This window comes from Pseudomonas sp. A-RE-22, assembly GCF_019956035.1.
Lineage (GTDB): Bacteria > Pseudomonadota > Gammaproteobacteria > Pseudomonadales > Pseudomonadaceae > Aquipseudomonas > Aquipseudomonas brassicacearum.
This window is the reverse complement of record NZ_JAHBCZ010000042.1, coordinates 1-47,759: the sequence shown is the minus strand read 5'-3', so window position 1 is coordinate 47,759 and position 47,759 is coordinate 1. Positions and strand designations below refer to the sequence as shown.

At 60.0% G+C, this 47,759-nt stretch carries 43 protein-coding genes and 3 tRNA genes; 17 read left to right on the top strand and 29 right to left on the bottom strand.

All coding sequences use genetic code 11. The annotated features are described in order from the left end of the window. The first annotated feature begins 87 nt into the window (after positions 1–87). Positions 88–1,440 carry a leucine-rich repeat-containing protein kinase family protein gene (locus KGA89_RS20285; RefSeq protein WP_223472391.1) on the top strand — a complete coding sequence of 451 codons (1,353 nt, stop codon included), beginning with the start codon at positions 88–90 and terminating at the stop codon, positions 1,438–1,440. Between the two features lie 3 nt (positions 1,441–1,443). Here the strand turns inward: KGA89_RS20285 and KGA89_RS20280 are convergent, their stop codons facing one another. Next, a complete protein-coding gene (locus tag KGA89_RS20280) occupies positions 1,444–2,148 on the bottom strand; it encodes a YebC/PmpR family DNA-binding transcriptional regulator (protein ID WP_003199952.1) in 705 nt (234 codons plus the stop codon). 219 nt (positions 2,149–2,367) lie between these two features. Between KGA89_RS20280 and KGA89_RS20275 the strand changes: the two genes are divergently transcribed. Then, positions 2,368–3,774, top strand: a complete 1,407-nt coding sequence (locus tag KGA89_RS20275) for a type VI secretion system Vgr family protein (protein WP_223472390.1) — start codon at positions 2,368–2,370, stop codon at positions 3,772–3,774. Between the two features lie 126 nt (positions 3,775–3,900). Then, entirely contained in the window at positions 3,901–4,449 is a 549-nt protein-coding gene (locus KGA89_RS20270) for a cytochrome b (RefSeq protein WP_003199949.1), read from the top strand. A gap of 6 nt (positions 4,450–4,455) precedes the next feature. On the opposite strand, the gene KGA89_RS20265 is transcribed toward KGA89_RS20270, so the two are convergent. Together KGA89_RS20265 and KGA89_RS20260 are read right to left on the bottom strand one after the other, a co-directional pair. Continuing rightward, positions 4,456–5,364: a 1-aminocyclopropane-1-carboxylate deaminase/D-cysteine desulfhydrase gene (locus KGA89_RS20265; RefSeq protein WP_223472389.1), complete on the bottom strand. Its 909-nt coding sequence runs from the start codon at positions 5,362–5,364 to the stop codon at positions 4,456–4,458. A 127-nt stretch (positions 5,365–5,491) separates the two neighbouring features. Continuing rightward, positions 5,492–7,531 (bottom strand): FAD-dependent oxidoreductase, encoded by a 2,040-nt coding sequence (locus tag KGA89_RS20260; RefSeq protein ID WP_223472388.1) that lies wholly within the window; start codon positions 7,529–7,531, stop codon positions 5,492–5,494. A gap of 240 nt (positions 7,532–7,771) precedes the next feature. On the opposite strand from KGA89_RS20260, the gene KGA89_RS20255 reads away from it, so the two are divergent. The 3 genes from KGA89_RS20255 (at position 7,772) to KGA89_RS20245 (ending at position 11,332) form a co-directional block, all read left to right on the top strand. Continuing rightward, on the top strand, positions 7,772–8,989 hold the full coding sequence (locus tag KGA89_RS20255) for a DUF3422 domain-containing protein (protein WP_223472387.1): 1,218 nt from the start codon (positions 7,772–7,774) through the stop codon (positions 8,987–8,989). 172 nt (positions 8,990–9,161) lie between these two features. Continuing rightward, on the top strand, positions 9,162–10,292 hold the full coding sequence (locus KGA89_RS20250; protein WP_003199939.1) for a carbon-nitrogen hydrolase family protein: 1,131 nt from the start codon (positions 9,162–9,164) through the stop codon (positions 10,290–10,292). A 2-nt stretch (positions 10,293–10,294) separates the two neighbouring features. After that, entirely contained in the window at positions 10,295–11,332 is a 1,038-nt protein-coding gene (locus KGA89_RS20245; RefSeq protein ID WP_223472386.1) for an AraC family transcriptional regulator, read from the top strand. A 304-nt stretch (positions 11,333–11,636) separates the two neighbouring features. Here the strand turns inward: KGA89_RS20245 and KGA89_RS20240 are convergent, their stop codons facing one another. From KGA89_RS20240 to KGA89_RS20195, 10 genes are all read right to left on the bottom strand, one after another. Further along, a complete protein-coding gene (locus KGA89_RS20240; protein ID WP_223472385.1) occupies positions 11,637–12,470 on the bottom strand; it encodes a DUF2242 domain-containing protein in 834 nt (277 codons plus the stop codon). Between the two features lie 391 nt (positions 12,471–12,861). Next, a complete protein-coding gene (locus KGA89_RS20235; protein WP_003199929.1) occupies positions 12,862–14,733 on the bottom strand; it encodes a SurA N-terminal domain-containing protein in 1,872 nt (623 codons plus the stop codon). Between the two features lie 224 nt (positions 14,734–14,957). Next, positions 14,958–15,230 (bottom strand): HU family DNA-binding protein, encoded by a 273-nt coding sequence (locus KGA89_RS20230; protein WP_002552737.1) that lies wholly within the window; start codon positions 15,228–15,230, stop codon positions 14,958–14,960. 147 nt (positions 15,231–15,377) lie between these two features. Then, the gene (lon, locus tag KGA89_RS20225) at positions 15,378–17,774 is read right to left on the bottom strand and encodes an endopeptidase La (RefSeq protein WP_003199864.1); all 2,397 of its coding nucleotides are present in this window, start codon (positions 17,772–17,774) and stop codon (positions 15,378–15,380) included. 161 nt (positions 17,775–17,935) lie between these two features. Beyond that, positions 17,936–19,219 (bottom strand): ATP-dependent Clp protease ATP-binding subunit ClpX, encoded by a 1,284-nt coding sequence (clpX, locus tag KGA89_RS20220; protein WP_003183176.1) that lies wholly within the window; start codon positions 19,217–19,219, stop codon positions 17,936–17,938. Positions 19,220–19,331: 112 nt separating this feature from the next. Beyond that, entirely contained in the window at positions 19,332–19,967 is a 636-nt protein-coding gene (gene clpP / locus KGA89_RS20215; protein WP_003199862.1) for an ATP-dependent Clp endopeptidase proteolytic subunit ClpP, read from the bottom strand. 93 nt (positions 19,968–20,060) lie between these two features. After that, positions 20,061–21,371: a trigger factor gene (gene tig / locus KGA89_RS20210; RefSeq protein ID WP_003199860.1), complete on the bottom strand. Its 1,311-nt coding sequence runs from the start codon at positions 21,369–21,371 to the stop codon at positions 20,061–20,063. 423 nt (positions 21,372–21,794) lie between these two features. Then, a tRNA-Leu gene (locus tag KGA89_RS20205) sits at positions 21,795–21,879 on the bottom strand. Between the two features lie 58 nt (positions 21,880–21,937). After that, positions 21,938–22,013, bottom strand: a tRNA-His gene (locus KGA89_RS20200). Positions 22,014–22,054: 41 nt separating this feature from the next. Next, a tRNA-Arg gene (locus KGA89_RS20195) sits at positions 22,055–22,131 on the bottom strand. A 281-nt stretch (positions 22,132–22,412) separates the two neighbouring features. On the opposite strand from KGA89_RS20195, the gene folD reads away from it, so the two are divergent. Both folD and pbpG read left to right on the top strand, forming a co-directional pair. Next, on the top strand, positions 22,413–23,267 hold the full coding sequence (gene folD / locus KGA89_RS20190; protein ID WP_003199858.1) for a bifunctional methylenetetrahydrofolate dehydrogenase/methenyltetrahydrofolate cyclohydrolase FolD: 855 nt from the start codon (positions 22,413–22,415) through the stop codon (positions 23,265–23,267). Between the two features lie 311 nt (positions 23,268–23,578). Further along, a complete protein-coding gene (gene pbpG, locus KGA89_RS20185) occupies positions 23,579–24,517 on the top strand; it encodes a D-alanyl-D-alanine endopeptidase (protein ID WP_003199856.1) in 939 nt (312 codons plus the stop codon). Between the two features lie 173 nt (positions 24,518–24,690). Here pbpG and KGA89_RS20180 read toward each other — a convergent pair whose 3' ends face one another. Next, entirely contained in the window at positions 24,691–24,885 is a 195-nt protein-coding gene (locus KGA89_RS20180; RefSeq protein ID WP_223472384.1) for a DUF6021 family protein, read from the bottom strand. Positions 24,886–24,984: 99 nt separating this feature from the next. Beyond that, positions 24,985–25,662 (bottom strand): peptidase C39 family protein, encoded by a 678-nt coding sequence (locus tag KGA89_RS20175; RefSeq protein WP_223472383.1) that lies wholly within the window; start codon positions 25,660–25,662, stop codon positions 24,985–24,987. 223 nt (positions 25,663–25,885) lie between these two features. On the opposite strand from KGA89_RS20175, the gene KGA89_RS20170 reads away from it, so the two are divergent. Further along, positions 25,886–26,050: a hypothetical protein gene (locus tag KGA89_RS20170; protein ID WP_003199851.1), complete on the top strand. Its 165-nt coding sequence runs from the start codon at positions 25,886–25,888 to the stop codon at positions 26,048–26,050. A gap of 70 nt (positions 26,051–26,120) precedes the next feature. Here the strand turns inward: KGA89_RS20170 and KGA89_RS20165 are convergent, their stop codons facing one another. Both KGA89_RS20165 and KGA89_RS20160 read right to left on the bottom strand, forming a co-directional pair. Next, positions 26,121–26,870, bottom strand: a complete 750-nt coding sequence (locus KGA89_RS20165; protein WP_003199850.1) for a TerC family protein — start codon at positions 26,868–26,870, stop codon at positions 26,121–26,123. Between the two features lie 26 nt (positions 26,871–26,896). Beyond that, a complete protein-coding gene (locus tag KGA89_RS20160) occupies positions 26,897–27,148 on the bottom strand; it encodes a hypothetical protein (protein ID WP_223472382.1) in 252 nt (83 codons plus the stop codon). A gap of 139 nt (positions 27,149–27,287) precedes the next feature. Here KGA89_RS20160 and nhaR point away from each other — a divergent pair, with 139 nt between their 5' ends. Further along, entirely contained in the window at positions 27,288–28,184 is an 897-nt protein-coding gene (gene nhaR, locus KGA89_RS20155; RefSeq protein WP_223472381.1) for a transcriptional activator NhaR, read from the top strand. Here nhaR and KGA89_RS20150 read toward each other — a convergent pair. Beyond that, complete coding sequence (locus tag KGA89_RS20150; protein WP_003199844.1) at positions 28,181–29,332, bottom strand: MFS transporter; 1,152 nt, start codon at positions 29,330–29,332, stop codon at positions 28,181–28,183. The genes nhaR and KGA89_RS20150 overlap by 4 nt on opposite strands. Positions 29,333–29,614: 282 nt before the next feature. Between KGA89_RS20150 and sstT the strand changes: the two genes are divergently transcribed. Continuing rightward, entirely contained in the window at positions 29,615–30,847 is a 1,233-nt protein-coding gene (sstT, locus tag KGA89_RS20145) for a serine/threonine transporter SstT (protein ID WP_223472380.1), read from the top strand. A 210-nt stretch (positions 30,848–31,057) separates the two neighbouring features. Here the strand turns inward: sstT and KGA89_RS20140 are convergent, their stop codons facing one another. Then, on the bottom strand, positions 31,058–31,567 hold the full coding sequence (locus tag KGA89_RS20140) for a DUF1993 family protein (protein WP_223472379.1): 510 nt from the start codon (positions 31,565–31,567) through the stop codon (positions 31,058–31,060). A 130-nt stretch (positions 31,568–31,697) separates the two neighbouring features. Between KGA89_RS20140 and KGA89_RS20135 the strand changes: the two genes are divergently transcribed. Beyond that, positions 31,698–32,345, top strand: coding sequence for a YceH family protein (locus tag KGA89_RS20135; RefSeq protein WP_013692649.1), 648 nt, complete (start codon positions 31,698–31,700; stop codon positions 32,343–32,345). 6 nt (positions 32,346–32,351) lie between these two features. Here KGA89_RS20135 and KGA89_RS20130 read toward each other — a convergent pair whose 3' ends face one another. Next, positions 32,352–33,173 (bottom strand): shikimate 5-dehydrogenase, encoded by an 822-nt coding sequence (locus KGA89_RS20130; RefSeq protein WP_027912606.1) that lies wholly within the window; start codon positions 33,171–33,173, stop codon positions 32,352–32,354. Between the two features lie 262 nt (positions 33,174–33,435). Here KGA89_RS20130 and KGA89_RS20125 point away from each other — a divergent pair, with 262 nt between their 5' ends. Next, positions 33,436–33,789, top strand: a complete 354-nt coding sequence (locus KGA89_RS20125; RefSeq protein ID WP_003199833.1) for a hypothetical protein — start codon at positions 33,436–33,438, stop codon at positions 33,787–33,789. A gap of 75 nt (positions 33,790–33,864) precedes the next feature. Here KGA89_RS20125 and KGA89_RS20120 read toward each other — a convergent pair whose 3' ends face one another. The 6 genes from KGA89_RS20120 to KGA89_RS20095 all read right to left on the bottom strand — a co-directional run bounded on the left by KGA89_RS20120 (position 33,865) and on the right by KGA89_RS20095 (position 42,528). Then, on the bottom strand, positions 33,865–35,385 hold the full coding sequence (locus KGA89_RS20120) for a nucleobase:cation symporter-2 family protein (protein WP_223472378.1): 1,521 nt from the start codon (positions 35,383–35,385) through the stop codon (positions 33,865–33,867). A gap of 123 nt (positions 35,386–35,508) precedes the next feature. Then, positions 35,509–36,333, bottom strand: a complete 825-nt coding sequence (locus KGA89_RS20115; protein WP_223472377.1) for an arylamine N-acetyltransferase family protein — start codon at positions 36,331–36,333, stop codon at positions 35,509–35,511. A gap of 115 nt (positions 36,334–36,448) precedes the next feature. Then, positions 36,449–37,243 (bottom strand): exodeoxyribonuclease III, encoded by a 795-nt coding sequence (gene xth, locus KGA89_RS20110; RefSeq protein WP_223472376.1) that lies wholly within the window; start codon positions 37,241–37,243, stop codon positions 36,449–36,451. 69 nt (positions 37,244–37,312) lie between these two features. Continuing rightward, entirely contained in the window at positions 37,313–39,889 is a 2,577-nt protein-coding gene (locus tag KGA89_RS20105) for an EAL domain-containing protein (RefSeq protein WP_223472375.1), read from the bottom strand. A 205-nt stretch (positions 39,890–40,094) separates the two neighbouring features. Beyond that, positions 40,095–41,666 (bottom strand): sensor domain-containing diguanylate cyclase, encoded by a 1,572-nt coding sequence (locus KGA89_RS20100; RefSeq protein WP_003199824.1) that lies wholly within the window; start codon positions 41,664–41,666, stop codon positions 40,095–40,097. A 202-nt stretch (positions 41,667–41,868) separates the two neighbouring features. Further along, a complete protein-coding gene (locus KGA89_RS20095) occupies positions 41,869–42,528 on the bottom strand; it encodes a ribonuclease T2 family protein (protein ID WP_028237671.1) in 660 nt (219 codons plus the stop codon). A gap of 196 nt (positions 42,529–42,724) precedes the next feature. Here KGA89_RS20095 and chrA point away from each other — a divergent pair, with 196 nt between their 5' ends. Further along, complete coding sequence (gene chrA, locus KGA89_RS20090; protein ID WP_003199820.1) at positions 42,725–44,083, top strand: chromate efflux transporter; 1,359 nt, start codon at positions 42,725–42,727, stop codon at positions 44,081–44,083. Here chrA and arsN2 read toward each other — a convergent pair. Then, positions 44,080–44,511, bottom strand: coding sequence for an arsenic resistance N-acetyltransferase ArsN2 (gene arsN2, locus KGA89_RS20085; RefSeq protein WP_223472374.1), 432 nt, complete (start codon positions 44,509–44,511; stop codon positions 44,080–44,082). The genes chrA and arsN2 overlap by 4 nt on opposite strands. Before the next feature lie 131 nt (positions 44,512–44,642). Between arsN2 and KGA89_RS20080 the strand changes: the two genes are divergently transcribed. The 3 genes from KGA89_RS20080 to KGA89_RS20070 all read left to right on the top strand — a co-directional run bounded on the left by KGA89_RS20080 (position 44,643) and on the right by KGA89_RS20070 (position 45,876). Continuing rightward, entirely contained in the window at positions 44,643–44,957 is a 315-nt protein-coding gene (locus tag KGA89_RS20080) for a type II toxin-antitoxin system RelE/ParE family toxin (protein ID WP_114731147.1), read from the top strand. Positions 44,958–44,959: 2 nt separating this feature from the next. Then, positions 44,960–45,247, top strand: coding sequence for a helix-turn-helix domain-containing protein (locus KGA89_RS20075; protein WP_058545613.1), 288 nt, complete (start codon positions 44,960–44,962; stop codon positions 45,245–45,247). 140 nt (positions 45,248–45,387) lie between these two features. Then, the gene (locus KGA89_RS20070) at positions 45,388–45,876 is read left to right on the top strand and encodes a hypothetical protein (RefSeq protein ID WP_223472373.1); all 489 of its coding nucleotides are present in this window, start codon (positions 45,388–45,390) and stop codon (positions 45,874–45,876) included. A gap of 46 nt (positions 45,877–45,922) precedes the next feature. Here KGA89_RS20070 and KGA89_RS20065 read toward each other — a convergent pair whose 3' ends face one another. Together KGA89_RS20065 and KGA89_RS20060 are read right to left on the bottom strand one after the other, a co-directional pair. After that, positions 45,923–46,159, bottom strand: coding sequence for a hypothetical protein (locus KGA89_RS20065; protein WP_223472372.1), 237 nt, complete (start codon positions 46,157–46,159; stop codon positions 45,923–45,925). A gap of 153 nt (positions 46,160–46,312) precedes the next feature. Beyond that, positions 46,313–47,536 carry an MFS transporter gene (locus tag KGA89_RS20060; RefSeq protein ID WP_223472371.1) on the bottom strand — a complete coding sequence of 408 codons (1,224 nt, stop codon included), beginning with the start codon at positions 47,534–47,536 and terminating at the stop codon, positions 46,313–46,315. Positions 47,537–47,759: the final 223 nt, after the last annotated feature.

The window sequence follows — 47,759 nt, the reverse complement described above, 5'->3', positions numbered from 1 at the left end:
CCACAGGGTGTTGTACTGCGCTGATTATTGGTTAACTGTCTGGCTACGGGCGCCAGCCCCTCCCCTTGATCAACAGCGAACCCCTCCATGCACACCCTCGCTCAACTACGCGCCGGCCAGCTCTCAGGCATTACCCGGCTGGACCTGGCCTGCGGCTTGACGGAATTTCCCCGGGAAATCTTCGACCTGGCCGACTCCCTCGAGATTCTCAACCTCAGCGGCAATCAGTTGGACACGCTGCCCGACGACCTGCATCGGCTGACTCGCCTGCGCGTGCTGTTCTGTTCGGACAACCGCTTCACAGAACTGCCCGAATGCCTGGGCCGTTGCAGCGCGTTGACCATGGTCGGTTTCAAGGCCAACCGCATCACGCACGTCACGGGCGCCGCATTGCCGCCACTGCTGCGCTGGCTGATCCTGACCGACAACTGCGTCAGCCAATTGCCGGATGAACTGGGCCAACGCCCCTATCTGCAAAAACTGATGCTGGCCGGCAACCGTTTACAGCAGTTGCCGGCGAGCCTGGGCCAGTGTCATCGCCTCGAACTGCTACGCATCGCCGCCAACCAACTGAGCGAACTGCCGCAATGGCTGCTCAAGCTGCCGAGCCTCAGTTGGCTGGCCTACGCCGGCAACCCGCTGGAAGCCCAGGCAGAAGCGGCGGCCCTGAATACCACGACGCCTATCGACTGGTCACATCTGGAACTGCAGCAACAACTGGGCGAAGGTGCGTCGGGGGTGATTCATCAGGCGCTTTGGCAGGCGCCCGGCCAGGCGGCACGAAAGGTCGCCGTGAAGCTGTACAAAGGCCAGATGACCAGCGACGGCTCGCCCCTGCATGAGATGCATGCCTGCATCACTGCCGGTCGACACCCGAACCTGATTGAGGTGTTGGGCCAGGTTGCCGGGCACCCCGAGCAACAGGCCGGGCTGGTGATGGCGCTGATCGAACCCAGCTACCGTAACCTCGCCGGACTGCCGAGCCTGGCGTCGTGCAGCCGCGACGTCTATGCCGATGAACTGCGCCTGAGCGCTCCGGAGGTCCTGCGCATCGCCCATGGCATCGCCTCGGTGGCGGCGCACCTGCACCGCCAGGGCATCACCCACGGGGATCTCTACGGGCACAATATTCTGTGCGATGACCAGGGCGATTGCCTGCTGGGGGATTTTGGCGCGGCGTCGTTCCACGCCACCACGGACAACGTGCAAACCCGCGAACTGCAACGCATCGAAGTGCGGGCCTTCGGGATTTTGCTGGGGGAATTGCTGGCGCGGATCGAACCGGGGCTCGGTGCGCAGGATCTTGCGTGGCTGCAGGATCTGGAGGCGCGCTGCTGTCAGCCGGATGTGCTGGCGCGGCCGGGCTTTGATGAGATTGAAGGTTTACTGCGCGACCGTAGCGAGGGAGCAAACTCCCTCACCACAGGACATTGCGGGTAACGCTTAACCCGCCAACCCGACAAACATGTCCTGCACGTCATCGTGGTTGTCGAGGCCTTCGAGGAAGGCTTCGACTTCAGCCATCTGCTCGTCGGTCAGGCCACTGACCGGGTTTTTCGGCTGGTAGCCCAGCTTGGCCGACAACACAGTGAAGCCCTGCTCCGGCAAGGCCTTCTGGACGGCATCGAGATCGGCAGGATCGGTGAGGAACAAGGTCGCACCCTCTTCGCCCGGCTCGAAATCCTGGGCACCGGCCTCGATGGCGGCCATTTCCGGATCGGCGTCCGGGCTGTCCGGCGCGGCTTCGATCATGCCGACATGGTTGAAGTCCCACGCCACCGAACCCGAGGCGCCAAGTTGGCCCTTGCGGAACGCGACGCGAATTTCGGCAACGGTACGGTTGATGTTATCGGTCACGCATTCAACGATCAGCGGTACCTGGTGCGGCGCGAACCCTTCGTAGGTGACGCGGTGGTATTGCACGGTTTCACCGAGCTGGCCAGAACCTTTTTTGATCGCACGTTCCAGGGTCTCGCGGGGCATCGAGGCCTTCTTCGCCTGTTCGACCACCAGTCGCAAGTGCGCGTTGGTAGCGGTATCAGCGCCGTTGCGTGCGGCAATGGTGATTTCCTTCACCAATTTGCCGAAGATCTTGCCCTTGGCGTTGGCAGCCGCTTCTTTGTGTTTAACCTTCCACTGTGCGCCCATTACTCACTCTCTTGTCTGACGCGCCGAGACATCTGCCGGTCGGCGCTGTGGCGCAAGTTTATACGGCCTAAACCGGCTGATCGACCAAAAAATTCACCCCGCCGGATCGACATTTTCACAGCGTGTTGTAGGGCATTTCTGAAATAGCGACTCACAAGCACCGTTTCCCCCCGCAGTTTCGTACCCTCTGCGCCTCTCTTCCCGCCAGTAGGAACTGCGATGCGCAACGACACGGAAAGTCCCTTCAGCCTGACGCTCACGCAAAGCGACTTGCAACTGCAAGTCTTGCGGTTCAACGGCCGCGAAGCCCTCAACCAGCCATACCGCTTTGACCTCGAACTGATCGGCCTGGCCCCGCCGATAGATCCTGAGCTGTTCTTGGGGCATCCGGCTTTCCTGCGCCTGGACGGCGAATCGGGCGTCCATGGGATTGTCCACAGCGTTAGCCTGAGTACCCTGGCGCCGCGGCGCATCGGCTATCGCCTGACGTTGGTCCCCTACCTCCAGCAACTGGAGCAAGGCCCGCGGCGCCGGGTTTTCCATCGACTCAGCGTGGTGCAGGTGCTGCAACGGCTGCTGGAAGAACACGCGCTACCCGTCGACAGTTACCGTTTCGAACTGCCCCATGGGCAGTATCCATGTCGCCCGTTTTGCATACAGTACGACGAAAGCGACCTGACCCTCCTGCAAAGGCTGTGCGAGGAAGAAGGCATTCATTACCACTTCGAACACGCTCCCCAGGGTCATGCCCTGGTGTTTGCCGAAGACCCGAAGAGCTTTCCCGCGCGCCCCGTCGAACTGCCCCAGCGTCCGAACGACAGCCAGCTACCGGCCGCCAAACGCTTGTATTTGCGTCACCATCCGATGATGCCTGGCCTGCCCGTCGGGTTCAGTGACCGGGCCCCGCCCGAAGCCAACGCCTCGGCGGCGAATCAACCTCTTGAGCGGATCGATCACAAAGCCATGCGCGACAACCCGGCCTTGGCACACCGTTACCAGGCCAGTCGCCGCCACCTTGAACGGCTGCGCTGCCGGCAACGGGAAATCCATGGCCACAGTACCCAACCGACCCTGCACGGTGGCAACATCGTGCAGATCTGCGAACACCCGGTTGCAGCCTTCAACGATCAATGGCTGATCACCGAGGTCCAGCACCGCGGACGGCAGTTTTCGATCCTGGAACCGGACCTGCCCGTCGCACCGTCGTCCCGTGACTACCGCAACCGGTTCACCGCGATTCCCTGGTCAACCGCATTCCGGCCAGCCCTCAAGCATCCCAAGCCCTGCATCCCCGGGTACCACCTGGCCCATGTACTCGGCCGCGCCGGCCAGCCGGCCAGTCCCGATGAACGTGGCCAGGTGAGTGTCAGCCTATGGGCGCCGGACCAGGACGGCATCACGCTGCCCGTGTCGCGGCTGACGCTGGATGGCAGCCCCAACCTGATGGCCGGCAGCGAAGTGCTGGTGAGTTTTCTCGATGGCGACCCTGATCGACCGGTGCTGTGCCCAGGGGCTGTCGATACCGGCGCAGACCATACCGCCACGCGGCCGAAATCGCCCCGAGGCAATCATGATGCGGGACTGCTGTTGGACTGGCTGCTGAATCCGCCGGACTTCACGCCCTGACTCAACCCTGTGACTTCCTACCGGCAAAACTGATCTGGCTCATGCAAACCCAGCGAAACGGGCTTACAGTAAACGGATAACGCCGCTCTAGACGGCGCTCTACCCTGATCGTTGGAGATACCTGCAATGCCCTGGAAAAACTCAGAAAGCCGCTACAGTACCGTCACGGTAACCTTGCATTGGCTGATGCTGGTTCTGCTGGCCGTGGTTTATGCCTGCATCGAGTTCCGAGGGATTTTCCCCAAGGGCAGTGGCGGCCGGACCCTGATCAAGGAAGCGCACTTCATGCTCGGCCTGACGGTGTTCCTGCTGGTCTGGCTACGCCTGTTCGCCCGCAGCATGGGTAAGGCACCGGCGATTTTCCCGGCGTCGCCTGCATGGCAAACCGTTCTCGCTCGCCTGATGCACTGGGCGCTGTACCTGTTCATGATCGCCATGCCGCTGCTGGGCTGGCTAATCACCAGCGCCGAAGGGCATCAGGTGATGTTCTATGGTTTCGATCTGCCCTTGCTCATCGATCAGGACAAGGAATTTGCCAAGCAGCTGGAAGGTTGGCATGTGCTGGGCGGCACCATCGGCTATTGGTTGATTGGCCTGCATGCCTTGGCGGGGCTGTACCACCACTATGTGGTACGGGACAACACGCTGCTGCGGATGATGCCCAAGCGCGGCTGATCGCCGTTACTCGAACCCTCGGCGGCCTTGCAAACCGCCGGTGTGGACGAAGATCAAACGGGTTCCTGGGGCAAACCCTCCGGCCTCGACCCGTGCTCTAAGCAACATCAAGGCTTTGCCGGTGTACAACGGCTCCAGTTCGATGGCCGCCGTGCTGTCGATGAACGCGGTGAGTTCAGCATCGACCCGGGCGAAACCGCCACGGCTGCCGTCGAACAATTCATAAAGTGGACTGCAAAGCCCCGCCTCCCCCACGATGCGTTCGACTTGCTGCGCCACGCCATGGTCCTGGGGCACCGCCAGCACGCCATAGACCGGGCGCTGCCCCGCTTCGGCCAGCACCAGCCCGGCCAACGACGTACCGGTGCCGCAGGCCAGCCACCAACCGTGAAAATCCGCCCATCCCAACGTCGCCAGTTGTTCACGGACACTGGCTGCCCATACCTGGCAGCCTTGTGCGCCGGGTAATCCTGAACCGCCCTCGGGCACCGGATGCAAATGTGGATAGCGGATCTGCCACGGCGCCCAGAAACCCGGCGCGTGTCGCTCTCGGTACCCGCCATACCCCAACCAGTGCAGGTCCATGCCAAACGCTTTCAGGTCGCGCACCGTCGGCGTGTCCTGGGGCTGACCACGCAACAGCCCCGCCGTGGGAAACCCGAAGCGCTTGCCCGCCGCCGCCAACGCATGCAAATGGTTGGAATAGGCCCCGCCCAGGCTCATGACCCCCTCGGCACCGGCCTCATGGGCGGCCCGCAAATGATGGACCAGCTTGAACCACTTGTTGCCGCTGATCAGTGGATCGATCCGGTCCAGGCGCAACACCGCCACCTCAACACCGGCACGGGCGAGCCAGTCCAGGTGAAGGGGTACGAGTCGGGGCTGGGGATGCCAATCGAGGGCGGGAAGCAGCATGGCAGCAGGCCCGAGGGGAGACAGGCCGGCATCTTAACAGCTTGGCTGCGGGTGATTTCAGGTTCACCACATCCCCCTGTGGGAGCGAGCAAGCTCGCTCCCACAAGGGTTTTCCTGAGACGCTGCGTTACAACTGCGCCGCCAACCGCGAACCCTGGTTGATCGCCCGCTTGGCGTCCAGTTCCGCCGCCACGTCGGCACCGCCGATCAGATGAACCTTCTGCCCCGCCGCCTCCAGGCCTTCCTGCAATTCACGCAGCGGATCCTGGCCGGCGCAGATCACGATGTTGTCCACGGCCAGCACTTGCGGCTCACCGGTTTCGCCGATGCGAATGTGCAGGCCCTCGTCGTCGATCTTCAGGTATTCGACGCTGTTGAGCATCTGCACCTGCTTGTTCTTCAGGCCCGTGCGGTGAATCCAGCCGGTGGTCTTGCCCAGGCCGTCACCGACCTTGGATGTCTTGCGTTGCAGCAGGAACACCTGGCGCGCCGGCGCATGAGGTTCGGCCTTGATCCCGGCCACACCGCCGCGAGCCTCGAGGTGGGTGTCGATGCCCCACTCCTTCCAGAACGCCTCGCGGTCCTGGCTGGTGGCAACGCCTTGATGAACCAGGAACTCCGACACGTCGAAGCCGATACCGCCGGCGCCGATCACCGCGACACTGCGGCCCACCGGCTTGCGCTCGAGGATCACGTCCAGGTAGCTCAACACCTTGGCATGCTCCACGCCAGGAATCGCCGGCACGCGCGGTGCGATGCCGGTGGCGAGGATGATCTCGTCATAACCGCCAGCCACCAATTGCGCCACATCCACCCGGGTGTCGAGGCACAGCTCGACATGGCTGGTCTGCAATTTGCGCTTGAAGTAGCGCAGGGTTTCGAAAAACTCTTCCTTGCCCGGCACGCGCTTGGCAATGTTGAACTGACCACCGATTTCACTGGCCGAATCGAACAGCGTCACCTGGTGCCCACGCTCGGCCGCCACCGTGGCAGCGGACAACCCGGCCGGGCCGGCACCGACCACGGCGATTTTCTTCACCTGGGTCACCGGCAGGTAGTTCAGCTCGGTTTCGTGGCAGGCCCGCGGGTTGACCAGGCAACTGGTGAGCTTGCCGCCAAAGGTGTGGTCCAGGCACGCCTGATTGCAGCCGATGCAGGTGTTGATTTCATCGCCGCGACCGGCAGCGGCCTTGTTGACGAACTCCGGATCGGCCAGGAACGGCCGGGCCATGGAGACCATGTCGGCATCGCCTTCGGCCAGGATCTGCTCGGCCACTTCCGGGGTGTTGATGCGGTTGGTGGTGATCAGCGGGATGCTGACCGAACCACGCAGCTTGGCCGTAACCTTGCTGAACGCGGCGCGCGGAACCTTGGTGGCGATGGTGGGAATTCGCGCTTCGTGCCAACCGATACCGGTGTTGATAATCGTCGCGCCAGCCTGCTCGATGGCCTTGGCCAACTGGACGATTTCGTCCCACGAACTGCCACCTTCCACCAGATCGAGCATCGACAGGCGAAAGATGATGATGAAACTCGGGCCTACCGCCTCGCGCACCCGACGGACGATTTCCACCGGCAGGCGCATGCGGTTTTCATAGCTTCCGCCCCAACGGTCGATACGGTGGTTGGTGTGGGCCGCCAGGAACTGGTTAATGAAATAACCTTCCGAGCCCATGATCTCGACGCCGTCGTATTCGGCCTTCTGGGCCAGTACCGAGCAGGTGACGAAATCGCTGATCTGCTTCTCGATGCCTTCCTCGTCCAGTTCCTTGGGCTTGAACGGGTTGATCGGCGCCTGGATCGCGCTCGGTGCCACTTGCTTGGGGCTGTAGGCGTAGCGCCCGGCATGGAGAATCTGCATGCAGATCTTGCCACCGGCCTCGTGTACGGCCCGGGTAACGATCTGGTGCTTGAGCGCTTCTTCTTCGGTGGTCAGCTTGGCCGCGCCGGAGTAGACACCACCCTCGTCGTTCGGTCCGATCCCGCCGGTGACCATCAGACCCACGCCGCCCCGGGCGCGCTCGGCAAAATACGCCGCCATACGCTCGAAGCCGCCGGGTTTCTCTTCCAGGCCGGTGTGCATCGAGCCCATCAGGGTACGGTTGCGCAAGGTGGTGAAACCCAGGTCCAGCGGGGCCAGCAGATGCGGGTAATGAGAGGCGGTCATCGGTAACTCCACAACGGGCGATCACGGGGAAAAGCGCAAGCTCTGCGGCCTGCGTCTGTCATGACCCACAGCGTAAGAGTCGGGATGCGGGCACTCAATGACCGTAACTGACAACTTAATGATCCAAATGTGCAGGGTGCCGATCAGTCGTGCGTGACTCTCGGCGGGGTGAGCCAGTCCTATCAACGCTGGCCCAGGTGCTGAAACCAAAAATAACCCTAATAACATGGTGCTCATTGCATGCATCCCCAACGAAAAATGCTGCACAACGAGTTGCACGCCCGCCCGTCGCTGTATTTCGACGAGCCGGCCCACGTCTTCCACCTGGCGTTTCTTGGCGACAATGCCCAGTGCAACGCGTTGCTCGAACGACTGAGCCCTGAAACCGTCGCAGCAGAGGCCGCACAAGGCATCACCCGCCTTGAAGGACATCCGCTCAAGTGGGAGCGCCACGCCGAGTTCTTCACCCTGACCCTGGTTGTTCCCGCCAGCACCAATGAACTGCACTGGACAACGCTGCCCGAATGCCTTGCCCAGGGTATCGAAGGCCATTCCCAGCACCTCATCAATGCGGTTCAGGTGGTGGTGCGCGCCGAAGCCGGTCTCGACCTGCCCAGCTACGGTTTCAAGGACCCTTGCGGCTCTTGTGTGGGCGGTGGCGATGCGGTGGTCTGGAGCGATTTTCGCCTGACCGAGGATGGCACCAATCGCCTGCTGTTCATCAACCGACGGCTCAACGCTTATCGCCAGGGCCGCATGATCCGGCGCCTGCTGGAAATCGAGACCTATCGCATGATGGCGTCCTTGTCGCTCAATACCGCCAAGGCACTGGACCCGCAACTGAACGAATTCGATCGCACCCTGGTGAGCCTGTCCGAACGCAACGCCAATGCCAGCGGCGTGCATGCCAAGGCCCTGCTGGAGGACATCGCCCTGCTGTCTCGCCAGGTCGTCAGTAGCACGGTCAAGAATCGCCACCGTTTCAGCGCCACCCGCGCCTACGCCCAACTGGTGTTCGAGCGCCTGGGGGAGTTGCGCGAAAGTCACCTGGGCGATTGCCAGCGGCTGGGCGTGTTCATCGAACGGCGTTTCAAACCCACGGTGCGTTATTGCGCAGCCACCGAACAGCGCCTTGAACAACTGGCCATGAGCGTCGCCAACCTGGGTGACCTGCTGCAAGCCCGCGTACAAGTCGAGATGGAAGACCAGAACGCCGAGATCCTGCGCAGCCTCAATGCGCGTGCCGATGCACAGATCAAGATCCAGCGCGCGGTGGAAGGTCTGTCGATCATTGCCATCACCTACTACCTGATCAACCTGTTCAAACTGGTCTATAGCGGGCTGCACACCTTGGGCGCAAACCTCTCGGCCCGCGAAGCGCTGGTGGGCATGACGCCACCGGTGCTGCTGATCATGTTGCTGATTCTGATCCGGATCCGGAAAGCCAAAAGTCACTAGCGCGCCTTGCCAGCGCAGAGGGTGTCCCAAGATTCCTGGACACCCTCTGCGTGTGCTTACCGTGCGTACAAATCAGCGCCCGCCCTTCGCTAATCCCTTGTTTTACCGTACCCTGCCCCGTAGCTCTTGATGAAAAATCACGAACCTGCACACGGCCGTTGACTGTTCCCCCATGCGCAAATTTCTGTACCTGCTGTTTTCCTTGGCCTTGATTGCCGCCCTGATCACCTATGCACTGTGGACGACAGATCGTCCGGCGGGTCATTACCTGTCAGACCTGCGCATCAGCCTGGCGGTCGACCAGGGCACGCCCGCCGACCGCGGCAACCTGCTGGGCATCCAACCCGAACTGTTCCCCACCGACTACCAGAGCCCCGAGCGCCTGCATCGCAAACTGGCGGCCTATCTGCAGACGGCTCGCGACCAGGGTTTTCTCAATGCCAAGACCGTGGTGGTCCTGCCCGAGCACATCGGCACCTGGCTGATGGTCGGCGGCGAAAAAGACGAGTTGTACCAGGCCACCAGCCTGAAGGACGCCATGAACTGGCTGGCGGTCAGCAATCCGCTGGCGTTTATCCAGGCATTGGTCAGCGCTCAAGGCGATAGCCGACTGGACGATGCCTACCTGCGCATGAAAGCCGAGCGCATGGCCCATGACTATCAAGCGCTGTTCGGTGGGTTGGCCAAGGAGTTCGGCATCACCCTGGTGGCCGGCTCCATCGTGCTCCCCGAGCCCAGTGTCAGCGACGGTGAGCTGAAGATCGGTCGCGGTGCGCTGTACAACAGCAGCCTGGTGTTCGGCAGCGATGGTCGGCCGATCGGCCAGCCACAACGCCAACGACATCCGGTGTTTGAACAGCGCGACGTGCTTGGCGCCGACCGACCGACCGCTGTCCAAGTCATCGACACCCCCGCCGGTCGCCTGGGCGTGCTGATCGGCAGCGACAGTTGGTACCCGCTCCACTACCGGCAACTCAACGACCAGGGCGCGCAACTGATTGCGGTGCCCGCCTTCATCACCGGTCGCGATACGTGGGAAAAACCCTGGAGCGGTTATAAAGGCCTGTCCACGCCGAGCGAGGTGAGCCTCAAGCCCGGTGAAGTGAGCGAGGGCCAAGCCTGGCATCGCCTGACACTGACCGGCCAGCTGCCCATCAGCCAGGCCCGGGCCGGCGTCAGCGTGTTCCTGCGGGGCCAGTTCTGGGACAGCGGCAGTGCTGGCCAGAGTTTCATCAGCCACGACGGCCAACACTTCTCCGATGGCAACGCCCGTGGCGCCCGCCTGCTGAACCTGTGGTTGTGAACATGAAACCGCGGCCGATGCGCCTGGGCGACCTGTCAGTGGGCTTCGTCCATAGCCTGGCTGACGCCGTCGCCAGCCATGGGCAAGACCCTCAACCTTTGCTTGAACAGTACGGTCTCGATGCCGCGCGCCTGGCCGAGCCCGGGGCACGATTGTCGATCCCGCGCTACATGCGCCTGGGCCACGCTGCGATTCAACAGACCCAGGACCCGGCCCTGGGCCTGCGCATGGGCCAACTCGGCCGTTTGAGTCAGGCCGGGCTGGCGGGCGTTACCGCGGCCCAGGCGCCAACCGTGCGCGAGGCCGCCCGCTGCATGATCCGCTTCGAGCCGCTGTATGGCTCCAACTATCGCGGCCAATCGAGTTTCCATGAAGATGCCCGAGGCGCTTGGCTACGGTTCTATTCCATCAGCCCGTATAACGCCTACAACCGCTTCGTCGTGGACTCGATCATTGCCGGCTGGCTTGCGCAACTGTCCAGCGTCAGCGGCATCGCGCTGCGGCCAGAACGCATCGAAATCGAATTCGAGGAGCCGACATACCTGGAGGCCTACCGCACGCTCGGTGACTGCCCGATCCAATTTGGCGCCGAACAGAATCAACTGCGCCTGGGCCTGGACAGCCTCGCCCAGCGCAACCCACAGCATTGCCCCAGCACTTGGCACCATCTGCTTCAGTTGTGTGAACGGGAACTGGAACAACTGACCCGCACCCGTAGCCTGCGCGAGCGCATCATCCAACTACTGGGACCGTTGCTCAACGGCGGCCGGGAACCCGACCTGGAAGAAGTGGCGGCCCGCCTGAAGCTGCCGACCTGGACCCTGCGTCGCAAGCTGGCCGAGGAAGGCACGCAGTTTCGCGCCATCCTCAACGACACCCGCCGCGACCTGGCCATGACCTACATACGCGATACCGAACTGGCGTTCGGCGAAATCGCTTATCTATTGGGATTCGCCTCAGCCGAGGCATTTCAACGAGCCTTCAAGCGCTGGAACAACCAGACGCCCGGAGAGTTTCGTCGTAGTCACAGAGGGGTTTGAGCTTCAAGAACCTGGCTTGGTGCTTACCACTTGTAGCTTGTCGCAATCCTCACAACTCCGTCGCATCTTCGGCGGGTTCCAACGGGTCCAGTTCATACGCCTGGTATTCCAGCAGCTCTTCCTGATAATCATCCATTACGTGTCCTTCCCCTGTCATTGAAACCAATGCCTGATGGCGCTGGCATCAGCATAAAGCTGCTTTATGAACAAAACATGAAGCAAAGGCTTCATGAATTAAACGTAGCACAGGGTCAGGAAATTACCGTGTGAAGTGTGACAGGGCGTTACTCCCTGCCACTGGACCTCAGGATGCCGGAAGCGGCTGGATCGGCTCGGTCGGGGCCGGCAACGAACTGGACGGTGGTGGTGTAACGGTTTCCGTCGTCGGCGCAGACTCGAACGACTCGGGCGCAATCGGTGCAGGCTCGCTCGGCGGTGCGACGGGCTCCGACACCGTAGGAGCTGTTTCAACAGGGGCCGGCGCGGGCGCGGGGGCGACAGGCTCCGGTGCAGGCGCTGGAGCAGGCATCAGGGCGGCAGGTTCGACCTTGGTTTCCGGAATGCCCAATTCAGTTTTCGGTTTCTCGGCGTTGTCGGCCGCTTTCTTCGCCTCGGGAGGCAGGAACAGCTCCACCAGGGCAAAGAAGCGCTCATAGAACTTGGCCGCCGACACGGTTTCGCTGGCGACCTTGACCATCGAATCATCCGAGGAGCCGATCGGCATCGACACCGAACCCAGCACGCCCACACCCAGGCTGGCGGAGTTGTTGGTTTTCTTCAGGGCATAACGGTCCTGCAAGGCGTTGGCGAACATCGTCGCACGGTGTCCGGCACCGCCATCCTCGGCACAGACCAGGTTGAAACTGATTTCCATGTGAGTGTCGCCGGTCTGCTGGAAACTCTTGTGACCGCTGACCAGCTTCGGATCGCTGCTGGTGATGATGTAGCCCTGGCTGAGCAACGCCCGACGCCCGGCCTCGCAGGTCGCCGCGTCGTTCACCGGATACGTGCGCGAGAACGTGCCGGAGTCATCGAAGTTCTCGTGCTCGTAAATGGCGGCTTTCTTCGACGAGCAACCGGCTGCGGCGGCCAGCACCAGTGCAAGCCCGACGGTGCGCATGGGAAATGATTTGAACATTGAACATCCTGAGAAAAACGGTCCGGGGCGTATTGTGCAACAGAACGCGACCTGGCAGCGTGGCTAATCTTGTTTCAAGGGGGTTACAAGTTTACTGGGGGTTGTCTGCAGGAAAAAGACGCCAAGCGGATAGATCGACGAACACCCGCCCCGAGCAACAAGCAGACACAAAAAAATCCGGGATTTAGCTTAATCCTGTTCAGTTGCGCCGTTAATGAAGATTTTGATATCACGTTCAGAGCGGCGTAGTTCAGTGTGTATATCCATTTCTGCGGTAATGGATCTACACACAAAACCCAAGCCAAAAAAAACGACGCTCCCCATTTCTGAAGAAGCGCCGTTTTTTCTAACTGAACAGCATCACAACCAGGTTTGAAAAAGCATCAAGCAATTAGAAACGCTTGATCTCCGCCTGGCTCTCCAGCTGCTTGCGATACGCCGCAAAGTCCTGCTGACCAACACGGGACGCGAGGTAGCGGCGATATTCCGCCTTCTCTTCGTCAGTCGGTGCCGCCGCTTCGTTCACGCCATTCAAACGCACGACCATCAGGCTGCCATCAGGCAAGGTCACGCTGGTGAACGTCGGCTTGTCCTTGGACTCAGGCTTGGGCATGCGGAACAGTGCTTGCAGCACCGCCGGATCGATGCCTTCCTGGTTGCGGGTTGCCGCCTGGGTGGCTTTCCAGCCTTGGCCGTCGACCGGCTTGTCCAGTGCAACCTTGCCATCGCGCAGGCTGGCGATCAGCTCGTCGGCCCGGGTCTTGGCTGCCGCGCTAGCGTGTTCCTTGGTCAATTGAGCACGAATCGGCCCTGCCACGCTTTCCAGCGGCAGTTGCTCAGGCTTGCGGTGCTCCTTGGCACGCAGCACCACGACGGTTTCCGGGTCCAGCTCGATGGCGGTGCTGTTGGCGCCCTCATTCAGCACTTCCGGACTGAACGCAGCAGTAACCACGGCACGATTGGCCGCAATCCCTTCGCCGCCTTCACGACCAAATGGGGCCGATGTGTGGACGGTCAGCTTCAGGTCCTGGGCGGGTTGCGCCAGGTCGGACGCTTCGAACGAGGCATCCTCCAACTGCTTGGTCGCCTCAACGAAACGCTGCTCCACCTGTTGAGTCTTCAGCTCGCGGGTCAGCTTGTCCTTGAGGCTGGCAAACGTAGGCACTTCAGGCGCTTCGACACCCAGCAGCTTGATCAGGTGCAGACCGAAATCGGTGCGTACCGGTGCCGAGACCTGGTCCTTGTTCAAGGCGTACAAGGCCTTTTCGAATTCCGGATCGTAGACACCAGGACCGGCGTAGCCCAGATCGCCGCCGTTGTTAGCCGAACCCGGGTCCTGGGAAAACTCCTTCGCCAACGCTTCAAACGACTCGCCTTTGGCCAGGCGAGCCTGGATCTCTTCGATCTTCGCCTTGGCCTGGGCTTCGGTCACCTTGTCGTTCACTTCGATCAGGATGTGCGCAGCCCGACGCTGTTCGGACAGGTTGGCGATTTCTTTCTGATAGGCCGCCTGCAAGTCTTCGTCCTTGACGCTGACCTGATCGAAGAAAGAGGCCTTCTTCAGTTCGAGGTAATCGATGACCACCTGGTCAGGCGTCATGAATTCCTTGGCGTGCTGGTCGTAGTAAGCCTTGACCTCATCATCGGTCAGCTTGACGGAGGCAGGATCAGCCTTGATGTTCAAGGTGGCGAAATCACGCGTCTGTTTTTCCAGGCGTGCAAATGCCAGCACTTGGGCATCGGTGACGAAACCGCTGCCTGCCAGGCCGGCGCGCAACTGACCGATCAGCATTTCCTGAGCCAGCATCTGGCGGAACTGCATACGGCTGTAACCCAGTTGGCGGATCACCTGATCGAAACGCTCGGGACTGAATTTGCCATCGACCTGGAACTCAGGCGTCTGCAGGATCACTTGATCAAGCGCAGCTTCGGAGAAAGCGAATTTCGCATCGTGTGCGCCTTGCAGCAACAACTTGCGGTCGATCAGGCCCTTGAGCGCCGAATCACGCAGCATCTTTTCGTCCAGCAGGGAGGCGTCGAAATCCTTGCCCAGCTGTTGCATGAGCTGACGGCGTTGCATGTCGACCGCCTGGCTCAGCTCGTTCTGGCTGATGTTTTCGCCGTTGACCTTGGCCGCTTCGTTGCTGTTGGTAGTGGCTTTGAAAATGGCATCGAAACCGGTCAACGCCATCAATGCGACGATGACCCCGATGATGGTCTTGGCAATCCAGCCTTGTGAATTGTCCCTGATATTCTGCAGCATGCGTCCCCCAGAAACGGTTGAACTTCAAATTTAGGCAACCGTGGAGCGTGGGTAGAATCCGGATAGAAGAAAGGCGCATCCGAGGATGCGCCTTCTCGTAACTGGCGGAGCGGACCGGGCTCTAACCTTCAAGCCCTGGTGTGCCAGACCGGTTGCAACCGGCCGTGTTACCGCTCCGCTGCCAAGCCAGGCATGACCCCGACCCGGATAAACTCAACGAAACCTTAGTTAACGGCTTCTTTCAGTGCTTTACCAGCTTTGAAGCCTGGCTTTTTGGCAGCAGCGATTTCCAGCGTCTTACCGGTCTGCGGGTTGCGACCGATACGAGCAGGACGATCGGTCACGGAGAAGGTACCGAAACCAACCAGAACAACGGAGTCGCCAGCCTTCAGAGCGCCAGTGACGGATTCGATTACAGCGTCCAGCGCACGGCCAGCAGCAGCTTTCGGGATATCAGCGGATGCAGCGATAGCATCAATCAGTTCCGACTTGTTCACTCTAAGTCCCCTTATATCTATTTGAGATGATTCTAAGTTTTTTTGGTGAAAGCAAAACGAGTGCTGAATGGCCTGCAGACACTTAAGAGCCGCTTTATAACAAGGGCTCTAAAAAACTGTCAAGGAAGCCCCCCAGGCAAATGCGTATTAATGCGTGCTAATTCTTTCCTTAGAGTCAGACTCTCGCTTTTCTTCCTTCGCGACAATCTCCGGAGCCACATCCGGCAAGGGCTCCGGCGCGTATTGCAGCGCAATTTGCAGGACCTCGTCAATCCATTTAACGGGTTTGATCTGAAGATCTTGCTTGATGTTGTCAGGAATTTCCTTCAGGTCGCGGACATTCTCTTCGGGAATGATCACGATCTTGATCCCGCCACGGTGTGCCGCCAGCAGTTTTTCCTTCAGGCCGCCAATCGCCAGGACCTGGCCGCGCAGTGTGATTTCACCCGTCATGGCGACGTCGGCGCGCACCGGGATACCGGTCAATGCCGAGACCAGGGCCGTGCACATGCCTACACCAGCGCTTGGGCCGTCCTTGGGCGTAGCCCCTTCAGGCATGTGGATATGCGTGTCGCGCTTCTCATGGAAGTCCAGGGGAATGCCCAGGCTCCGGGCGCGGCTGCGAACCACCGTCAGCGCAGCGGTGATCGATTCGACCATCACGTCGCCCAGGGAACCGGTCTTGATCAGTTGCCCCTTGCCCGGCACCACGGCCGCTTCGATGGTCAGCAACTCACCACCGACCTGGGTCCAGGCCAGGCCAGTCACCTGGCCGATCTGGTCCTGTTGCTCGGCGAGGCCGTAGCGGAACTTGCGTACGCCCAGGAAGTGCTCCAGCAGGTCCGCAGTGACCTTGACCGCGAAGCGTTTTTCCAGCGCATGTTCCTTGACCGCCTTGCGGCAGACCTTGGCAATCTGCCGCTCCAGGCCACGTACACCGGCTTCGCGGGTGTAGTAGCGGATGATGTCGCGAATCGCTTCCTCGTCGAATTCCAGCTCGCCTTTTTTCAGGCCGTTGGCCTGGATCTGCTTGGGCGAAAGGTATTTCACGGCGATGTTGATCTTCTCGTCCTCGGTGTAGCCCGGAAGACGAATCACCTCCATCCGGTCCAGCAACGCTGGCGGAATATTCATGGAGTTGGAGGTGCAGAGGAACATCACGTCCGACAGGTCGTAGTCGACCTCCAGGTAGTGATCGTTGAAATTGTGATTCTGCTCAGGATCGAGGACTTCGAGCAACGCAGAGGCAGGATCGCCACGCATATCGCTACCCATCTTGTCGATTTCGTCCAAAAGGAACAGCGGATTGCGCACGCCGACCTTTGTCATCTTTTGAATCAATCTTCCTGGCATCGAACCGATGTAGGTACGGCGATGCCCCCGAATTTCCGCCTCATCGCGCACGCCGCCAAGAGCCATGCGTACGAATTTGCGGTTGGTCGCGTGGGCAATCGACTCCGCAAGGGAGGTTTTACCGACCCCAGGAGGACCGACCAGGCACAGGACCGGGCCACGAATCTTCTTCACGCGCTTCTGCACGGCGAGGTATTCAAGGATACGCTCCTTGACCTCTTCCAGGCCGTAATGGTCGGCGTCGAGGATGTCTTCGGCACGCGCCAGGTCCAGACGCACCTTGCTCTGGGCTTTCCACGGCACCTGGACCAACCAGTCGATGTAGGAGCGCACTACGGTGGCCTCAGCAGACATCGGCGACATTTGCTTGAGCTTGTTCAACTCAGCCTGGGCCTTGGCCAGTGCATCCTTGGGCAAGCCGGCGGCATCGATGCGCTTTTTCAGCTCTTCGATTTCGTTGTGGCCTTCGTCACCATCGCCCAGCTCTTTCTGAATGGCCTTCATCTGCTCATTCAGGTAGTACTCGCGCTGGCTGCGCTCCATCTGTTTCTTGACGCGACCGCGAATGCGCTTCTCGACCTGCAACAGATCGATTTCGCCGTCGAGCAGTGCCAGCACGTGTTCGACACGGGCCGACAAATCAATGATTTCGAGAATTTCCTGCTTCTGCTCGATCTTGAGGGCCATATGGGCCGCCATCGTATCGACCAGTCGCCCAGGCTCATCGATGCTGTTAAGCGACGACAGGACCTCTGCAGGCACCTTCTTGCCCAGTTGCACGTATTGTTCGAACTGCGACAGCAGGCTGCGGACAAACACCTCTGACTCACGCTCGGGCGCATCGACCTCTTCGATCAGCGACACCTCGGCCCGGCAATGGCCGTCCACTTCGCTGAAACGCTCGATAGCACCGCGCTGTTCGCCTTCGACCAGGACCTTGACGGTGCCGTCGGGCAGCTTGAGCAATTGCAGAACCGTTGCAATCGTACCTACGCGATACAGTGCGTCTTCGCCGGGATCATCATCGGCCGGGTTTCTCTGAGCCAGCAAAAGAATCTGCTTGTCACCCGCCATCGCAGCCTCAAGGGCTTCGATGGACTTCTCGCGCCCCACGAACAGCGGGATAACCATGTGCGGATACACCACGACATCGCGCAATGGCAGGAGAGGCAATTCGATGGTTGTCTTCATGATTTCGCCTCTACGGCGGCCCTCGGGCCGGAAACAGATGGAAGTAAGCTTGAAACCAAGATGGGGGCAGCCTTGAAAAAAAACAAGCGCTAAGACACGTCTAAAACGCGCAAAAAGCAAAGGGGCCCGAAGGCCCCTCCTTTGTTCCGGCAGCCGAACGCTTAAGCGTCCGGTGCGGCCTTGGCAGCCGGCTCACTGTTTTCATAGATATACAGTGGCTTGGACTTGCCTTCTATGACGCTTTCATCGATCACGACTTTACTCACCTCGGACTGCGAGGGGATCTCGTACATCGTGTCGAGCAATACGCCTTCGAGAATCGAGCGCAATCCACGGGCACCGGTCTTACGCTCCAGGGCACGTTTTGCGACCGATTTCAGCGCGTCGGAACGGAATTCCAGGTCTACACCTTCCATTTCGAACAACTTGGCATACTGCTTGGTCAGGGCGTTCTTCGGCTCGGTCAGGATCTGCATCAACGCCGCTTCATCCAACTCGTCCAGCGTCGCCAGGACCGGCAGACGACCGACGAATTCCGGGATCAGACCGAACTTGACCAAATCGTCAGGCTCGACTTCACGCAGGGATTCACCGACTTTCTTGCCTTCTTCCTTGCTGCGCACTTCGGCGTTGAAACCAATGCCACCACGGGTGGAACGGTTTTGAATAACCTTTTCCAGGCCGGAGAACGCACCACCGCAGATGAACAGGATGTTACGGGTGTCGACTTGCAGGAATTCCTGCTGCGGATGCTTGCGACCACCTTGGGGTGGAACGGAAGCGACCGTACCTTCGATCAACTTGAGCAAGGCCTGCTGCACGCCCTCACCGGAAACATCCCGGGTGATGGACGGGTTGTCGGACTTGCGGGAAATCTTGTCGATTTCATCGATGTAGACAATGCCCATCTGGGCCTTTTCCACATCGTAGTCGCACTTCTGCAACAACTTCTGAATGATGTTCTCGACATCCTCACCCACATAACCCGCCTCAGTGAGGGTGGTTGCGTCGGCGATGGTGAACGGAACGTTCAGCAAGCGGGCCAGGGTTTCGGCAAGCAGGGTCTTACCCGAGCCTGTCGGGCCGATCAGCAGGATGTTGCTCTTGCCGAGTTCGACGTCGTCATTCTTCTTGTCACGTTGGTTCAGGCGCTTGTAGTGGTTGTACACCGCTACGGCCAGTACCTTTTTCGCACGTTCCTGACCAATCACATACTGATCAAGGATGCCGCTGATTTCTTTAGGCGAAGGCAATTTATGCGCGCTGCTCTCGGCCTGGGCTTCCTGCACCTCCTCGCGGATGATGTCATTGCACAGGTCGACGCACTCGTCGCAAATGAAGACCGAGGGGCCGGCAATCAATTTGCGCACTTCATGCTGGCTTTTGCCACAGAAGGAGCAATAAAGCAGTTTGCCGTTGTCCTCGCCGTTGCGGGTGTCAGTCATTCGATCGATCCAAATCCGATAGGCTTGCAACACAAGATGAAGGCAATTGCGGGCTTTTTCAAGCCCGCAGGTGATCGGACCTGCCGATCAACCTCATTTTGAGCTGCTTATTTTAAGCGGGGCGCTGGTTGATCACTTCATCGATCAGACCATATTCACGTGCGGCTTCAGCGCTCATGAAATTGTCGCGGTTGGTATCGCGCTCGATTTCTTCTAGCGTGCGCCCGCTGTGCTTGGCCATCAAGGTATTGAGGCGCTCGCGAATGAAGAGGATTTCCTTGGCATGGATTTCAATATCCGATGCCTGGCCCTGGAAACCGCCCAGCGGCTGGTGAATCATCACGCGCGAGTTCGGCAGGCAGTAACGCTTGCCATGGGCACCAGCTGTCAGCAAAAACGCACCCATGCTGCAAGCCTGACCGATACAGGTCGTCGAAACGTTAGGCTTGATGAACTGCATGGTGTCGTAGATCGACATGCCCGCCGTCACCGAACCGCCAGGGGAGTTGATATAGAGATGGATATCCTTGTCCGGGTTTTCGGCTTCAAGGAACAACAGTTGCGCACAGATCAGGTTGGCCATGTAGTCCTCTACCGGGCCCACCAGAAAGATGACGCGTTCCTTGAGCAGACGCGAGTAGATGTCATAGGCACGTTCGCCGCGGGCGGACTGCTCGATAACCATCGGGACCAGGCCGCCTGCGGCCTGGATGTCAGAGCTCTGCTGATAAAAAGAATTGCGGGACATGTCTCGCAGTCACTCCCAAATAGTTATGTCTTGAATACGCATAAGCCAGCGCGAAGGCTGGCTTATGGGTGTTTATTTCTTACCGCAGAACCATCAATCGGCTTGTGGAGCTTCCACCGGCTTGACCGCTTCTTCGTAAGAGACCGCTTTATCGGTCACGCTAGCTTTCTGCAGAACAGTATCCACAACTTGTTCTTCCAGCACAACCGAACGGACTTCGTTCAGTTGCTGGTCGTTCTTGTAGTACCAGGACACGACTTGCTCAGGCTCTTGATAGGCCGAGGCCATTTCCTGGATCAGCTCGCGAACGCGGGCTTCGTCAGGCTTGAGTTCAAACTGCTTGACCACTTCGGCGACGATCAGGCCCAGCACGACGCGGCGCTTGGCTTGCTCTTCGAACAGTTCGGCAGGCAGCTGGTCCGGCTTGATGTTGCCACCGAACTGCTGAACAGCCTGCACGCGCAGACGGTTCACTTCGTTGTCCAGCAGGGCCTTTGGCACTTCGATCGGGTTGGAGGCCAGCAGACCGTCCATGACCTGGTTCTTGACCTTGGACTTGATGGCCTGGCGCAGCTCACGCTCCATGTTCTTGCGAACTTCGGTGCGGAAACCTTCCAGACCGGTTTCCTTGATGCCGAACTGGGCGAAGAACTCTTCGTTCAGCTCAGGCAGTTTCGGCTCGGAAACAGTGTTGACGGTCACGGTGAACTCGGCGGCTTTGCCAGCCAGGTCCAGGTTCTGGTAGTCCTCAGGGAAGGTCACGTTCAGAACGCGCTCTTCACCGGCCTTGGCGCCAACCAGGCCGTCTTCGAAGCCAGGAATCATGCGACCGGAACCCAGCACCAGCTGGGTAGCCTTGGCGGAACCGCCCGCGAACACTTCACCGTCGACCTTGCCGACGAAATCGATGTTCAGTTGATCTTCGTTCTGGGCAGCACGCTCAGTCACTTCGAAACGGGTGTTCTGCTTGCGCAGGATGTCCAGCATCTTGTCCAGGTCGGCATCCGACACGTCAGCGCTCAGGCGCTCGACAGCGATGGATTCGAAACCGGCAACCGTGAACTCAGGAAACACTTCGAACGTGGCGACGAATTCCAGGTCCTTGCCTTTTTCCAGCACTTTAGGCTCGACGGACGGAGCGCCGGCCGGGTTCAGCTTCTGCTCGACGACCGCTTCGTAGAACGAAGACTGGATCACGTCGCCCACGGCTTCCTGACGCGCATCAGCTTCGTAACGCTGACGAATCACGCTCATTGGCACTTTGCCTGGGCGGAAACCTGGGATTTTGGCCTTTTGGGCAGTCTGCTGCAGACGCTTGTTGACCTGAGTCTCGATGCGCTCAGCCGGCACGGTGATGCTCATGCGGCGCTCAAGAGCAGAAGTATTTTCAACAGAAACTTGCATGGATATTCCTCGTTGCACAGACGTTGGCCGGGCGTTTCCGACCCCAGAATCAAGGGCATGCATTCTAGTAGGTCAAACTCAAGAAGTCACCCTACTGAAAACGCGCTGGAAACAGGCGCCGGATTTAGGACGGGACAAACGGTCATGCCCCACCCGGATTGCAAATACAGTCGACTCAGCCCAGGGCTCTGCGCCAACGCTTCTATATATAGAAGCGGCTTGCCCGATCACGCGACGCCCGCCCCCACAAAGGGACCGACGGACATGTCACGCATCATCACGAAACACATTCGCGACGAACCGACCGCTGCGCGCAGCTCCAAGAAACCGTACCGACGCCAAACACAAAACCACTGAAAACAAAAACGGCGCAGCCCTTTTCAGGTACTGCGCCGTTTTCTGCTATTTAAATAGCGACTTGTATGGTGCGGACGGAGAGACTCGAACTCTCACACCTTGCGGCGCTGGAACCTAAATCCAGTGTGTCTACCAATTCCACCACATCCGCGTATCAAGCTTTTAAAGCAAAGGCGCCAGATTGTTAGATCTGGCGCCTTTCTAGAATATGGGGTGGACGATGGGGATCGAACCCACGACAACGGGAGTCACAATCCCGTGCTCTACCAACTGAGCTACGCCCACCATATTGCCTTGTTGCCTTACTTGTGCCAAAGCTGCCTAATTGGCGCACCCGGCAGGACTCGAACCTGCGACCATCCGCTTAGAAGGCGGATGCTCTATCCAGCTGAGCTACGGGCGCCTTTTTAATCTGTATTCTTGGACGATTACAAACTAAGTGCTTTCAGTTTTACCGAGTTGAAACAACCAACTCCGCTCCACCTTCTTAACCAGTGCTAGGCTGTGCCCGACAAGTGCGACGAATGTTATAGACGGCCTGATAGGTCGTCAACACTTTTTTAAAAAAAATTCATTTAATTAAAGGGGTTAGGGGAATTTGCAGACCAAGCGCCTTTGCCCCCACGCCCCGGCATGCGAGAATGCGTTCTCTTTTTTTCCCCTCTCGATGGTTAACCACGCGCAATGACTGCACAACTTATCGACGGCAAATCGATCGCCGCCAGCCTGCGCCAGCAGATCGCCCAACGAGTTACCGAGCGCCGCCAGCAAGGCCTGCGTACGCCCGGCCTTGCGGTGATCCTGGTCGGCAGCGATCCTGCCTCTCAGGTTTATGTCTCGCACAAGCGTAAAGACTGTGAAGAGGTCGGCTTCCTTTCCCAGGCCTACGACCTGCCTTCCGAAACCACCCAGCAAGCGCTGGCCGATCTGATCGATCGCCTGAACGATGACCCGAACATCGACGGCGTTCTGCTCCAGCTGCCGCTGCCTGAACACCTCGACGCCTCCAAGCTGTTGGAGCGTATCCGCCCGGACAAAGACGTCGATGGCTTCCATCCTTATAACGTCGGTCGCCTGGCCCAGCGTATCCCGTTGCTTCGTCCCTGCACCCCTAAAGGCATCATGACGTTGCTGGAAAGCACTGGCGTGGACCTGTACGGCCTTGACGCCGTGGTGGTGGGTGCGTCCAACATCGTTGGTCGTCCAATGGCCATGGAGCTGCTGCTGGCCGGCTGCACCGTGACCGTGACCCATCGTTTCACCAAGGATCTGGCTGGCCATGTCGGCCGCGCGGACCTGGTGGTGGTGGCCGCCGGCAAACCCGGCCTGGTAAAAGGCGAGTGGATCAAGGAAGGCGCCATCGTCATCGACGTGGGCATCAATCGCCAGGAAGATGGCAAGCTGGTGGGCGACGTGGTCTACGAGACCGCCCTGCCCCGCGCCGGCTGGATCACGCCGGTACCGGGTGGCGTAGGCCCGATGACCCGCGCCTGCCTGCTGGAAAACACGCTGTACGCGGCTGAAACGCTGCACAGCTGATACGCCCGACAAAAACCTGTGGGAGCGAGCTTGCTCGCGATAGCGATGGACCGGCCAACATCCAGTTGACTGACACATCGCTATCGCGAGCAAGCTCGCTCCCACAGGTGTTTCTGGCGACCGGACTTTAGCCGCCAAATTACAAATTTTTCAGATTCGTTTCGCCAAAATCCCCCTCCATGAAACTTTATTTATTCACAAGCCCTGGCGATACAGGCATATAGCGCTGCTGTCGCCCATACTCCTAAAATGCGACGTTTTTTTAAAAGTCGTTGCTCAACGGCACCTTCAACTCTATCGAGTCTACTCGCGTGAAAATCCGTCTTTCCATCATCAGCCTATTCATCGCTTTCACAGGCAGCTTTATCACGCAAAATGTCGTTGCACAGGAAACCATCGCGGCCCCTCGGGACACGACCAAGCTGCAAGTCGCCTCGGGCAGCGCGATGTTGCTGGACCTGCAGACGGATAAAGTCGTTTATTCGAGCAACCCGGACGTGGTGGTACCCATCGCGTCGGTGACCAAGTTGATGACCGGCCTGATCGTGCTGGATGCCAAACAGAACCTCGATGAGTACATCTCCATCACCATTGCCAACACCCCAGAGATGAAGGGCGTGTTTTCCCGAGTCAAACTCAACAGCGAGCTGTCGCGCCGGGACGTGCTGCTGATCGCCCTGATGTCTTCGGAAAACCGCGCCGCCGCCAGCCTCGCCCACCACTATCCAGGTGGCTATGCGGCGTTCATTGCCGCCATGAACGCCAAGGCGAAGGCGCTGGGCATGACCAGCACCCATTACGTCGAACCGACGGGCCTGTCGATTCACAACGTCTCGACCGCCAGGGACCTGACCAAGCTGCTGATCGCCGCTCGCAAGTATCCATTGCTGAGCGAACTGAGCACCACCAAGGAAAAGACCGTTACCTTCCGCAAGCCTGTGTATAGCCTGGGCTTTCGCAACACTGACCACTTGATCCACAAGGCCAACTGGGATATCCAGTTGACCAAGACCGGTTTCACCAACGAGGCCGGTCACTGCCTGGTGCTGGTGACGAAGATGGGCAATCGCCCGATGGCACTGGTGATCCTCGATGCATTCGGCAAGTTCACGCACTTCGCCGATGCCAGCCGGATTCGTAGCTGGGTCGAGACCGGAAAAAGCACCGACGTGCCGTCAGTGGCCCTGCAATACAAGGCTGCCAAGAATCTCAAGAGCCGCCAGAGTGGTGTGGTGGAAGCCTCCCAATAATCCGCGGCACACAGAAAAGCCCCGACTCGTCGTAATGCTGTTCACTTAGAAAAAGCGGCGCTTCTTTCAGAAATGGGGAGCGCCGTTTTTTTGTTTTATTGCTTTGGTGTTTATATCCGTTACCTAAATAACGGATATACACCCCAACCCACGCCTCTCGGAACAGATAATGCCTAGGCCTTCAGGTCACCCAACGGATCATAGGGCTTGGGCTTGCGCTCATCCTTCTTGTCCAGAGGCGCCTTGGCCGGCCCTACCGGATCAACCTGGGGGTCCTCAAGATCCGGCGAATCCGGATCAAACCCCAGGTCATCACCGCTGGAATGCTCTGACGAATGTGGCCCCGTAGGTGTTTTCGACTGTGCCATGCGTGCCTCCTCCAATCACGGTCGGAAAATGCCAACCCTGACGATAAGAGCCTCAGGCCTGCCAGGTTGTGCCCGGCAAGTGACGAACGGGGTGAACGGTCAATGCGCCGCTTCCAAGGTCTTGGTGGCCCGCGCCGCCGCTTGCTCCTGCCCTGCCCCGCCCAATTCGGCCGCCGCTTTGAGCCACCGCTGCGAGTCGACATTGGCCGGAAGCTGCGTAGGTCGCTGGACCAGCACCGCCCAGCCGCCCGCGCTCTGGAAGTCCGATTCGAAGGCACTGAAGCTCATCAACTGCCGCGGGTTCATGCCTGCACGCAGCAACACCGTCTGCTTCCGACGGTCGTAGCCGACGAGAATTCCATACCGAGGCGCGGGCCAGAACACCGAACCCTCGATATAGCGCACCAGCACCGGATAACCCGCCGCGACCTGCTCCAACAATGCCGGCAGCCTGGGGCCGAGGGGATACACCAGCAACCCGTACTCCCGCGCCAGGGTGGGCATATTCTGCTGCAAACCAGCTTCGCCACCGGGCAGGTGCAACGGTTTTTCCAGCAGCCCCGGAGTGATGACAGTGCCTTGCAACGTCAGCAAGGCGGCCAGGGACTGCGGAGCTCCCTGGTGCATTTCACCACGGTAGAACGGCACGCTGTTGAGCTCCACCCGTTCGGGCAGGCGCTGGATCTGCGGCGACACACTGCCCGCACACCCCGCCAGGGCAACGAGGCAGGACAGCGTCAGGACCAGTGATCGAAAAGATGAAATGACCGGCGACATGATGACTCTCTTGTTCAGGCACCCGGCATCCGGGCCAGGCTTGGGTCGACGATCATAAGGCGCGCACAGCCCTGGGTATAGCCATAACGGCAGTTTTACGAGCGCGATAGAACGAACCGATCCGTGCCCGACCGCCACGGATCGATTACCTGCAACACTTGAGCGACTAGACTGTCCATGTATTAGGTGCGTGATCCCGGACTGGGGATAAAAGGAGGCACAGATGAGCCTGACCACGACAATTCTGATGCTGATATTCGGCTGGCTGAGCGTAGCCACGGCCATGCTGTGGGGCGTGCTTCGGATCACCCGCCGCCATCATCACGCGCCACCTGCGCAATCGGAAAAAACCACAAAATCCGCGCGACGCCACGCCACCGCACACTGAGCATTCGCTTTTCAAACCCTCAAAAAAAACCACCCGGGCCTCGACCCGGGTGGCTTCTGTTTGCCTGGCATCAGGCGTTGTCGGCCAACGCCCTTTCCCTGGCCCGACGGGACAACATGTTCAACACCTCGATCGCCGCCGAGAACGCCATGGCCGCGTAGATATAACCCTTGGGCACATGGGCACCGAAGCCTTCGGCGATCAGCGTCATGCCGATCATGATCAGGAAGCCCAGGGCCAGCATCACCACCGTCGGGTTGTCATTGATGAACTTGGCCAGCGGTTCGGCTGCCAGCAGCATCACGAGTACCGACACAACGACCGCGATGATCATGATCGGCAAATGCTCGGTCATGCCCACGGCCGTGATGATGCTGTCGATGGAGAACACCAGGTCCAACATCAGGATCTGACCAATCGCTGCAGCAAAGCCCAGGGTCACGCCGGACGTGGCCGACTTGGGATCATCCGGTGCCGGGTCCATGCTGTGGTGGATTTCAGTAGTCGCCTTCCACAGCAGGAACAGACCACCGGCAATCAGGATCATGTCTTTCCAGGAGAACGCCTGACCCAGGATTTCGATGACCGGTTCGGTCAACTGCACAATGAAGGCAATGGTGCTCAACAAGCCCAGGCGCAGGATCAGCGCCATGCCGATACCGATCCGCCGTGCCTTGGCACGGTGCTGGGCGGGCAGCTTGTTGGTCAGAATCGAAATGAAGATCAGGTTATCGATGCCGAGCACGATTTCCATGACCACCAGAGTTGCCAGGGCGATCCACGCGGTGGGGCTGGCGGCGAGCTGCAGAAGATAATCCATGGGTCAGTCCTGACTGATGTGACGTGTTAGATGGTTTTGGTCGAGGTTTGTGTTTCGTCAGCTTCGTCCGCCGGCTTTTTCTTCGGGCTGATCAACCCGCCGGTGGCTTCGCTGATCGCCTGTTCGGCGGCTTTGTGGGTGTCGTCGATGGCCTGCTTGGCGGTTTGCGCTGCCTGTCCCATCAGTTGCTGGGCACTTTTTTCAGCCTGTTCACAGCCCGCCAATGTCATTGCAGACATCGTCAACAAGGCTGCAAGTCCCAGGGATTTGTATGTCATGAAATAAATGCCTCTTGAGAGAATAGAAGGTGCACGAAAATGGCCCGCCAATGGCCAGGCATTCTAGAGACGCGAATACTTCAGGAAAATTCGTATTTTCAGCGGTTATACTTCGCTTTTTACGAATCCGTGAAAACCCATGCTCAATTACCGACAATTGCATTACTTCTGGGTGGTGGCGAAAACCGGCAGCATCGTGCGCGCCTGCGAGCAGTTGAACCTGACCCCACAGACCATCAGCGGGCAGATTTCCCTGTTCGAGCAGACCTATAACATCAAGCTGTTTCGCCGCGTCGGACGGCAGCTGGAACTGACCGAGGCCGGCCGCCAGACCTTGCCCTACGCCGAACACATGTTCCAGTTGGGCGGTGAGCTGGAATTGATGCTGCGCGCCCAGCCCAACGAGCAGCAAACCCTGTTTCGGGTCGGGGTGGCGGATGTGGTGCCCAAATCCATCGTCTACCGGCTGCTGGCGCCGACCATGGAGCTGAGTGAACCTCTGCGCATCACCTGTCGCGAAGACAAGCTCGAACGGCTACTGGCGGACCTGGCGATCCAGCGTCTGGACCTGGTGATTTCCGACAGCCCGATGCCGACTCACCTGGACATCAAGGGCTACAGCCAGAAACTGGGGGAATGCGGGATCAGCTTTTTCGCCACCATCGCGCTGGCCGAACGCTACGGGCGGGATTTCCCCCACGGCCTGCATGACGCTCCGCTGCTGATTCCCGGGCCGGAAACCGTGGTGCGCAGCCGCTTGCAACGCTGGTTCGCCGAGCAACAGATCCAGCCGCGCATCGTCGGCGAGTTCGACGACAGCGCATTGATGCAGGCCTTCGGCCAATCAGGCAGCGGGATTTTCATCGGCCCGAGCGTGATCGCCGAAGAGGTCAAGCGCCAGTACGGCGTAGAAGTGATCGGCCAGACCGATGCGGTGAGCGAATCCTTCTACGCCATTTCCGTGGAGCGCAAGGTCAGCCACCCCGGAATCGTCGCGATTGCCGAGGGCGCGCGTCGCGAGTTGTTCAGCGCTTAGCAGGCGACACGAGGTTTGAAGGTCATCAGCAGCAACGCCAGCAGGATCGATACGAAGATGAACCCGGCCGCCGCAAACCCGACACTGCCCAGGCCCAGGGTATCGATGACCCGGCCACCAACCATCGCCCCCAGGCCAATCCCCAGGTTGGCCCCGGCGATGTTCAACGATGCGGCAAAGGCCGGGGCCTGCGGGGCCGCCTTCATCAGCCGCACATGGCTGACCAGGAACAAGGCCGCCTGGGTCACGCCCCAGATACCCATCGCCGCCGCCAGCGCGAGGGGTGAATGAATGCTCGGCACCAACGCCACCATGCCGCCGATCAGGAACAGGCAGAAGACCATCGATGCGATCAACGGATGCCGGTCCACCGCCCGGCCGCCCAGGGAGTTGCCCAGCAGCCCGACGGCGCCGAAGCCCATCAGGCACCAGCCCACCAGGGTGCCATCGAACCCGGCGAGGCGTTCGAGGATATCCGCCAGATAGGTGTAGGCGGTGAACATGCCGCTGAACACCAGGATCGACAACAGCACATGCCCTTGCATCAACGGGCTGCGCAGGATCTTGAATTGCGAACGAAAGCTCACCTGATGCTGGTGCAGATTGGTTTTCGGCAGGTAGATAAACAGCAGCAACGCCTTGGCGAAGGCGATGACCGCCAGGATCGCGAACGCACTGCGCCAGCCAAACGCATCGGAAATCAACGTGCCCACGGGAATGCCGAACACCGTGGCACAGACGATACCAAAGCCGATCCGGGCGATGGCCCGCCCGGCCAACTGTGGCCCGACAATGTCCACCGCCGTTTCACTGGCCAGCGCCCAGAACACCGGCAGGCCCAGGGCCGGAATCAACCGGGCAACGGCCATCACCCAGATGTTGGGGGCGACTGCGGCGAGCATGTTGGCCAGGCCGAACATCACCAGCACGCTGATAAACAACTTGCGCCGTTCAAAACGGGCGAACCAGGCTGTCAGGAATGGCCCGAACGCCGCCACCGTAAACGCGAACAACGTCACCAGCAGCCCGGCCTGGGGGATGCTGACCTGCAAGTCGCGGGCGATAGAGGGCAACAGGCCAACGATGACGAATTCCGTGGTCAGCACCGTAAAACCGGCGGCCGACAACAGGAAAATGGGTAACAACATGCAGAACTCCAGCGAAACGACGACACCAGCGTCAGCCCGTGGGCTCGCTGGCGGATATAGAAAGGTGATGAGGGCAAAGCCTAACAGAATGCGTCCACCAGACAAAACGCGCTGAACACCCGAGTGACGGATCGTCACAGGTCCGTCAGATTTTTCATCGGGCTGTGATAAAGTCCGCGGCCTGCAAAACGCCGTACTTTTCTCACGGTCCGCTCATGTGGCCTGCCCGCTTGTTGCCCTGACTCGTCGACCGTCGCACACAATAAAATCAGAGATGCCGCTATGACAGCTTCGTCCGTTACCCCTATGCAACGCCTCAAACGCACCAGCCTGGTGACGCAAATCGTCATCGGCCTGATCGCCGGTATCGTCCTGGCTTGGCTGGCGCCCGACGTGGCCAAGTCCACCGCATTCATCGGCAAGGTCTTCGTGTCCGCGCTCAAGGCCGTGGCGCCGATCCTGGTGTTCGTGCTGGTCATGGCTTCGATCGCCAACCATAAGCATGGCCAGGAAACCCATATCCGGCCGATTCTGTTCCTCTACCTGCTGGGCACTTTCGCCGCCGCAGTGGTCGCGGTGGTTGCCAGCACGCTGTTTCCGTCCAGCCTCGTGCTGTCGACCCAAGACGTCGCAGTCACGGCGCCCGGTGGCATCAGCGAGGTGCTGCAAAGCCTCCTGCTGAGCGTGGTGGATAACCCGGTCCGGGCGCTGATGGACGGTAACTTCATAGGCATCCTGGCCTGGGCTATCGGCATGGGCATCGCCATTCGTCATGCTGGCCAGACCACCCGTACCGTGCTCGAAGACCTGTCCAACGGCGTGACCGTGATCGTGCGCCTAGTGATCCGCTTCGCCCCACTGGGGATCTTCGGCCTGGTCGCCTCGACCCTGGCAACCTCCGGTTTCGGCGCCCTGCTCGGCTACCTGCACCTGCTCACCGTACTGATTGGCTGCATGCTGTTCGTGGCATTGGTGGTCAACCCGCTCATCGTGTTCTGGAAACTGCGTCGCAATCCCTACCCGCTGGTGTTCACCTGCCTGCGCGAGAGCGGTATCACGGCGTTTTTCACCCGCAGCTCGGCGGCGAACATTCCGGTGAACCTGGAACTGAGCAAACGCCTGGGCCTGCACGAAGACACCTATTCGGTGTCGATCCCGCTGGGCGCGACCATCAACATGGCGGGCGCCGCCATTACCATCACCGTGCTGACCCTGGCGGCCGTGCATACCCTGGGTATCGCAGTGGATATGCCAACGGCCGTGCTGCTGAGCGTTGTCGCGGCGATTTGCGCGTGCGGCGCATCCGGGGTGGCCGGCGGTTCGCTGTTGCTGATTCCCCTGGCATGCAGCCTGTTTGGCATTCCCAGCGAAATCGCCATGCAAGTGGTCGCGGTGGGTTTCATCATCGGTGTCCTGCAGGACTCGGCGGAGACGGCGTTGAACTCGTCTACGGATGTGCTGTTCACAGCGGCCACATGCCTGGGTGAGGAAGAGAAGCTCGCGCGTACGGCGTAACAGTTGCGGTGGCTGTTCGGTCCCTATCGCGAGCAAGCTCGCTCCCACAGGGGATGTGTCGTGTAGCAGCTATTGTGTGAGCGCCACTGCCCCCTGTGGGAGCGAGCTTGCTCGCGATAGCGGCGGTACATCCGCCGAGGATGTGCCAGTCAGCCACAAAAAAGCCCGGGAACGGCCCACACCGTCCCGGGCTTTTTCATGCCTGCGGGGTTAGAACGCGCCCATGTAGTCGCGCTTGCCCACTTCCACGCCATTGTGGCGCAGCAAGGCGTAGGTGGTGGTGACGTGGAAGAAGAACTGCGGCAGGCCGTAGGTCAGCAGGTAGTTCTGGCCGCTGAAGCGTTTTTCCTTCGGCGTGCCCGGACGGGTGACGATTTCGATGCCTTCCTTGCCATCGATCTGCTCAGGGCGGATGCCATCGATGAAGGCCAAGACCTTGGCGATCAAGGCTTGCAGCTCGGCGAACGTGGTCTCGCTGTCCTCATACTTCGGCACTTCGATCTCGGCCAGGCGTGCAGACACACCTTTGGCGAAGTCCACCGCGATCTGCACCTGGCGCACCAGTGGGAACATGTCCGGGTACAGGCGAGCTTGCAGGAAGGCGTTCGGGTCGGTGTTCTTCGCGGTGGCGTGGGCTTCGGCCTTGTTCAGAACGTCGCTCAACGCGTTGAGCATCTGCTTGAAAACCGGGACGGAAGCGGCGTACAGGGAAATAGTCATGGCGATCTCATGCAGGTGGCAGGAAAGAATGAATCAAACGGCTGCGATTATAGCCACGGCTTGTTGCACAGCTTGTCTTTTATTGCGCAAGGATTAGGCTAGGCGGCTTCCACAGCATAGGGAACGCGCGATGAGCATCGAAGAACAAAGCCAGGCTGAAGAACCACGGCTCAATAGCACGGAAATCCGCATCCTCGGCGCGCTGGTCGAGAAGCAGGCCACCAACCCCGAGACCTACCCGCTGACGCTCAACGCCCTGGTCCTGGCCTGCAACCAGAAAACCAGCCGCGAACCGGTGATGAACCTCAATCCGGGCCAGGTCGGCCAGAGCCTGCGGGCACTGGAAGGTCGCGGCTTTACCAAACTGGTGATGGGCAGCCGCGCCGACCGCTGGGAACATCGGGTCGACAAAGCCCTGGAGCTGGTACCGGCCCAAGTGATCCTGATGGGCCTGCTGTTCCTGCGTGGCCCGCAAACCGTCAATGAGCTACTGACCCGCAGCGGTCGGATGCACGACTTCGAAGACGCCGAACAAGTGGTGCACCAGCTTGAACGCCTGATCGCCCGGGGGCTGGCGCTGCTGGTGCCACGCCAGGCCGGCCAGCGCGAAGACCGCTATGTGCACGCCATGGGCGACCCGGCGGACATCGAGGCGATTCTCGCCGCCCGCCAGCACCCGGTGGAGCGTGGAGCCGGCGGCGCTGTCTCGCTGGAGCGCATCGAAGAACTCGAAGCGCGGATCGCGGCCCTGGAAGAACGCCTGTCGCGGCTGGAATAGCAGCGCCTACGCCAACCGGGCGAAGGCCACGGCTTTTTCGAATTGCTCCAGGTTGGGCCGTACGCCGGTGTACAGCACGAACTGCTCCAGTGCCTGGATCGCAATGACTTCCAGCCCGGTGATGACCCGCTTGCCTTCGGCCCTGGCGCGCACGATCAGCGGCGTTTCCGACGGGATCGCCACGACATCGAACACAGTTTCGGCCGCGACGATGGTCTCGGGCTCAAACGCCAACTGGTCGGCTTCCGGCCCCCCGGTCATGCCGATCGGCGTGACGTTGATCAGCATCTGTGGCCGCCGGGTACCCAGGTCAGCTTGCCATTCATACCCCAGGGACTCGGCCAGGGCTCGCCCGGCGGCTTCATTGCGGGCAACGATCAGCCCGTTCTTGTAACCCCCATCGCGCAAGGCACTGGCCACAGCCTTGGCCATGCCGCCGCTGCCGCGCAAGGCAAAGGTCGAGTCCTTGGGCACCGCGTGGCTTTGCAACAACTGGGTGATGGCGATGTAGTCGGTGTTGTAGGCCTTCAGATGGCCGTTGGTATTGACGATGGTGTTGATGGACTGGATCGCCGTGGCGGAAGGATCCAGCTCATCCACCAGGGCAATGCAGGCTTCCTTGAACGGCATCGACACGCCGCATCCACGAATTCCCAGGGCACGGATACCGCCCACGGCTCCAGGCAGGTCCTGGCTGCTGAACGCCTTGTAATAGAAATTCAGGCCCAATTGTTCATACAGGTGATTATGAAAGCGCAGGCCGAAGTTTCCGGGACGCCCCGATAGCGACATGCACAGTTGGGTGTCTTTGTTGGGATTGATCTGCATGCGTGTCTCCTTGCAATTCACTTTCGGACAGACGGAATCACCGCTGCGAAAGGTTTTATTCGATGATGATACCGCCAGCCCCAGCCCGGTCTCAGGCCCCTGGATGACGCGGCGCGGTAAGGAAAAGCGCTACAGACCTTACACAATATTTACCCAACGGCGTCGCAAATCCTGAGAAAATCGTTGTCAGAGCAAGTATCCCCGCGACCCTCATCGGGTCTGTTACAGACCACAGGCGCCGGGGCCGAAACGAGGAACAGCCATGAATCGTAGACTTCCCATCATCGCCCTGCTCATGGGGGCACTCGCGGTCACCGGCCAGGCATCCGCCCACGGTCGTGGTGGTTGGGAGGGGCCCGCAGTGTTTGGCGCAATCGTCGGTTCGGCCATCGTTGGCTCGGCCCTCATCAACCGTGATCGGCCGGTGTATGTGCAGCAACAACCGGTCTACTACCAACCGCAGCCGGTCTATGTGCAGCAACCACCGCCGGTCTACTACCAGCCACAGCCGGTGTATGTAGAGCAACCGATCTACTATCGCCCAGCGCCGGTGTATTACGGGCCACCACGGGGCTACTACTATGGCCCGCCTCGTGGTCATTACGGTCGCTGGTAATCAGCTTCCCGGGTGGCAAAAAAAAGCCTGTGATCAATGATCACAGGCTTTTTCATATTCGCCACAGTGTAATTGTCAGACGTGCTCGCTGCTTTTCAAACGGACCGGCGCATGCTCCGCCGCCCCGTGAACAGGCTCAGTCACCACGGGAATCTCGTTGCCATCGCAGTCGTGCAGCTTGCCATCGCTGAAGTAATCACCTTCACGAAGCGCCGCCAGGTCCTGGTAGCACAACACTCGCTCGGTGCCGGCGGCGAAAACCGACTGCTGGTCGGAGTTACCGGCGGTGAAGTGGTTGAACGCCAGGTTCAGCGCGATCGCCATGATTGCCGAAGAACTGATGCCCGAATGAAAGATGGTCGCGAACCAGCTCGGGAAATGGTCATAGAAGTTCGGTGCAGCGATGGGAATCATGCCAAAACCAATGGAAGTGGCGACGATGATCAGGTTGACGTTGTTGCGGTAGTCGACTTTGGACAGCGTGCGGATGCCACTGGCAGCCACCGTGCCGAACAGCACGATACCAGCACCGCCCAGTACCGAGGTCGGCACCGCTGCGATCACCCGGCCCATGAACGGCAGCAGGCCGAGCACCACCAGGAAGACCCCGCCGGTCGCCACCACGAAACGGCTCTTGATCCCGGTCACCGCCACCAGCCCGACGTTCTGGGCAAAGGCACTCTGGGTGAAGGAACCGAAGATCGGCGCGATCATGCTCGACAGCATGTCGGCCCGCAAGCCGTTGCCCAGGCGCCTGGAGTCGACTTTGGTGTCGATGATCTCGCCCACCGCCAGGATGTCGGCGGAGGTTTCCACCAAGGTCACCATGATCACGATGCACATCGACAGGATGGCGGCGATGTGGAAAGTCGGCATGCCGAAATGGAACGGTGTCGGGAAGCCGAACATCGGGCCCTGGCCGACCGATGAAAAGTCCGCCATGCCGAGGAACACAGCGATGACGGTACCAATCACCATCGCCAACAGAATCGACAACCGCGAAATGGTTGCGTTACCCATTTTGCTCAGCAGGAGCACCAGCACAAGGGTCACTGCGGCCAGGCCGATGTTGGCCATGCTGCCGAAATCAGCGGCATGGCTGTTGCCCCCCATGGCCCAGCGCGCCGCCACCGGCATCAGGGTCAGGCCGATGGTGGTGATCACGATGCCGGTGACCAGTGGCGGAAAGAACCGGGTGATGCGTGAAAACACCGGGGTAATCAGCAAACCAATCAGGGACGCGGCGATCACCGCGCCAAGGATGGCTTGAAAGCCGCCTTCCCCGCCGCTGCCGACAATCGCCACCATCGTCGCCACGCCCGAGAACGATACGCCTTGCACCAAGGGCAGTTGGCAGCCGAAAAACGGCAGGCCGAGGGTTTGCAGCAACGTTGCCAAGCCCCCCGCGAACAATGACGCGGCAATCAACAGACCGATGTCCGCGGGCGAGAGCCCGGCCGCCTGGCCGATGATCAATGGCACGGCGACGATGCCACCGTACATGGTCAACACATGTTGCAGGCCGTAAGCCATATTCGCGCCGACGCCAAGGTTTTCGTCCTCGGGCCGTGGGAGTGAAACATGGGGCGTTTTCATGGTTCGGGGATTCCCTGTTTTTTGTTATGGGCACACTGTATTCAAAACTCAGGACAAATGTCCATAGAGTTGTATACAACTTGTTGCCATACGCAGGAACAGGCTCCCCGGCCAACAGCCTTTTTATGGCTGGAGCAACCCCACTATCGCCGGCCGCAACAGCTCGCGCGGCGGTACGCGCAGGCCAAACTCTTGTTCGAGCAAGTCGATCAACTCATCGGCATCGACGATCACCCGGCGCTCGCTCTCCTGCCCTATCCGGTGCACCGCATAGCTGTTGCCGTTCAGGGTCTTGCGCAACCCGTCACCGGTACGCGCGACCATCAACCGGCCCATGAACGGCGATTCCGGGTGACTGCTGACGTACCAATTACCGAGGGTGTAGTCGATGTCTTCCTGGCGTTGCAGATCGAACAGGTACATCGGCCGCCATTCGTCGGCGACGTTGGCGCGCAACATGTAACCGTCCGCATGGGTTTCGATGCGGTACGGCTCATGGGGCGTTGCTTGGGCTTCACGGCTGTCCAGCAACAACGGCGCAGTGGGCACCATGCCACCAAAGCCGACGTCGGTGATGTAGCGCACGCCGTCGAACGTCACCAGGCTCAGCCGGTGGGTCCGGGCAGCCCAAGAGCCTTCAGGCGCGTTCATCACCACGCGCCCGGTGATGCCGCGGGCCTCGAAACCCAACTCCAGCAACAGCGCCAAAAACAGTTGGTTGAGTTCATAGCAATAGCCACCGCGCCCCTGTTCGAACACTTTTCGTTCGACCGATTCAAGGTCGACGGTCACGGGCTGACGCAGCAAGGTCGACAGGGTTTCAAAAGGGAATTCGGCGGTATGGCGCTGTTGCAGTTGGCGCAACGTGTCGAGGGTCGGCGCTGGGGGGGCGTCGAAACCCAGGCGCCGCAGATAGCGGGCCGTGTCGCTCAGTTGGGGGTGACTCATGAGGGGTGTCCTTTTCCAGGGTCGGCGCTGCGCTCACGACAAGCGCACTGCTATTGGGCGCCAGGTATAAGGCATTCCCCTCACAGAGACAACAATCGACCGGATGCCTCCCTGGTCACCGCCGCTTGCGTGACGCCAGCCGGATCCAGGTGGGCGCATGGTCACTGGGATGGGGTTGGTTCCGGACCCAGGCGTCCACGCCGGCCTCGCTCAGGTAGGCGCTGGCCGCCGGGTTGAGCAGCAGGTGATCGATGCGCAGCCCGGAGTTTTTCTGCCAGTGCTGGCGGAAATAATCCCAGAAAGTGTAGATCCGCTCGTCCGGATACAGGTGGCGCAACGAATCGGTCCAGCCCTGGTCCAGCAGCCGCTGGTAGCACGCGCGGCTTTCTGGCTGCAACAGCGCATCCTTGAGCCAGGAGCGCGGGTTGTAGATGTCCATGTCGGTGGGCACCACGTTGTAATCACCGGCCAGCACCACGGGGTGATCGCTGGCCTGCAACCCTTGGGCGTAGTCGATCAGCCGTTCGAACCACGCCAGCTTGTAATCGAACTTCGGACCCGGTTGCGGATTGCCGTTGGGCAGGTACAGGCAGCCCACCAGCACGCCATGCACCGCCGCCTCCAGATAGCGACTGTGATTGTCGTCATCCCCACCGGGCAAGCCTCGGCGGCTCTCCAGCGGCTGCGAGTCACGGGCCAGGATCGCAACGCCGTTCCAGGACGCCTGCCCATGCCAGATCGCCCCGTACCCTACCGACTCCAGCTCCGCCGCCGGGAAATCCTTGTCCACCGCCTTGAGCTCCTGCAAACAGGCAATGTCGGGTTTTTCCCGCTCCAGCCATTCCAGCAGGTTGGGCAGCCGGGCCCGGATGCCATTGATGTTGAAGGTCGCGATCCGAAGGTTTTTCATAGCGCCAGAACTCGAAATGCCAAGTCACAGTTGTGACCGACAACCGGACTGGGTGGTTGCAACAGGTTTTCAGGAACCCGTTTTCGGCAACGGCAGGCCACTCGCCAATAAGTGTGCAAAGGCTTGCTTGTCGATCGGCCGGCTGAGGAAATAACCCTGCACTTCGTGACATTGGTCCGAGCCCAGTGAGCCGAGCTGGGCCTGGGTTTCCACGCCCTCGGCAGTCACCGTCAGCCCCATGGCCTTGCCCAGGTTGATGATCGCCTGCACCACGGCGCGGTCATTGCTGCTATTGCTCATCGAAGCAATGAAGCGCTTGTCGATCTTGATGCCATCGAATGGATAGGTGCGCAGATAACCGAGGGACGAATAACCGGTACCGAAATCGTCCATGTTCAAGCGCACGCCCAGTTCCTTTAGGGCATTCATGACCTGCAGGGCGCCATCAACGTCGTTGAGCATCACGTTTTCAGTGATCTCCAGTTCCAGGCGGCTCGCCGGGAAACGGGTTTCGATCAACACCTGTCGCACATCCTCCACCACATCGCTGCGCTCGAACTGCGCCGGCGACAGGTTGACCGAGACCATCAATTCTCCCGGCCAGGTCAGCGCGGTTTCGCAGGCCTCGCGCAATACCCATCGCGAAAGCGGGACAATCAGGTCGGTTTGCTCGGCCAACGGAATGAAGGCGTCGGGACTCAACAAGCCTTGGGTCGGATGCTGCCAGCGAACCAACGCCTCGACCGCCACGATCTCCCGACCATCGACGGTGTAGCGCGGCTGGAAATGCAGGACGAATTCGTTTTTCTTCACAGCCTGGCGCAGGTCGCTTTCCAGTTGGCGACGATGCTGGATCTGATCGTTCATCTGCGAGGCGAAATAACACCAGGTTTTCTTGCCCTCGGACTTGGCCTGGTACAAGGCAATGTCGGCGCAGCGGATCAGTTCTCCGGGTACATAACCCTGGCGGCGGCTGACAGCGATACCAATGCTCGCACCGATGTGCAACGAATGGGTTTCGTAGAGGATCGGCTGCTGCAGGCTGTCGATCAGCCGCTCACAGAATCGGTCGATCTCAGTGGTGTGCTCCATCCCGTTGAGCACCACCACGAACTCGTCCCCTCCCAGGCGCGCCACCAGGTCTTGCTCGCGGGTGCAGTCGCGCAATCGCTGGGCCACTTCCAGCAACACCGCGTCGCCGGCCGGGTGGCCGAGGGAGTCGTTGATCGGCTTGAAATTGTCCAGGTCGACCATCAGCAAGGTCAACGGTGCGGAATGCTCCTTGGCCACCAGCGCATCATCGAGGTGCCGCGCCAGCTTGTTACGGTTCGGCAGGCCGGTCAGCGCATCGTGCATCGACAGATGCTGGACCTGGGCATGGGCCGCCACTTCATCGGTGATGTCGCTGGCGGTGCCGCGATAGCCCACCACCTCAGCCTTGTTATAGATCGGGCGTGCCGATACACGGCAGAAACGCAATTGCCCGGAATGATCGCGATAGGAACAGCGCAAGTTGCTGGCGCTCTGTTCCTCCGTCAACTTGCCCAGCCAGAGGGCAATCGGTGTGGTATCGCAATACAGCAGTTGCTCGATGTCCTGCCCCAGCCATTGCTGGTCGGAAAACCCGGTGACCGTATTGAAACGCCCCGACAGATAAGTGATGCGTTGCTGCCCGTCGATTTCCCAAATCCAGTCGGAAGCCGCCTCGGCCACGGCCCGAAAGCGCTCTTCGCTGGCCTCGAGGGCATGCGCCGAATGTTCCAGGCTGTCGTAACTGGCGTCCACATGCCGTGCCGTGCGCAACGCATAGCGAGAAAAGTAGGCAGTCAGCAGTGCGAGAATAAACAATGCGCCACCCAGCGGCGGCACCAGGGACCAGAGTAATTGCTGGCCCGGCCGCTCCAGGCGGGACACCAGGCTGAAACCGGTACTGTCCAGCGGCACGGCCGGCTGGCCGGGCTCAAGCTCGATGTCTTTCTTGAGGTTCAAGTCGGCGAGGCCATAACTCTTGCCCAGCTTGCGTAGCTTGACCGGTGTCAGTTGGTCGACAAACAGCAAGACCGAGGTGCCTTTGGACTCGACCTGGGGCCGTTCGTCATTGGGCAGAATCACCGAAGCCGTGACGATGGCCGGCCAGCCCTCGAACAAGGTGTAGCGGGTCGTGGACATCGTCAGGTCGGGCTGCGCCTGGAGCTGGTCCACCAGGTTGGTCAGCGACGCATTCATATAAACCGCGGCATCACCTTGGACATTGCGCCCGCGCACCACGGCGTATTTGGTGCGTTGCCGATCAATGACAAACACACCCTCGTATTCATCATTGGTGAACAGGGTCTTGCCCATGTTCTGTTCGGCGTAGGCCCATTGCACGTCGACCTCGCCGTTGAGGCGCTCGTAGGCCGTGGTCCAGTAGGCGTAACTGGCGATGTAGTTTTTCGCGGCGGCGGTGCGATTCTCGAGGGCGCGCTCGATATAGAAATGCGTCTTGCGCACATCCTCCGCGTCCAGCTTTTGCGCAATATCGAACAACGCGGCAACCGCCATCAGGATGCCCAGGACAAATAGTGCCCCGACCGCCACGACCAGGCGACGGGTAATCGGTGTGTGACGCGCAGTGTTTGAAGGGGTATCGGCAGCGGAATCCATTGATCTGCTCCTGTCCTGTCAACGCTGGCTCCGATCGAGAACGGTGAGGGTCCGCGGCCAGTCATGCTCCCAACCTTAGCACCCGCTGCCTGATCACTTGGCGAGCCCACGGTTTTTTGCGAAAGAACCTACACACCTCGTATATGGCACCAGCACAGTGTCTGAACAATGGACCGTGGCACGTTGCCGATGATTCCAACCGATCTCAACGATCCGAGCGCGCCAGCGTATCGAGCCCACTTTCCGTCGATAACACCGCCACACGGTTGCGGCCGCCGTGCTTGGCCTGGTAAAGCGCCGCATCGGCCCGCTGGATGAAGACTTCGATGCTGTCCAGGCCGCTGGGCACAAAGGCATAACAGCCCAGGCTCACCGTGAGGTGGCCGGTCGGGGAGCCGGAGTGGGTGATGTGCTTGTCGATGACGCTGCGGCGGATCTGCTCGGCCAACGCCATGGCCCCCGAAAGATTGGTGTCGGGCAACAAAACCGCAAACTCTTCGCCGCCATAACGCACCGCCAGATCGGCCTTGCGATGGCAACAGTCCTTGAGCACCTTGGCCACTTCCGCCAGGCAATGGTCCCCGGCCACGTGCCCATAGGCGTCGTTGTAGCGCTTGAAAAAATCGATATCGAGCATGATCAGGCTCAAGGGGCTGCGCTGACGGGCGCCCCGGCCGAACTCGATGTCCAGGGCACGTTCGAACAGACGCCGGTTCGCCAGCCCGGTGAGGCTGTCATGGGTGGCAATCAGCTCCAACGCTTGCTGAGCCTTGCGCAAGTCCGCTTCGATCCGTTCGCTGTTACGTACCTGGCGCACGAATACCCAGCCGAACAAGCAAATGCCCAGCACCACCAGGCCGACAATCAGGCTGGATTGGAAAGCCCGGTCATGCCACCCCGACAGGATCGCGTCCTCAGACATCGCAGCAGTGACCACCAGCGGATAAGCCTGTAGATGCTGGTGTCCATACAGCCTGACGACACCGTCGATGGTCGAACGGATGAGTGCATCGCCAGACATCCCGCCGGTCAGGACATGGTTGTAGATGTGTTCCTCGGCCAGCGGGTGACCGATCCGTCCCTCATCGAAGGGGCGCCGGGCCAAGAGTGTCCCGTCAGACAAAGCCAGGGCCATCTCGCCTTGCTCATCCAGGCTGAAGCTTTTGAAGAATCGGTCGAAGTACGACATTTTGATGCCGGCCATCAACACGCCTTGGAAGTTGCCATCCTGATCGTTCAAACGGCGGGAAACGGGAATGATCCATTCGCCGTTTTGCCGGCTGCGAATCGCCGGGCCGATATGAGCGATCAAGGAGGCATTCTGTTGGTGGAAAGCAAAATAATCCCGGTCCGCCACCCCTGCGCCCCTGTGCAGGTTGTCAAAAGAGGTCACCACCCAGTGACCGTGCTTGTCGAACAGGAACAGGCCATGCAATTGCTCAAGCGATTGCACACGGCGGGCAAAGGTCTGCTGCAAGCGTGGCTGTACGGCGGGGCCGTAGCCATCGACCTGGATCCAATCCGTCAGACTGGCCAACACCAGATCAGTCTGGAGGAAGGTGTCCTGGGCCTGCTGGGCCATGGCCCGGGTAAGGGTCGCCGAAGCGACGCGGGCCGACTCCAGGTCGTGGCTGCGCGATTGCTCCAGTTGCAGGTAAAGCAGACCGCACAGGCACAGGCACACCGCCGCGATAAACGTAACCGCTGCCTTGAGCAACGGCAGGCGCTTCAAGGCACCGCCAGGGACATGGAAAGGATCGAAAATAGAGATAGGCAAGCGAATTCCTGAAGGGGGCAAAACATGAGCGAATTCGCTCAAAGCCCCCAATATTCGTGAGCTTAGCCTACCGCTTGTGGGGCGGCAATTTGCCCGTGCAGCAGAGCCAATGGGTGGCTGCAGTGGATCCAAAACCCCGCCTGCCAGCCGATAAAAATGCCCTCTTCAGAACGATGAACACTTGTGGCTAGGGCCGTCGCTCTCATCGTACCGGCGGCACCCGGATCTCCCCGGCGCGGCATTGTGTCCTGACGCCCCTGCCACACGCGGCGAACGCCAAGTCCTTGTCCATGCACACCCGCACTTCCGACAGTTGCGGCCCGCTGCAAATCACCGCTATGCCGTCGGGAGCGATGCCTGGATTGCTTTGGCGGAACAGCCGGATGATTTCATCAGCCTCGAAATAATACGAGGAATTGAATGGTTGCAGCTGCGGTGGGATTTTCACCGCGCCCAAGGCTTTGTCGGCAACTTCCAGGTAGCCCATGGCACCCAGGCCACTGCACGTGCCGTGCTTGGACCATTCATGCGCCATCAACTTGCGGGTGGGAAACAAGGTCAGGCCCTTGTTCTGCTCCGCCGCCGTCAGCGGCACCTGGGGCGCACAGGCTTGCGGCCAGCCGCCCCGGGTGTATTGCGGCCAGAGGCCATGGAGCACAAAGCCGTAGCCCTTGCCGGAACACTGCGCATCCTTCTGGTGAGTCAGGCAGAACGTCGGTGACCAGGACAGCGCCAGCAAGTAGTAATCAAACACCCCGGCCACGGATTGCGCCCGTGCGTTGCCGGATTCGCGGGCATTGGCCGCGCCCATGGAACCCAGTGTCAGTACGATCAGCACGACAATGGCAAGACGTTGTTTCATTGACCCACTCCTTGGGGCGATTGTGCGAAAGCGGGATGATCGGGCGATGATTGTTTCAACCTTGTGTTTCAACTGTTTGAAGGGCTGTTTTTCACAAGCAGACCTTTTTTACAAGCAAAGCTTGCCGGGGGGCTATCTAAATTGCGTAACGCCTCATAACGTAGATCGCCTTTGACTTTTACGTGCCCCGTCGCCCATGAGCAAACCGACCCGAACCGATGACGAACGCCCCCTGACCAGACCCGACGCCGTCAGCCTGCGCGTGGCCTTCTGGTTCTGGCTCAAACTGGGCTTCATCAGCTTCGGCGGCCCTGCGGGGCAGATCTCGATCATGCACCAGGAGTTGGTGGAGCGCCGACGCTGGATTTCCGAACGACGATTCCTGCATGCCCTTAATTACTGCATGTTGCTGCCGGGGCCAGAGGCCCAGCAACTGGCCACGTACCTGGGCTGGCTGATGCACCGCGGTTGGGGCGGGATCATCGCCGGGGCACTGTTCGTGCTGCCTTCGTTGTTCATTCTCATCGCGTTGTCCTGGCTGTACGTCGCCTTTGGCGAAGTGCCGATAGTGGCGGGCATTTTCTACGGCATCAAGCCAGCGGTAACGGCAATCGTGGTGCATGCCGCCCACCGGATCGGCTCCCGCGCACTCAAGAACAATTGGCTGTGGGCGATCGCCGCGGCGTCGTTCGCCGCGATATTCGCCTTCAACGTGCCCTTCCCGCTGATCGTGCTGGGTGCCGCCGTCATCGGTTACCTGGGCGGTCGCTGGGTACCGGAAAAATTCAGCCTGGGCGGCCACGATGACAAGCACCAATCCTTCGGTCCGGCATTGATCGACGATGACACCCCGCCCCCGGACCACGTCCGGTTCAGCGCCTTCAGGCTCGCCCGGCTGGTGATCATCGGTGCCCTGTTGTGGGCGTTGCCAATGGGCCTGCTGACCGCGGTGTTCGGCTGGGAAGGCACGCTGACGCAAATGGCCTGGTTCTTCACCAAGGCTGCATTGCTGACGTTTGGCGGCGCCTATGCGGTTTTGCCCTACGTGTACCAGGGCGCCGTCGGACACTTCGGCTGGCTGACGCCGACACAAATGATCGATGGCCTGGCCCTGGGCGAAACCACGCCCGGGCCGCTGATCATGGTCGTGGCCTTCGTTGGTTTCGTCGGAGGCTACGTGATGCAGGTGTTTGGTCCCGAACAGGCGTTTCTCGCCGGGGCCGTCGCGGCCACGCTGGTGACCTGGTTCACGTTCCTGCCCTCGTTTCTGTTCATCCTGGCCGGCGGCCCGTTGGTGGAATCGACGCACAACGCGCTGAAATTCACCGCGCCGCTGACTGCGATCACCGCGGCGGTGGTCGGGGTGATCCTCAACCTGGCGTGCTTCTTCGGTTACCACGTACTCTGGCCCAACGGTTTTGCAGGTGCCCTGGACTGGCCGTCGGCAATCATCGCAATCGCAGCGGCCATTGCGCTGTTTCGCTACAAGCTGGGGGTGATCCAGGTGTTGCTGGCGTGCGGGCTGGCTGGGCTGGCGGTGCACTTGCTGCGCTAGACGAGGCGTTTGCTCAGGTACGTCGCCGAAGCCGGGCACAAGGTTTTGAATTGAGCCGTCGCACTGATCGAAGCAGGCGCCAGCGAGCGGTCCCGCGCCTGATAGCCCTGGCCGGTAAAAAACGCCGCGGCGCTGTCAGTCAGCAGATGGAGCTGCTCTACACCCTCACGTTTCGCAAACGCCTCGATAGCGGCCAACACCGCCGCGCCAGTGCCCTTCCCCCGCTGCCCCTCAAGGACAACCAGCGAACGTAGCAACCGGTCGCGCCCCTCCCCCTCAAGGCCACCAAATGCCACGTCAACGCCTTGGTGGCTGAAGCTGAAGAACTGTCGACCGGGAGACGTCAGGTCGTCCACGGGAAGGCCGGCCAGGGTGAGCGCATCGCGCAACGGTCCCAGATCGTTATTGCTCAGTGTTGTCATGCGCATGGTTGGTGCTCGGTCCTGTGTCCTGCCCTGATCATCGGGGCATTCCCGAATTTGGTTACAACTCACGGGGTGAATCGGAAGGTGAAGTTCAATAGGATTGCTCAAAAGTAAGCCACTGGCGTACATTAGCAATGATTTTTATTGAAACTCCAATTTTTACCCGGCGAGTCAAAGAACTGATGGATGACGATGATTTCGCTGTCCTACAGAAACTATTGGTCTGCAACCCCTCCGCTGGTGATGTTATGGAAGCCACCGGGGGGATCCGAAAGATCCGCATCGCAGCCAAAGGCCATGGCAAACGGGGTGGGGCCAGGGTGATCTACTACCACTTTGTCCATGCTTCGCGGATCGCGCTGTTGATGATATACCCGAAAAATGAACAGCAAGATTTGACTGTCGATCAACGCAAAGCATTAAAAATGATTGTCGAGCACTGGAGATAACCATGAGCAAATTTTTCGATGAGCTGATGGAAAGCGTACAACAGATGGATGAAATCGTTCGAGGCGAGCGCCAGCCGTCCCGGGAGTTCATCGTCGATGCGCTGCAGGTGAAAGAAATACGCAAGGCTACCGGCCTGACCCAAGCCAAATTTGCAGCACTGATCGACGTCCAATTGGGCACGCTTCGCAATTGGGAGCAAGGACGACGCGAGCCAACCGGCCCCGCTAAAGCGCTGTTGCGGGCGATTCATAATGATCCGAAACACGTGATCAGCGCTTTGGCAGTTTAAGCGTTACCGAAATGAACAGAACCTCTCAGGCACCGCTTCCATGTTGTGAAGGCGCTTGCTTCCCCACTCCATGACCCAGCGCAAATGAACACCCCAGCCCATCAGCTAAGCTCAACCTATCATCACGACAGGGAATCGACATGAGCAAGGCAGACGAGCTAGCGGCCAAACTGAGGAAAACCCAGCAAACCCGCGCGGATACCGACAACTGCGCCGACCTGGCGATCGAGCACTGGCCCGCCCAGGTCTACGAACTGTATCGCCAGATCGAAATCTGGTTGGCGCCCGTGTGTGAGGCTGGCCTGGACATTCGACGCAACCCCACCCATGTATTTGAAAGTCATTCCAGCGGTTCGACGTACAGCTACGCCATCGATCAACTGGTGATCGAAGGCAATCATCAGCGCATTTCATTCGACCCGATTGCGCGTTTCTCGTCCAAGGGCGAAGGCTGCATTGAAGTCCATATGAAGGAGCAGGAACACTGCATCGTGCGCACACTCGGCGAACATGGTGAATCGCTCTGGCATATCCAGGCACTGCGCCTGTCCGCACAACCGCATCCTGAACCCGCCATGCTGGACGAGGACACCTTGCTCGCGCTGGTCGAGCAAGGCCTGGGGCTTTAACGCAAATGGGCGACCCTTGAGGTCGCCCATTTCTTTGGAGAACCCACTAGAACTGCGACGCTGATTCGACGGTTGGATCGCTCCCTGGCACCGGTAGCGTCAGTTCCTCCACCGGTCTTCCCACGAGTTTATGCAAGGCATTGTCGATTTCGTCAGCCGCGCCTTGCGCGTATCGGGTATCCGCCCAGCTCCAGTACGGATCGAACATCAGCCCGCCCACGGCGTGTGCACACAGTTCATCGCTGTTGATCCCTATCTTCCCGGCAGCGGCGATCACGGCCATAAGGGCTTGCTCTAACTGGGAAATTCGCTCGGTAGTCACAATCAACCAACGTCATGGATAACAAACCCAGAGCATAACAAGCCATCAATGTGCCACCAACCCAAGGCGCCCAACGGTCGTCCTTCCAATCTTCTTTGGCTTACACGGCTCGCCTCAACCCGCCGAGCCATAGAGTGCTGCATCCGTAGCCGATGAAGATTCCCGAAGCGCTGACCGAGCGGCCAGCACCGCAAGAACAGCAGCAACGCCCAACACCGCCGCACTGGTTTCGAAGGTCGCGCGATAGCCACTCAGGTCGAACAGAAGGCCGCCCACTGTCGCGCCCGCGGCGATGGCGAGCTGGACGATCGCCACCATCAGGCCGCCGCCGGCTTCGGCATCTTCCGGCAGCGTCCGCGAAAGCCAGGTCCACCAACCTACGGGCGCCGCCGTGGCCACCAGGCCCCAAAGGCCGAGCAGGACGGTCGTGATCGTGATCGAGCCACCGAACCCCACCAGGGCAATGGCAATCGCGGCCATCAACAGCGGGATGACGATGAGCGTCCGATAGAGGTTGTTTTTCAGGCAGGCCCCGATCAGAAAGGTGCCCAGCAATCCCGCCACACCGATCACCAACAGCATGAAGGACAGCATGGAAACGCTCACCTGCGTCACCGTTTCAAGGAACGGTCGCAGGTAGGTGAACAACATGAACTGGCCCATGAAAAATGTGCTGACCGCCAGCATGCCGAGTGCGACCGGCGCCCGGGTCATCAACTTGAAGACATTGGTACTGCCTTGCTTCGCCTGCGAAGGCATGGAGGGCAGGCGTAACAGCAGCCAGACCAGGGCGATGGCGGCGACGGGCACGATGCAGAAAAACGCGCCACGCCAACCGATGATCGCCCCCAGGAAACTGCCCAGCGGCGCAGCGATCACCGTCGCCAAGGCATTGCCGCCATTGACGATGGCCAGTGCCTGCGGAACCTGATCGTCCGGCACAAGCCGCATGGCCGTGGCCGCCGACAGCGACCAGAAGCCGCCAATCGCCACGCCGATCAACGCGCGACCGAGCATGAATACCGCATAGTTTGGTGCAAACGCCGCCACGGTGCCTGAAACGATCATCAGCAATGTCAGCCCCAAAAGGAGCCATTTGCGGTCGACCCGGGCGGCGATCGATGCGATGAACAGGCTGGTGATCAGGGCAAAGGCGCCAGAGACGGCAATGCCTTGACCGGCCTGCCCTTCGCTGACGTGAAGATCCGCCGCTACCGGCGTCAGTAAGCTGACTGGCATGAACTCCGAGGCAACGAGCACGAATGCGGCGAGGGCCATGGCAAGTACCGCGCCCCAGGCGGGCTGGCCTTGTGGTTTAGGTAATGAGGTATCGGTCATGGGACAAAAATCCTGTGTTTCTGGATGAACTGTGAGAGTGGGCTTGTTCGCGAAGGGGTCGGCACAGCCAACATCACTGTCTCAGGCAGACCGCTTTCGCGAGCAAGCCCGCTTGTGTCTTGCGCTGCGATTAGACTGAAGGTGAGAGCGGTGGGCGGCAAGCTGAACGCCCGAAGTGCTTAAAGCACGTGTGGGAGCCCATGCTGCCACTCACCTCTCCACT

What these genes read in the sequence shown, in the direction of transcription:
- KGA89_RS20285 (WP_223472391.1), top strand. Translation starts at nt 88, where the DNA reads ATGCACACCCTCGCTCAACTACGCGCCGGCCAGCTCTCAGGCATTACC.
- KGA89_RS20280 (WP_003199952.1), bottom strand. Translation starts at nt 2,148, where the DNA reads ATGGGCGCACAGTGGAAGGTTAAACACAAAGAAGCGGCTGCCAACGCC.
- KGA89_RS20275 (WP_223472390.1), top strand. Translation starts at nt 2,368, where the DNA reads ATGCGCAACGACACGGAAAGTCCCTTCAGCCTGACGCTCACGCAAAGC.
- KGA89_RS20270 (WP_003199949.1), top strand. Translation starts at nt 3,901, where the DNA reads ATGCCCTGGAAAAACTCAGAAAGCCGCTACAGTACCGTCACGGTAACC.
- KGA89_RS20265 (WP_223472389.1), bottom strand. Translation starts at nt 5,364, where the DNA reads ATGCTGCTTCCCGCCCTCGATTGGCATCCCCAGCCCCGACTCGTACCC.
- KGA89_RS20260 (WP_223472388.1), bottom strand. Translation starts at nt 7,531, where the DNA reads ATGACCGCCTCTCATTACCCGCATCTGCTGGCCCCGCTGGACCTGGGT.
- KGA89_RS20255 (WP_223472387.1), top strand. Translation starts at nt 7,772, where the DNA reads ATGCATCCCCAACGAAAAATGCTGCACAACGAGTTGCACGCCCGCCCG.
- KGA89_RS20250 (WP_003199939.1), top strand. Translation starts at nt 9,162, where the DNA reads ATGCGCAAATTTCTGTACCTGCTGTTTTCCTTGGCCTTGATTGCCGCC.
- KGA89_RS20245 (WP_223472386.1), top strand. Translation starts at nt 10,295, where the DNA reads ATGAAACCGCGGCCGATGCGCCTGGGCGACCTGTCAGTGGGCTTCGTC.
- KGA89_RS20240 (WP_223472385.1), bottom strand. Translation starts at nt 12,470, where the DNA reads ATGTTCAAATCATTTCCCATGCGCACCGTCGGGCTTGCACTGGTGCTG.
- KGA89_RS20235 (WP_003199929.1), bottom strand. Translation starts at nt 14,733, where the DNA reads ATGCTGCAGAATATCAGGGACAATTCACAAGGCTGGATTGCCAAGACC.
- lon (WP_003199864.1), bottom strand. Translation starts at nt 17,774, where the DNA reads ATGAAGACAACCATCGAATTGCCTCTCCTGCCATTGCGCGATGTCGTG.
- clpX (WP_003183176.1), bottom strand. Translation starts at nt 19,219, where the DNA reads ATGACTGACACCCGCAACGGCGAGGACAACGGCAAACTGCTTTATTGC.
- clpP (WP_003199862.1), bottom strand. Translation starts at nt 19,967, where the DNA reads ATGTCCCGCAATTCTTTTTATCAGCAGAGCTCTGACATCCAGGCCGCA.
- tig (WP_003199860.1), bottom strand. Translation starts at nt 21,371, where the DNA reads ATGCAAGTTTCTGTTGAAAATACTTCTGCTCTTGAGCGCCGCATGAGC.
- folD (WP_003199858.1), top strand. Translation starts at nt 22,413, where the DNA reads ATGACTGCACAACTTATCGACGGCAAATCGATCGCCGCCAGCCTGCGC.
- KGA89_RS20180 (WP_223472384.1), bottom strand. Translation starts at nt 24,885, where the DNA reads ATGGCACAGTCGAAAACACCTACGGGGCCACATTCGTCAGAGCATTCC.
- KGA89_RS20175 (WP_223472383.1), bottom strand. Translation starts at nt 25,662, where the DNA reads ATGTCGCCGGTCATTTCATCTTTTCGATCACTGGTCCTGACGCTGTCC.
- KGA89_RS20170 (WP_003199851.1), top strand. Translation starts at nt 25,886, where the DNA reads ATGAGCCTGACCACGACAATTCTGATGCTGATATTCGGCTGGCTGAGC.
- KGA89_RS20165 (WP_003199850.1), bottom strand. Translation starts at nt 26,870, where the DNA reads ATGGATTATCTTCTGCAGCTCGCCGCCAGCCCCACCGCGTGGATCGCC.
- KGA89_RS20160 (WP_223472382.1), bottom strand. Translation starts at nt 27,148, where the DNA reads ATGACATACAAATCCCTGGGACTTGCAGCCTTGTTGACGATGTCTGCA.
- nhaR (WP_223472381.1), top strand. Translation starts at nt 27,288, where the DNA reads ATGCTCAATTACCGACAATTGCATTACTTCTGGGTGGTGGCGAAAACC.
- KGA89_RS20150 (WP_003199844.1), bottom strand. Translation starts at nt 29,332, where the DNA reads ATGTTGTTACCCATTTTCCTGTTGTCGGCCGCCGGTTTTACGGTGCTG.
- sstT (WP_223472380.1), top strand. Translation starts at nt 29,615, where the DNA reads ATGACAGCTTCGTCCGTTACCCCTATGCAACGCCTCAAACGCACCAGC.
- KGA89_RS20140 (WP_223472379.1), bottom strand. Translation starts at nt 31,567, where the DNA reads ATGACTATTTCCCTGTACGCCGCTTCCGTCCCGGTTTTCAAGCAGATG.
- KGA89_RS20135 (WP_013692649.1), top strand. Translation starts at nt 31,698, where the DNA reads ATGAGCATCGAAGAACAAAGCCAGGCTGAAGAACCACGGCTCAATAGC.
- KGA89_RS20130 (WP_027912606.1), bottom strand. Translation starts at nt 33,173, where the DNA reads ATGCAGATCAATCCCAACAAAGACACCCAACTGTGCATGTCGCTATCG.
- KGA89_RS20125 (WP_003199833.1), top strand. Translation starts at nt 33,436, where the DNA reads ATGAATCGTAGACTTCCCATCATCGCCCTGCTCATGGGGGCACTCGCG.
- KGA89_RS20120 (WP_223472378.1), bottom strand. Translation starts at nt 35,385, where the DNA reads ATGAAAACGCCCCATGTTTCACTCCCACGGCCCGAGGACGAAAACCTT.
- KGA89_RS20115 (WP_223472377.1), bottom strand. Translation starts at nt 36,333, where the DNA reads ATGAGTCACCCCCAACTGAGCGACACGGCCCGCTATCTGCGGCGCCTG.
- xth (WP_223472376.1), bottom strand. Translation starts at nt 37,243, where the DNA reads ATGAAAAACCTTCGGATCGCGACCTTCAACATCAATGGCATCCGGGCC.
- KGA89_RS20105 (WP_223472375.1), bottom strand. Translation starts at nt 39,889, where the DNA reads ATGGATTCCGCTGCCGATACCCCTTCAAACACTGCGCGTCACACACCG.
- KGA89_RS20095 (WP_028237671.1), bottom strand. Translation starts at nt 42,528, where the DNA reads ATGAAACAACGTCTTGCCATTGTCGTGCTGATCGTACTGACACTGGGT.
- chrA (WP_003199820.1), top strand. Translation starts at nt 42,725, where the DNA reads ATGAGCAAACCGACCCGAACCGATGACGAACGCCCCCTGACCAGACCC.
- arsN2 (WP_223472374.1), bottom strand. Translation starts at nt 44,511, where the DNA reads ATGCGCATGACAACACTGAGCAATAACGATCTGGGACCGTTGCGCGAT.
- KGA89_RS20080 (WP_114731147.1), top strand. Translation starts at nt 44,643, where the DNA reads ATGATTTTTATTGAAACTCCAATTTTTACCCGGCGAGTCAAAGAACTG.
- KGA89_RS20075 (WP_058545613.1), top strand. Translation starts at nt 44,960, where the DNA reads ATGAGCAAATTTTTCGATGAGCTGATGGAAAGCGTACAACAGATGGAT.
- KGA89_RS20070 (WP_223472373.1), top strand. Translation starts at nt 45,388, where the DNA reads ATGAGCAAGGCAGACGAGCTAGCGGCCAAACTGAGGAAAACCCAGCAA.
- KGA89_RS20065 (WP_223472372.1), bottom strand. Translation starts at nt 46,159, where the DNA reads ATGGCCGTGATCGCCGCTGCCGGGAAGATAGGGATCAACAGCGATGAA.
- KGA89_RS20060 (WP_223472371.1), bottom strand. Translation starts at nt 47,536, where the DNA reads ATGACCGATACCTCATTACCTAAACCACAAGGCCAGCCCGCCTGGGGC.